The sequence below is a fragment of the Epilithonimonas zeae genome (assembly GCF_900141765.1).
Taxonomy (GTDB): domain Bacteria; phylum Bacteroidota; class Bacteroidia; order Flavobacteriales; family Weeksellaceae; genus Epilithonimonas; species Epilithonimonas zeae.
Genome location: NZ_FSRK01000003.1, coordinates 57672 through 115032, shown reverse-complemented (window position 1 = coordinate 115032; position 57361 = coordinate 57672). Strand labels below are relative to the sequence as shown.

Annotated in this window: 58 protein-coding genes and 1 riboswitch (2 of these 59 only partly in view); of the genes, 28 read left to right on the top strand and 30 right to left on the bottom strand. The window is 35.5% G+C overall.

Annotated elements, in window-relative coordinates; genetic code table 11:
• A protein-coding gene (locus tag BUR19_RS16750; protein WP_074236627.1) for an alkaline phosphatase family protein crosses the window boundary here: on the top strand, positions 1-619 show its final stretch. The gene continues 665 nt to the left of window position 1, outside the view; only the last 619 of its 1284 coding nucleotides appear in the window; its start codon lies off the left edge, out of view; it ends in the stop codon at positions 617-619.
• Between the two features lie 263 nt (positions 620-882).
• Here BUR19_RS16750 and BUR19_RS16745 read toward each other — a convergent pair whose 3' ends face one another.
• The gene (locus tag BUR19_RS16745) at positions 883-1947 is read right to left on the bottom strand and encodes an NAD(P)-dependent alcohol dehydrogenase (protein ID WP_074236626.1); all 1065 of its coding nucleotides are present in this window, start codon (positions 1945-1947) and stop codon (positions 883-885) included.
• 36 nt (positions 1948-1983) lie between these two features.
• Between BUR19_RS16745 and BUR19_RS16740 the strand changes: the two genes are divergently transcribed.
• Positions 1984-2415: a VanZ family protein gene (locus BUR19_RS16740; RefSeq protein ID WP_074236625.1), complete on the top strand. Its 432-nt coding sequence runs from the start codon at positions 1984-1986 to the stop codon at positions 2413-2415.
• Here the strand turns inward: BUR19_RS16740 and BUR19_RS16735 are convergent.
• Together BUR19_RS16735 and BUR19_RS16730 are read right to left on the bottom strand one after the other, a co-directional pair.
• Positions 2402-4072 carry an OmpA family protein gene (locus BUR19_RS16735; RefSeq protein WP_074236624.1) on the bottom strand — a complete coding sequence of 557 codons (1671 nt, stop codon included), beginning with the start codon at positions 4070-4072 and terminating at the stop codon, positions 2402-2404. The two genes, BUR19_RS16740 and BUR19_RS16735, sit on opposite strands and share 14 nt — an antisense overlap.
• 95 nt (positions 4073-4167) lie before the next feature.
• Entirely contained in the window at positions 4168-4515 is a 348-nt protein-coding gene (locus BUR19_RS16730; RefSeq protein WP_074236623.1) for a T9SS type A sorting domain-containing protein, read from the bottom strand.
• A 106-nt stretch (positions 4516-4621) separates the two neighbouring features.
• Here BUR19_RS16730 and hemB point away from each other — a divergent pair, with 106 nt between their 5' ends.
• The gene (hemB, locus tag BUR19_RS16725) at positions 4622-5614 is read left to right on the top strand and encodes a porphobilinogen synthase (RefSeq protein ID WP_083600812.1); all 993 of its coding nucleotides are present in this window, start codon (positions 4622-4624) and stop codon (positions 5612-5614) included.
• 71 nt (positions 5615-5685) lie between these two features.
• Positions 5686-6327 (top strand): hypothetical protein, encoded by a 642-nt coding sequence (locus tag BUR19_RS16720; RefSeq protein ID WP_074236621.1) that lies wholly within the window; start codon positions 5686-5688, stop codon positions 6325-6327.
• Position 6328: 1 nt separating this feature from the next.
• Here the strand turns inward: BUR19_RS16720 and rmuC are convergent, their stop codons facing one another.
• The 3 genes from rmuC to BUR19_RS16705 all read right to left on the bottom strand — a co-directional run bounded on the left by rmuC (position 6329) and on the right by BUR19_RS16705 (position 9196).
• Entirely contained in the window at positions 6329-7675 is a 1347-nt protein-coding gene (rmuC, locus tag BUR19_RS16715) for a DNA recombination protein RmuC (protein WP_074236620.1), read from the bottom strand.
• A gap of 67 nt (positions 7676-7742) precedes the next feature.
• A complete protein-coding gene (locus BUR19_RS16710) occupies positions 7743-8621 on the bottom strand; it encodes a polyphosphate kinase 2 family protein (protein ID WP_074236619.1) in 879 nt (292 codons plus the stop codon).
• Positions 8622-8698: 77 nt separating this feature from the next.
• On the bottom strand, positions 8699-9196 hold the full coding sequence (locus BUR19_RS16705) for a DUF1573 domain-containing protein (protein ID WP_074236618.1): 498 nt from the start codon (positions 9194-9196) through the stop codon (positions 8699-8701).
• 122 nt (positions 9197-9318) lie between these two features.
• On the opposite strand from BUR19_RS16705, the gene BUR19_RS16700 reads away from it, so the two are divergent.
• From BUR19_RS16700 to BUR19_RS16670, 7 genes are all read left to right on the top strand, one after another.
• The gene (locus tag BUR19_RS16700; protein ID WP_074236617.1) at positions 9319-11937 is read left to right on the top strand and encodes a valine--tRNA ligase; all 2619 of its coding nucleotides are present in this window, start codon (positions 9319-9321) and stop codon (positions 11935-11937) included.
• On the top strand, positions 11937-12581 hold the full coding sequence (locus BUR19_RS16695) for a DUF4241 domain-containing protein (protein WP_074236616.1): 645 nt from the start codon (positions 11937-11939) through the stop codon (positions 12579-12581). The genes BUR19_RS16700 and BUR19_RS16695 overlap by 1 nt, the downstream gene beginning before the upstream one ends.
• Before the next feature lie 75 nt (positions 12582-12656).
• The gene (locus BUR19_RS16690; RefSeq protein ID WP_074236615.1) at positions 12657-13547 is read left to right on the top strand and encodes a PfkB family carbohydrate kinase; all 891 of its coding nucleotides are present in this window, start codon (positions 12657-12659) and stop codon (positions 13545-13547) included.
• Positions 13548-13627: 80 nt separating this feature from the next.
• Entirely contained in the window at positions 13628-14467 is an 840-nt protein-coding gene (locus BUR19_RS16685) for an alpha/beta hydrolase family protein (RefSeq protein ID WP_074236614.1), read from the top strand.
• Positions 14467-15111 (top strand): HD domain-containing protein, encoded by a 645-nt coding sequence (locus BUR19_RS16680; RefSeq protein WP_074236613.1) that lies wholly within the window; start codon positions 14467-14469, stop codon positions 15109-15111. Before BUR19_RS16685 ends, BUR19_RS16680 begins: the two co-directional genes overlap by 1 nt.
• A gap of 28 nt (positions 15112-15139) precedes the next feature.
• Positions 15140-15733 (top strand): hypothetical protein, encoded by a 594-nt coding sequence (locus BUR19_RS16675; RefSeq protein ID WP_175565928.1) that lies wholly within the window; start codon positions 15140-15142, stop codon positions 15731-15733.
• A 260-nt stretch (positions 15734-15993) separates the two neighbouring features.
• The gene (locus tag BUR19_RS16670; RefSeq protein ID WP_074236612.1) at positions 15994-17295 is read left to right on the top strand and encodes an aldehyde dehydrogenase family protein; all 1302 of its coding nucleotides are present in this window, start codon (positions 15994-15996) and stop codon (positions 17293-17295) included.
• Between the two features lie 204 nt (positions 17296-17499).
• Here BUR19_RS16670 and BUR19_RS16665 read toward each other — a convergent pair whose 3' ends face one another.
• On the bottom strand, positions 17500-18534 hold the full coding sequence (locus tag BUR19_RS16665; protein ID WP_139297408.1) for a L,D-transpeptidase: 1035 nt from the start codon (positions 18532-18534) through the stop codon (positions 17500-17502).
• A gap of 85 nt (positions 18535-18619) precedes the next feature.
• Positions 18620-18693, top strand: a riboswitch (Fluoride riboswitch).
• 29 nt (positions 18694-18722) lie between these two features.
• Here BUR19_RS16665 and BUR19_RS16660 point away from each other — a divergent pair.
• The gene (locus BUR19_RS16660; RefSeq protein WP_083600811.1) at positions 18723-20030 is read left to right on the top strand and encodes a voltage-gated chloride channel family protein; all 1308 of its coding nucleotides are present in this window, start codon (positions 18723-18725) and stop codon (positions 20028-20030) included.
• Here BUR19_RS16660 and BUR19_RS16655 read toward each other — a convergent pair whose 3' ends face one another.
• The 4 genes from BUR19_RS16655 to BUR19_RS16640 all read right to left on the bottom strand — a co-directional run bounded on the left by BUR19_RS16655 (position 20031) and on the right by BUR19_RS16640 (position 22986).
• Positions 20031-20996 carry a YpdA family putative bacillithiol disulfide reductase gene (locus BUR19_RS16655; protein ID WP_074236611.1) on the bottom strand — a complete coding sequence of 322 codons (966 nt, stop codon included), beginning with the start codon at positions 20994-20996 and terminating at the stop codon, positions 20031-20033.
• Between the two features lie 26 nt (positions 20997-21022).
• Positions 21023-21328: a chaperone modulator CbpM gene (locus BUR19_RS16650; protein ID WP_074236610.1), complete on the bottom strand. Its 306-nt coding sequence runs from the start codon at positions 21326-21328 to the stop codon at positions 21023-21025.
• 2 nt (positions 21329-21330) lie between these two features.
• Entirely contained in the window at positions 21331-22248 is a 918-nt protein-coding gene (locus tag BUR19_RS16645) for a DnaJ C-terminal domain-containing protein (RefSeq protein ID WP_074236609.1), read from the bottom strand.
• A gap of 195 nt (positions 22249-22443) precedes the next feature.
• Positions 22444-22986 (bottom strand): lipocalin family protein, encoded by a 543-nt coding sequence (locus BUR19_RS16640; protein WP_074236608.1) that lies wholly within the window; start codon positions 22984-22986, stop codon positions 22444-22446.
• Positions 22987-23132: 146 nt separating this feature from the next.
• On the opposite strand from BUR19_RS16640, the gene BUR19_RS16635 reads away from it, so the two are divergent.
• A complete protein-coding gene (locus BUR19_RS16635) occupies positions 23133-24566 on the top strand; it encodes a M20/M25/M40 family metallo-hydrolase (protein WP_074236607.1) in 1434 nt (477 codons plus the stop codon).
• 67 nt (positions 24567-24633) lie between these two features.
• On the opposite strand, the gene BUR19_RS16630 is transcribed toward BUR19_RS16635, so the two are convergent.
• From BUR19_RS16630 to BUR19_RS16620, 3 genes are all read right to left on the bottom strand, one after another.
• Entirely contained in the window at positions 24634-24966 is a 333-nt protein-coding gene (locus BUR19_RS16630; RefSeq protein WP_074236606.1) for a 2Fe-2S iron-sulfur cluster-binding protein, read from the bottom strand.
• Positions 24967-25124: 158 nt separating this feature from the next.
• Complete coding sequence (locus tag BUR19_RS16625; RefSeq protein WP_074236605.1) at positions 25125-26177, bottom strand: NAD(P)/FAD-dependent oxidoreductase; 1053 nt, start codon at positions 26175-26177, stop codon at positions 25125-25127.
• Between the two features lie 305 nt (positions 26178-26482).
• Entirely contained in the window at positions 26483-27688 is a 1206-nt protein-coding gene (locus tag BUR19_RS16620) for an RsmB/NOP family class I SAM-dependent RNA methyltransferase (protein ID WP_074236604.1), read from the bottom strand.
• 258 nt (positions 27689-27946) lie between these two features.
• Here BUR19_RS16620 and BUR19_RS16615 point away from each other — a divergent pair, with 258 nt between their 5' ends.
• From BUR19_RS16615 to BUR19_RS16600, 4 genes are all read left to right on the top strand, one after another.
• The gene (locus BUR19_RS16615) at positions 27947-28540 is read left to right on the top strand and encodes a TetR/AcrR family transcriptional regulator (RefSeq protein ID WP_074236603.1); all 594 of its coding nucleotides are present in this window, start codon (positions 27947-27949) and stop codon (positions 28538-28540) included.
• Between the two features lie 119 nt (positions 28541-28659).
• Complete coding sequence (locus BUR19_RS16610; RefSeq protein WP_074237024.1) at positions 28660-29973, top strand: TolC family protein; 1314 nt, start codon at positions 28660-28662, stop codon at positions 29971-29973.
• A gap of 22 nt (positions 29974-29995) precedes the next feature.
• Positions 29996-31057, top strand: coding sequence for an efflux RND transporter periplasmic adaptor subunit (locus BUR19_RS16605; RefSeq protein WP_074236602.1), 1062 nt, complete (start codon positions 29996-29998; stop codon positions 31055-31057).
• Positions 31058-31063: 6 nt separating this feature from the next.
• Positions 31064-34252, top strand: coding sequence for an efflux RND transporter permease subunit (locus BUR19_RS16600; protein WP_074236601.1), 3189 nt, complete (start codon positions 31064-31066; stop codon positions 34250-34252).
• Between the two features lie 139 nt (positions 34253-34391).
• Here the strand turns inward: BUR19_RS16600 and BUR19_RS16595 are convergent, their stop codons facing one another.
• A complete protein-coding gene (locus tag BUR19_RS16595) occupies positions 34392-34838 on the bottom strand; it encodes a KTSC domain-containing protein (RefSeq protein ID WP_074236600.1) in 447 nt (148 codons plus the stop codon).
• Between the two features lie 226 nt (positions 34839-35064).
• Between BUR19_RS16595 and BUR19_RS16590 the strand changes: the two genes are divergently transcribed.
• Positions 35065-35469, top strand: a complete 405-nt coding sequence (locus BUR19_RS16590; RefSeq protein WP_074236599.1) for an META domain-containing protein — start codon at positions 35065-35067, stop codon at positions 35467-35469.
• A 51-nt stretch (positions 35470-35520) separates the two neighbouring features.
• Here the strand turns inward: BUR19_RS16590 and BUR19_RS16585 are convergent, their stop codons facing one another.
• The 11 genes from BUR19_RS16585 to BUR19_RS16535 all read right to left on the bottom strand — a co-directional run bounded on the left by BUR19_RS16585 (position 35521) and on the right by BUR19_RS16535 (position 45590).
• Entirely contained in the window at positions 35521-35763 is a 243-nt protein-coding gene (locus tag BUR19_RS16585; protein ID WP_074236598.1) for a hypothetical protein, read from the bottom strand.
• Between the two features lie 76 nt (positions 35764-35839).
• Entirely contained in the window at positions 35840-37171 is a 1332-nt protein-coding gene (locus BUR19_RS16580; RefSeq protein ID WP_139297406.1) for a hypothetical protein, read from the bottom strand.
• A 71-nt stretch (positions 37172-37242) separates the two neighbouring features.
• Entirely contained in the window at positions 37243-37815 is a 573-nt protein-coding gene (locus tag BUR19_RS16575; protein ID WP_139297404.1) for a hypothetical protein, read from the bottom strand.
• A 6-nt stretch (positions 37816-37821) separates the two neighbouring features.
• A complete protein-coding gene (locus BUR19_RS16570) occupies positions 37822-38712 on the bottom strand; it encodes a 3-hydroxyacyl-CoA dehydrogenase family protein (protein WP_074236595.1) in 891 nt (296 codons plus the stop codon).
• 96 nt (positions 38713-38808) lie between these two features.
• The gene (locus tag BUR19_RS16565) at positions 38809-39807 is read right to left on the bottom strand and encodes a DNA adenine methylase (protein ID WP_074236594.1); all 999 of its coding nucleotides are present in this window, start codon (positions 39805-39807) and stop codon (positions 38809-38811) included.
• 3 nt (positions 39808-39810) lie between these two features.
• A complete protein-coding gene (locus BUR19_RS16560; protein WP_074236593.1) occupies positions 39811-40425 on the bottom strand; it encodes a hypothetical protein in 615 nt (204 codons plus the stop codon).
• A gap of 7 nt (positions 40426-40432) precedes the next feature.
• A complete protein-coding gene (locus BUR19_RS16555; RefSeq protein WP_139297403.1) occupies positions 40433-41176 on the bottom strand; it encodes an ankyrin repeat domain-containing protein in 744 nt (247 codons plus the stop codon).
• A 5-nt stretch (positions 41177-41181) separates the two neighbouring features.
• A complete protein-coding gene (locus BUR19_RS16550) occupies positions 41182-42147 on the bottom strand; it encodes a Gfo/Idh/MocA family protein (RefSeq protein ID WP_074236591.1) in 966 nt (321 codons plus the stop codon).
• 350 nt (positions 42148-42497) lie between these two features.
• Positions 42498-43526, bottom strand: coding sequence for a Gfo/Idh/MocA family oxidoreductase (locus tag BUR19_RS16545; protein WP_074236590.1), 1029 nt, complete (start codon positions 43524-43526; stop codon positions 42498-42500).
• A 131-nt stretch (positions 43527-43657) separates the two neighbouring features.
• Complete coding sequence (locus BUR19_RS16540; RefSeq protein ID WP_074236589.1) at positions 43658-44482, bottom strand: SDR family oxidoreductase; 825 nt, start codon at positions 44480-44482, stop codon at positions 43658-43660.
• 130 nt (positions 44483-44612) lie between these two features.
• Complete coding sequence (locus BUR19_RS16535) at positions 44613-45590, bottom strand: 3-oxoacyl-ACP synthase III family protein (protein WP_074237023.1); 978 nt, start codon at positions 45588-45590, stop codon at positions 44613-44615.
• Positions 45591-45782: 192 nt separating this feature from the next.
• Between BUR19_RS16535 and BUR19_RS16530 the strand changes: the two genes are divergently transcribed.
• From BUR19_RS16530 to mazG, 3 genes are all read left to right on the top strand, one after another.
• A complete protein-coding gene (locus BUR19_RS16530; protein ID WP_074236588.1) occupies positions 45783-46433 on the top strand; it encodes a protein-L-isoaspartate(D-aspartate) O-methyltransferase in 651 nt (216 codons plus the stop codon).
• The gene (locus tag BUR19_RS16525; RefSeq protein WP_074236587.1) at positions 46433-46873 is read left to right on the top strand and encodes a PH domain-containing protein; all 441 of its coding nucleotides are present in this window, start codon (positions 46433-46435) and stop codon (positions 46871-46873) included. Before BUR19_RS16530 ends, BUR19_RS16525 begins: the two co-directional genes overlap by 1 nt.
• Before the next feature lie 170 nt (positions 46874-47043).
• Complete coding sequence (gene mazG / locus BUR19_RS16520) at positions 47044-47814, top strand: nucleoside triphosphate pyrophosphohydrolase (protein WP_074236586.1); 771 nt, start codon at positions 47044-47046, stop codon at positions 47812-47814.
• A gap of 100 nt (positions 47815-47914) precedes the next feature.
• Here mazG and BUR19_RS16515 read toward each other — a convergent pair whose 3' ends face one another.
• Complete coding sequence (locus BUR19_RS16515; protein ID WP_074236585.1) at positions 47915-48391, bottom strand: cupin domain-containing protein; 477 nt, start codon at positions 48389-48391, stop codon at positions 47915-47917.
• Positions 48392-49387: an NADP-dependent oxidoreductase gene (locus BUR19_RS16510; RefSeq protein WP_074236584.1), complete on the bottom strand. Its 996-nt coding sequence runs from the start codon at positions 49385-49387 to the stop codon at positions 48392-48394.
• A gap of 91 nt (positions 49388-49478) precedes the next feature.
• On the opposite strand from BUR19_RS16510, the gene BUR19_RS16505 reads away from it, so the two are divergent.
• The 4 genes from BUR19_RS16505 to BUR19_RS16490 all read left to right on the top strand — a co-directional run bounded on the left by BUR19_RS16505 (position 49479) and on the right by BUR19_RS16490 (position 51732).
• Positions 49479-49847: a winged helix-turn-helix transcriptional regulator gene (locus BUR19_RS16505; protein ID WP_074236583.1), complete on the top strand. Its 369-nt coding sequence runs from the start codon at positions 49479-49481 to the stop codon at positions 49845-49847.
• An 85-nt stretch (positions 49848-49932) separates the two neighbouring features.
• Entirely contained in the window at positions 49933-50529 is a 597-nt protein-coding gene (locus tag BUR19_RS16500) for a LemA family protein (protein ID WP_074236582.1), read from the top strand.
• Positions 50529-50957 carry a TPM domain-containing protein gene (locus BUR19_RS16495; protein ID WP_379956003.1) on the top strand — a complete coding sequence of 143 codons (429 nt, stop codon included), beginning with the start codon at positions 50529-50531 and terminating at the stop codon, positions 50955-50957. Before BUR19_RS16500 ends, BUR19_RS16495 begins: the two co-directional genes overlap by 1 nt.
• Complete coding sequence (locus BUR19_RS16490) at positions 50938-51732, top strand: TPM domain-containing protein (protein WP_074236580.1); 795 nt, start codon at positions 50938-50940, stop codon at positions 51730-51732. The genes BUR19_RS16495 and BUR19_RS16490 overlap by 20 nt, the downstream gene beginning before the upstream one ends.
• A 52-nt stretch (positions 51733-51784) precedes the next feature.
• Here BUR19_RS16490 and BUR19_RS19075 read toward each other — a convergent pair whose 3' ends face one another.
• Positions 51785-52228, bottom strand: coding sequence for a restriction endonuclease (locus BUR19_RS19075; RefSeq protein ID WP_221407796.1), 444 nt, complete (start codon positions 52226-52228; stop codon positions 51785-51787).
• Positions 52229-52237: 9 nt separating this feature from the next.
• Positions 52238-52654 (bottom strand): winged helix-turn-helix domain-containing protein, encoded by a 417-nt coding sequence (locus tag BUR19_RS19070; RefSeq protein ID WP_221407795.1) that lies wholly within the window; start codon positions 52652-52654, stop codon positions 52238-52240.
• A 137-nt stretch (positions 52655-52791) separates the two neighbouring features.
• Between BUR19_RS19070 and BUR19_RS16480 the strand changes: the two genes are divergently transcribed.
• The 3 genes from BUR19_RS16480 to BUR19_RS16470 all read left to right on the top strand — a co-directional run.
• On the top strand, positions 52792-53316 hold the full coding sequence (locus BUR19_RS16480) for an NAD(P)H-dependent oxidoreductase (RefSeq protein WP_074236579.1): 525 nt from the start codon (positions 52792-52794) through the stop codon (positions 53314-53316).
• The gene (locus BUR19_RS16475) at positions 53317-55170 is read left to right on the top strand and encodes a monovalent cation:proton antiporter-2 (CPA2) family protein (RefSeq protein ID WP_074236578.1); all 1854 of its coding nucleotides are present in this window, start codon (positions 53317-53319) and stop codon (positions 55168-55170) included. It abuts the gene before it with no gap.
• A gap of 239 nt (positions 55171-55409) precedes the next feature.
• A protein-coding gene (locus tag BUR19_RS16470; RefSeq protein ID WP_245799105.1) for a M3 family metallopeptidase crosses the window boundary here: on the top strand, positions 55410-57361 show its 5' portion. Its footprint extends 130 nt past the window's final position; the window shows 1952 of its 2082 coding nt (coding positions 1-1952); the start codon lies at positions 55410-55412; its stop codon lies off the right edge, out of view.

Below are 57361 nucleotides of genomic sequence, written 5' to 3'. Positions count from 1 at the left end.
ATCTGCTGTTCATTTGATTGATAATGCTATTGGAGAATTGGTCCAAAAAGTTAATGATTTAGGATTGAAAAATGTCAACTTTATTTTTGTTTCAGATCACGGTATGATAAAGGTAGATGGAAATGATCCACTTGAGATTCCTTCTGTTTTATTGGATACAAACAGATTTGATTATTATAATTCTTATACTTTGCTAAGAATTTATGTTAAAAATCCTAATGAAATCAAAGCTGTTTATAAGGAATTAAAAGCTAATAAAGCTGATAATTATGAAGTTTATCTGGATAAGAAGTTACCGAAATACCTTCATTTCGCAACCAAAGATGATAAATATGGGAGAATCGGACAGATTATATTAATTCCAAAAGCGCCTAAAATATTCTTAGAAAAAGGAAAAAGAATATCAGTCGGAAAGCACGGATACGACCCACGAGTTGTTCCTGAAATGAAAGCCACTTTCTTCGCTTGGGGACCAGCGTTCAAGAATGATTTGGTAATTGATGAGTTTGAGAATATTAATGTTTATCCTTTGGCCGCTGAAGTTTTAGGATTGAAAATAGATGAGAAGATTGATGGAAAACTGAAGGTTCTTAAACCTATTTTGAAGTCAAAAAAGTAGACTTTTTACATCTATTCCAAGTCAAAAAATGACCTTCCGCAAGTCTTATGGATAGGGCATTTGCAGAGGCACCTTAAAACACACGTGCCTTTTCATTAAAACACACGTGTCTTTTAACTAAAACACACGTGTCTTTTGTGGAAAACATACGGAGGTTTTTCAAAAGAGGCTTTGATCTTTTCTAAATTTTAACCAGATAAATCTCTAAAAAAAGAGAGAACACCAATAGACATCCTCTCTTTTTTATTTGAATGGAATTAATATTAATTCTTCAAACTCTTCATATCGATGACAAATCGGTATTTCACATCACTCTTCAGCATTCTTTCGTAAGCATCATTGATGTCCTGGATATTGATGATCTCGATTTCAGAAACAATGTTCTTTTCGCCACAGAAATCCAGCATCTCCTGAGTTTCTTTGATTCCTCCAATTAATGAGCCAGCTACAGAACGTCTTTTGTAGATCATAGGTCTTGTACTTACAGCATCATTCTCAAATTCACCAATGAAGCCAACTAGAACTAAAGTTCCGTTGACAGCCAAAGTCTGCATATAAGGGTTGATATCGTGCTCATAAGGAACAGTATCGATAATCAAATCAAACTTATTGAAAACGGATTTCATCTGCTCTTCGTCTGTAGAAATAACAACGTGGTCTGTTCCAAGTGCTTTAGCATCTTCTGTTTTCCCCGGAGTTCTGGAGAATAGAGTAACTTCTGCACCCAAACCTTTTGCTAATTTGATTGCCATATGCCCCAAACCGCCCAAGCCAACAACTGCAACTTTAGAATTTTCTGTCACGTTCCAGTGTTTAAGAGGAGACCAAGTCGTAATCCCTGCACAAAGTAGCGGTGCGGCAGCAGCCATATCCAGATTCTCAGGAAGTCTTAAAACAAAATGTTCATCAACAACCACAGACTCAGAATAACCCCCGAATGTTCTGGTTTCTTCGAAGTATTTATCTTTTCCATTGTAAGTTCCCGTAAATCCTTTTTCACAGAATTGTTCCAAATCCTGTTCGCAGCTATGGCAAGTTCTGCAAGAATCCACCATACATCCTACGGCAACAAGATCCCCGATTTTGAATTTTGTAACATCACTTCCGACTTGCAATACTTTTCCAACAATCTCGTGACCGGGAACTGCAGGATAAACCGTTCCGCCCCAATCGTTTCTCGCCGTATGAAGATCCGAATGGCAAACGCCACAATAATAGATGTCAATTTCTATGTCTTTTGGCTGAACTTCTCTCCTTTCTATGGTTAATAATTCCAGATCATTTTCTGCAGCTTGTGTTCCGAAAGCTTTTATTGTACTTGTTTTCATTTTTTTTTCAATAATTTTAGGGTCAAATTTATTTTAATGAGGTTGTTTGTTAATAGGTATTATCCTGTTTTTATTAATGTTTATACGGTTTGGATTTTATATCTCCTGTTTTTTGCATCTTTTCGTTATTCTCCAACCATTCTTTTTGAGATAAAAACTGTTCCATTTGAAACCATTAATGAGTATTCTACGAATGTGATCAAATTTGATAAAATAGAAGCTATAAAAAATATTTTAGGAAACATTATTTTATTTATTCCATATGGTTTTCTAGGTATTATTTATCCAAGACTAAATCAATTTAAATGGTTACTCTTATCATTTTTTCTAATAATTAACATTGTCGAGTTTTCTCAATATTATTTCAAAAAGGGTTATGCAGATGTAGATGATGTTATCCTTAATACTTTTGGCGCTGTAATTGGTTTTTTCATTTACAAAAAATGGTTTATCATCAAGGACAAATAACCTTCATCTCTGTTCTTCTGTTTAACTGATGCTGCGATTCTGCACAATCTATACCATTACTACATTTATTAAGAAGTTTTGTTTCTCCGTAGCCAATTGGTTTTAATCGCGATTTATTAATTCCTTTCGAAACCAGATAATCTACTGCTGCATTGGCACGATTCTGAGAAAGCGTCTTATTATAATCATCAGAAGCTCGCGAGTCTGTATGGGAAGATAATTCAACATTGATTTTTGGATTATCTTTCATAAACTGAACCAATTTGTTAAGCTCAGCTTTTGCATCTTCATGGATAAAATATTTATCCAAATCATAATGGATATTCTTTAGATTAATTGGCTTTCCACAAGTTGTTTCTTCCATACAAACCTGAAGATTTAGGAAAAGTGTATTGCTTCTATCTACTTTTTTAGAAGTGACAGTTTCTGTTTGGGAAAAATAATTTCCTTTTTTACCATAAATATTATAAGTCGAATTCTTATCTGCTTTGAAATAGAATTTTCCATCAACATCTGTTTTTATTTCGTGATAGATTTCAGTTTCATTGTTTTTTATAACGACAGTTACATCTCGCAAAGGGTTTTTAGAATTGCAAATATTCACTTGACCTTTCACAAAGAACATTTCAGCATCGGTTGATATCTCTTTCTTGATTGTCGAGTTCCTTACGAATTCATCTTTGTCAGCTTTATTGGAGATTAGATCAATGTTATAAAGATTTCCTTTGATTTCATAGTTATCTGGTTTGATATTTTTAAAGAAAGCCACACCCTGCGAATTGGTTCTTGCAAAATAAACTCGTTTCCCATTTTTAAAAAGTTCTACGAATGTATCGGGGAGAATTAATCCCGTTTCTTTATCTCGGGCAATAACCGATAATCCATAATTGGGTTCAGAACCAACAGTTGGAATTCTAAAAGTCAGTCCGGCAAAAACTCCTGCAGAATGAATCTCGTGTTCAAAACTGTTATTTCTGATTTCAACATTCGAAGGATTGATGTGGTATTGATTATTGTTTTCCGAGAAAGGAGTGTATCCCGCAACAGAATTGTTCTTAACTTGGTCATTAGCATTAAAATGCTGAATATAATAACCGCCGACATTCACCCCAACATATTCTGAGAAAAACCAATTCAATTCAATCTGTCCTTTTCCGGTTAGGATATTTTTTCCATTGTACCCATTGTGAAAATTAAGATTGTAATTGTTTGCTGTTAATGAGGTTTCACCACCTTTGATATTGGAAATTCCACCTTTTAATTTGAAAGCTAAACTCAGATTATCATTAATTACATACCGGAAGTTGGGGCCAACTCCAAGAAACAATCGTTCAACTTTATTTTCAGTTAAATTGATATTAGAAAGTGGAATAGTTCCGTTGTATAAATTTTCTGTTGGGTAAGTGTTTTTAGGGGTATTTTTAAGATAATCGAAATCAATTCCTAATCCAATCCAGTTGAAATAATAGTCAACAGAAGTTCCAAGATTTAGATTGTATTTATAATCGATAAATTTGGTTTGATTATCATAAGAAGGAAAATCCAAACCGCCTCTCAGAGAAACATTCAACTGATTATTATCGTATAAAGAATTCCTGTATTGACAGTTGATAATCTGGTACAAAATGATAAAAACTAAAGTAATTAATTTTCTCATAATTTAATTTTCTTGGTTAAGGCAAATTTACGCAACTGAGAGGTGAAATAAAAAATGCCGGCTAAAAAACCGGCAATATATTTTAAAAATTAAATTTACTGTTTGATAATCTGAGTGATTTTCTGAGTATTGTCATCCAATACATATCTCATCAGATATTTACCTGGACGAAGTTTGTCCAATCTCAGTTCTGCATTATTGTTATTAATAACATATTCAGCAACCTGAACTCCCAAAATAGAGAAAAAAGTTACTGTTTTTATTTTCGCCGAATTATCCTTTGATTTTAGAACCAAAACATCCTTAGTAGGATTAGGGAAGGCAACCAAAACACCATCGTCGGTCTTTTGTCCTTCAAATGCACGTGTAGATTGCGCCTTCATTTCTCCCGAAAATCCAACTGAAACTACCGTAAATATAATAAAGAATAGAAATTTTTTCATTCGCTTTAGTCTGTACTTAAACAATTACAACAAATATATTTTAAATAATTTTCATATGCAATAGCCTATCCGTAAAAGTATAAGTAAATTTGCATAAATAATTTTTATCAAGATGATTTCAAGAAACAGAAGACTAAGAACCAACGATTCCATAAGAAGTCTTGTTCGTGAAACAACCCTTACAACAAACGATTTGGTGTTGCCTATGTTTGTTATGGAGGGTAATAACAAAAAAGAAGCCATTTCCTCAATGCCAGGCGTTTTTAGGCAAAGTTTAGATTTAACAGTGCAAACTGTTAAAGAAAATTATGATTTGGGAATAAAAGCGGTCAATCTTTATATGAAGGTTTCCGATGCTCTAAAAGACAATACAGGAAAAGAGTCTTGGAATCCAAACGGGCTAATGCAAAATACCATAAAAGCTATCAAAGATGCAGTTCCCGGAGTTGTAATAATTCCGGATGTAGCATTGGATCCTTATTCTATTTATGGCCACGACGGAATTATAAAAAATGGCAAAATCGACAACGATTCTACAGTAGAGGCACTTGTAAAAATGGGAATTTCTTTGGCAGAAGCCGGAGCTGACATTTTGGCACCAAGTGATATGATGGATGGTCGTGTTTTGGCAATGCGAGAAGGTTTGGAGGAGAACGGATTTACGGATGTCGGGATTTTATCTTATGCGGCCAAATATGCAAGTGCTTTTTATGGACCTTTCAGAAGTGCCTTAGATAGTGCGCCGGTGGATGCTCAGGAAATTCCAGCTGACAAAAAAACTTACCAAATGGATTTTCATAATTCCCGCGAAGCTATCGATGAAGCTTTGAGAGACGTAGAAGAGGGAGCAGATATTATTATGATAAAGCCCGGAATGCCGTATCTGGATATAGTTTCCAAAATCCGTGAACTCATCACGCAACCCATTGCAGTTTATCAGGTAAGTGGAGAATATGCAATGTTGAAAGCTGCTGCACAGAATGGTTGGTTGGATAACGATAAAGTACTGATAGAAAGTTTAACCAGCATCAAACGTGCCGGAGCAGATATGATTTTTACTTACGCTGCACCAGAAGTTGCAAAGCTTTTGAATCAGTAAAAAAATAGCTTCTTAGCATTGCTGAGATAAATTATATCTTTAGTCATTTTATAAACTTAAATTAATAACATATGAAACTAATTATTCTACCATTCTTTTTTCTAATTTTTAATCTAGGAATGGGTCAGGAAAAACAATATCTATCTATAAAGCAAGGAGATTTTCCGGAAGGTGTCTATGAAACATTGGAGGACGTCTTGAATAAAAAACTAACCTCGACAGATGAAGTTTACTTTAAACCATCTGATGTAAAAGATTCTTCTGAATCTCCAGATAAAGTATTTTTTTACTTCAAACAAAAAGATAAAAAAATTAGAATCCCCTTAGCAGTTTCTCATAATGGGGAGATGTATTTTCAGACTTATAGAAAATATACTAATAAGAAAGATAAAGGATATGATCCGGATCAATATTCCCGATTTTGCAAGGTTACAAGTTATGGGCGATTTATTTATTTTGAAGAAAATATGAGAGGTATGTGGTCAAAAGCATTATTGGGGAACTTAAGTCCGATGACTTATTTGATGAATGGAAATATAAAAGGAATTGTTCTAGATCTTGATAATAAAGAGTTCAATATACTGAGAGATTGTGGAGATTTAAACGATTTTCTAAAACAACACCAGATTCCAGAAATCAAATGTGATTCGGAAAAATTTACAATTGGTGAATTAAGAGCCACAATTGACGAAATAAACGAGCCATATCGCTAATCTACAAATCTTCCTCACCCAAACCCTGAGGAAGATTTTTTTTGTTCTTAATCCCCAAATTTTTCAACTTCTGAGTTTGAACAATCAAATTATCATTTCCCGAACTCAACTGTTTGAAAGCATCATTGTATGAATTCTTTGCTTGGTCTATATTCTTTCCAATACGTTCCAGATTATCAACAAACCCAACGAATTTATCATACAATTTCGCTCCTCTTTCCGCAATTTCCATTGCATTTCTATTTTGATGTTCGCGTTTCCAAAGATCCTGAATCAACTTGAGAGAAGTAATCAAATTAGTCGGACTTAATAAAAGGATTCTTTTGTCGTAAGCAAAATTCCAAAGGTTTGGTTCAGCCTGCAAAGCCGCAATGTAAGCTGCTTCACTCGGGATGAACATCATCACAAAATCCAGACTTTTATCAAAATCATCATAAGCTTTCTGACTCAATTGATTGATGTGATTTTTCACAGATTGAAGATGTAGATTTTGTTTTTGAGTGAAAAGTTCAGGATTAGTTTCATCCGTCATTTCAACAAATGCTGTGAGAGAAACTTTGCTATCGATAATGACATTTCTATTATCAGGATATTTTACAACAGCATCCGGACGCATTTTCTTGCCGGAAAATTCGGAAAAAATAGCTTTATTATTTTCGTCTTTCAACTCGTGTTCTAAGAAGTATTCCTGATTTTTTCTAAGTCCTGATTTCTCCAAAATACTTTCCAGAATCATTTCGCCCCAATTTCCCTGCGTTTTGCTTTCACCTTTCAAAGCTCTGGTTAATTGTTTGGCATCTTCAGAAATCTGTTGGTTGAGGTCTTTCAGTTCACGAACTTTCTCACCAAGAGAAAAACGCTCTTTTGCTTCCTTATCGTAAGTCTCATTCACTGTATTTTTCAGTTCATTGATTTTTTCCTGAAAAGGCTCGAGAATAGTTTTTAGCTGATTTTGATTAAGTTGCGTGAATTTCTCAGACTTTTCTTCCAAAATCTGATTAGCAGTTTTCTCAAATTGTAGACGAGTGGTTTCCTGAATTTTTAGAAATTCATCCTTTTGATTTTCAAGGTGGTCTTGCAGGTTTTTATAATGCGCATTCAGTTCTGCGTTGGTAAAAAGTAATTCCTCTTTACTTCTTTGGATGATGGAAATTTCTTTAGTTAAATCAGAATTTGAAAATTTTAATTCATCAATTTTCTGTTGATAATGATTCTCATTCTCCTGTGAACGGATCAATTGTTCATTCAGAGTTTCAACTGTTTTTTTACTCACAGACATAGATTTCATCAAAAGAAAAACAATAATTCCTCCGACGAATCCTCCAACAAATACATAAATAATCTCCATTTTAAGCTTCGTTATTTTTCACAATTTTAAAATAACTTTCGTTTATAAAATTGAGGTTTTCCGTAATTTATTTTTCACTTTCCAGTTTTGTTTTTGACTCAGCTAATTCGTTTTTATCTTTTTCAGAAACTTCCGGGAATTTTAAATTCATTTCTTCCATCGCATCAATGATGATTTGAATAGCAGCAACTCTCGAAAACCATTTCTGGTCAGCCGGAATCACAAACCAGGGCGCAGAATCTGTTGAGGTTTCATCGATAGCTTCCTCATAAGCTTTCTGATAATCTTCCCAAAATCCACGTTCGGTAATATCGGCAGCAGAGAATTTCCAATTTTTATCATCCTCATCGATTCTGTCAAGGAAACGTTGCTTTTGTTCTTCTTTAGAAACATTCAGGAAAATTTTGACAATTTTGGTTCCGTTATTTGCCAAATGCTTTTCAAAATTTCGGATACTTTCATAGCGGTTTTCCCAGAATTTTTTATCAAATTGTTTTACATCTGTCCATACTTTTTCACTGAGGTTATATTCTGGATGAACCTTACAAACCAAAACACTTTCGTAATGAGAACGGTTAAAAATTCCGATTTTTCCTTTTGCCGGAAGTGCTAGATAATGGCGCCAAATAAAATCGTGAGAATATTCTTTTGAACTTGGACCTTTGAAACTTGTTACTTCACAACCTTGCGGATTCACACCACCGAAAACATGTTCTATCAAACTGTCTTTTCCTGCCGCATCCATCGCTTGAAGAACAATTAGCAAAGATTGACTTCCGTCTGCGTATAATTTTTCCTGCAACAAACGAAGTTTTTCTTTTTCAATTTCGAGAAGTTCTTTTGCTTCGTCTTTACTGATTTTTCCTTTATAGCTTGTATTATGTTTTTTGATTTCGAATTTTGAATTTTCTTTGATCAAAAAATCGTCTGAAAAATTGTAATCCATAAAAATTGATTTATTGTAAAGATAAAAAAACCGCCTCGTTAAAAAACGAAGCGGTTTTATAAAATTTGTAAATTTTATTATTTAGCAGTAGTTTCTATTTTTTTTGCTACTTTTTTTGCATTAGTTCTTGCTGGTACAGACTCAGCTTTTGCAGTAGCTGTTACAGTACTAGGTGCAGCAACTAATTTAGCTTCTTGGTTTACACCTTGCAAATCTTCTACATTTCCTTTGATGTATAGAACGGATCTGTTGTTTGCAGGGTCATTAGAATAAACTTCGATCAATTTGTTGAAAGGCCCTTTGATACCTGTATTATATCCAACTTTGATTTGAGCAGATTTCCCTGGCAAGATTGGATCTTTGCTCCACTCTGGCGTTGTACATCCGCAAGAAGGTTTTACTTCGCTTAGAATAAGAGGTTTGTCTCCTGTATTTTTTACAGTGAAAAATCTGTGACCATCTGATCCAGCTTTCACGTTTCCGTAGTCAAAAGTTGTTTTATCAAATGAGATTGTTTGAGCAGATGCAAAAGCGATAGCTCCTGTCATAAATAATCCTGCAAGAATCTTTTTCATATTTTTTTGTTTTAAATAATTAAATTTTTGAATAACAAAGTTATAAATAATTTGAATATGTGCTGTTAATTTTTTTACATTGTCTTATTTTTGCAAATTACAAGCTTAAAAATATTTTTAAAATGCAGATTGCTGACAAATACAATCCACAGGAAACTGAACAAAAATGGTATGACTTCTGGTTAGAAAATAAATTTTTCCACTCAGAGCCAGATGACAGACCTCCTTATACGATTGTAATTCCACCACCAAACGTGACCGGGATTCTTCATATGGGGCACATGTTGAACAACACAATTCAGGATGTATTGGTCAGAAGAGCAAGAATGCAAGGTTTCAATGCTTGTTGGGTTCCGGGAACGGATCACGCTTCTATCGCAACAGAAGCAAAAGTTGTAGCGAAACTGAAAGCTGAAGGCATCAATAAAAAAGATATTACAAGAGAAGAATTCCTGAAGCACGCTTGGGAATGGACTGATAAATACGGAGGAACAATTCTCGAGCAATTGAAGAAATTAGGCTGTTCTTGCGATTGGGACAGAACCAGATTTACTTTGGAAGATAATTTGTCCAAATCTGTAATCAAGGTTTTTGTTGATCTTTATAATAAAGGATTAATTTATCGTGGTTATAAAGTCATTAACTGGGATCCAGAGGCTCAAACTAATATTTCTGACGAAGAGGTAATTTTCAAAGAACAAAATGGAAAACTGTTCTATCTAAAATATAAAATCGAAGGTTCAGAAGATTTCTTAACCGTTGCAACAACTCGTCCGGAAACTATTTTTGGTGATGTTGCAGTTTGTGTAAATCCAAATGACGAAAGATATCAACATCTTAAAGGTAAGAACGTAATTGTTCCAATCGTAAATCGTGTAATTCCAATTATCGAGGATGATTATGTTGATATCGAATTCGGAACTGGAGCTTTGAAAATTACGCCGGCTCACGATATCAATGATTACGAAATCGGGCAAAGACACAATTTGCCAATCATCGATTCTATGGATAATGACGCAGTTCTTAACGAACACGGAATGCATTATCAGGGAATGGGAAGATTCACGGTAAGAAAAGAAATTGCTAAAGAATTAGAAAAAAATGATCTTCTTCTGAAAGCGGAAGATTATGTGAATAAAGTTGGAACATCTGAAAGAACAGGTGCCGTTATAGAACCGAAAATTTCTGTTCAGTGGTTTTTGAAAATGTCACAAATGTCAAAACCTGCTTTGGATGTTGTAATGGATGATACAATCAAATTCCATCCTGAGAAATTCAAAAATACCTACCGTCATTGGATGGAGAATGTTCACGATTGGAACATTTCACGTCAGCTTTGGTGGGGACAGCAGATTCCGGCTTTTTATTTTGGAGCTGGCGAAAATGACTTTGTAGTTGCTGAAAATATCGAAGATGCTTTGGTTTTAGCAAAAGAAAAAACTAATAATCCAGCACTAACAATTGAGAATTTAAAACAAGACGAAGACGCATTGGATACTTGGTTCTCATCGTGGTTGTGGCCAATATCGGTTTTCGAAGGTATTTTGGATCCAGAAAATAAAGACATCAATTATTATTATCCAACTTCAGATTTGGTAACCGGCCCGGATATTATTTTCTTCTGGGTGGCCAGAATGATTATGGCTGGATTGGAATATAGAAAAGATGTTCCGTTCAAAAATGTTTATTTTACAGGAATCGTAAGAGATAAGCAAAGACGAAAAATGTCTAAACAGTTAGGAAATTCACCAGACCCAATTGATCTGATTGAAAAATATGGAGCTGACGGTGTAAGAGTCGGAAGTTTGTTGAGTTCCGCAGCCGGAAATGATCTTTTGTTTGATGAAGACTTGATGTTGCAAGGAAGAAACTTTGCTACAAAAATCTGGAATGCTTACAAATTAATTCAAGGTTGGAAACGTGACGAAAATATCAAAGCTAAAGAATCGGATACACAGACAATCAATTGGTTTGGAGAACAGTTGAACAAAACTATTGGCGAAATTGAAGACCAATTCTCAAAATTCAGAATTTCGGATGCTTTGCACTTGGTTTATAAACTGATTTGGGACGACTTCTGTGCGTGGTATTTGGAAGCAATCAAACCAAATTTCGGAGAAGCAATCAGTGAAGAAGTTTATCAAAAAACAATTGCTTATTTTGAGGAATTGATGAAATTGTTGCATCCATTCATGCCTTTCTTATCAGAAGAACTTTGGCAGAATATCTCCGAAAGAAGTATTTCTGAAGCTTTAGTAATTGCACAACACAAAAAATCAGAACCTTATAATGAAAATAAAATTAAGGATTTTGATTTTACTAAAGAAGTGATTTCTGGTGTTAGAAACTACCGTCAGTCCAAAGGAATTTCGCCAAGAGAAACCGTAGAGGTTTTCACGAATGTTTCTGAATTGGCAAATGCTGAGGTGATTCAGAAATTGGCCAATATTTCAGAAATTAATTTCAATCAAAAAACGGATAAACCAAGTTTTACATTCTTAGTTGGAGCGAATGAATTCTCTATTCCGCTAAGTGAAAATCTTGATTTGGGCGAAGAAAAAGAAAAAACCGAAGAAGAAATAAAATATCTGAAAGGTTTCTTGATCTCTGTTGATAAGAAATTATCGAATGAAAAATTTGTTGCGAACGCCAAACCAGAAGTGGTAGAGATCGAGCGTAAAAAACAAAAAGATGCTCAGGATAAAATTGCGCTTCTTGAAGAAAAACTGAAAAGTTTGTAATGACTCACATAGAAAATATTAAAAAATTATTCTCCCGAGACTTCGTAGAAAATCCATTGTTGGAAACCTACGAAGTTGGGAAAATTCACATTTCATCAGGAAAAATTGTAGCCAGTGATGCTTTGATTTCGCCCGATCATTCAGCTTTCAATCAGGAATTTCCGAAAGGAGATTTTCAGGTTTTGGTTCATAAAGAAAGAGAATCCAACTGTATTGCTTATGCAGAAATAGTTTTTGATAAAAATCAATTGGCTGAAAATTGGTCTTTGGCTCTTTGTGATAATCAAAATATTAATGATCTGAAAGAAGAAGAAATCTACGGTTATCTTGTAGAGTCCGGAATGGGGACTTTTATGGATAAGGAAGCTCAAATTTCTCTGAATGCTTTAGAGCAAGACCTTTTTCACAAAAAAGGAGCTGACTTTATGGGGATCTATGAAGAGTTTTTCCATTCTCATTTCTTTGATGAAAACGGAGCAATCGACCAGTTCGCAGTTCTCAAACCTTATGATAACAAACCGGAAAATATTGTTGCATTCGAAACTGGTTATGGTGAAGGATTTTATGCAACGTATATAGGTTATTCTAAAGATAATCAGCCAGTTAAATTAATTTCCGAATTTATAGAAATAGGAAACGATTAATTGATTACATTAGCTTCCGATGAAATTGTAACTATAAGATTTCATCAAATCTTTGAAAACAATGAATGTTAGCAAATGAAACTTAGAAATACAAAACCTCAAATAGTAGTTGTTGGAAGCTCATCAATAGATATTGTTCTGAAAACTTCTAAAATTCCTACGGCAAATAACACGGTTCTGGCTCAAAATCTGAGAAGTTTTTTGGGAGGGAAAGGCGCCAATCAGGCGATTGCAACGTCACGTTTGGGCGCTCAGACTTCTTTGGTTAGCAGGATTGGGATGGATCCGTATGGGCAGCAGGTTTTGAGAAATCTGAATGATGAAGATGTAAACGTAGCTTATGTTTTTGAAGACGAAGAAGAGGAAACCGGCACAGCCTATGTGAATGCTTCTGACGAAGGAAATGCGATCACGGTAGTTCCGGCAGCCAATTACAATCTTTCTCCATCGGATATAGATGAAGCAGAAAAATTCTTATTGACTGCAGATTTGATTCTGACTCAGTTGGAGATTCCGTCAAAAACTGTCGAATATCTTTTTAAAAAAGCGAAAAGCCTTGGCAAGAAAATAGGAATTTATGCAGCTCCGGCGAGCAGACTTTCAGATGATATTATAGATTACGCTTCTTTTATCGTGGCGAAGAGTACAGATTTGGAAACGATTTTTGGAGAAGGCAATCACGAAGATATTATCAAACATTTGCCAAACAAATTATTTGTAAGAGACGGCGCCAACAGTACAAGTTTCTTCGATGGTTCTGAGATGAAATATTTCCGAAATAATCCTCAGACCGATGCACACAGTATGGGATTAGGCGATGCGTTTACATCCGGTTTTTCTATTGCTTTACTCCACGGTAATTCTATTGAAGATTGCGTTATTTTTGGAAATCAAGTGGCTTTGAAAGCTGCCGATTACAGAGGTTCTCAAAAAGGTTTGCCATATTTGGACGACCTTCAAAATTAATATTTTCAGCATATCGAAAAATAATTTTCAACGGACCGAATTTTTTACTTTTATAAAGTGATTCTCTTAAATCATTTTTAATGCAAAGTATTAATATTTTAACTGAGGATAATTACAGTTTATCTGCACATCTTTTTGAGCCCGAACATTCCAATGAAAAATTATTGTTGATTAATTCTGCAACTGGCGTTAAGCAGCAGATTTATTTTTCTTTTGCTCAATTTTTTTCGGAGCAAGGATTTACAGTTATGACTTATGATTACAGGGGGATTGGACAATCGAAGCCTGATAAAATGAAAGGTTTTGAAGCTTCGATGAGAACCTGGGGAACCAGAGATTATAAAGCTGTTACAGATTATATCAAAGCTAATTTTCCAAATCATCAAAAGTTTTGCCTTGGACATTCTGTTGGTGCCCTGATTTTAGGAATGAATCCGGATTCTGAGATGTTTAAGGAATTTGCCTTTGTTGGAACTCAGAATGCGTTTGTCGGAAATTTGAAATTTAAAACAAAAATTGAAGCTTATCTGGGTTTCGGAATTGTCCAACCTTTATCTACCAAAATTTTAGGTTATTTTCCGGCGAATTGGTTCGGTTTGGGAGAAAGTCTTCCTTCCGCAAGTGCTTTCGATTGGCGAACTTTAATTCTAAATAAAAAATCTACCAACAAATTATTAGAAAAAGTCGATGATTTTTCCCGAAATTTGACTCAGAAAGTTTTCGTTATTCGAGCAGAAGATGACGTTTGGCTCACGGAAAAAGGTGTAAAATCTTTATTGCAAAATACTTACCCCAATCTGAAACCAACTTACCGAATTATCAAAACTTCAGAATCGGAAAAGGGAGAAATTGGACATATTAATTTTTTCAGAAGCTATAACAAAAAGCTCTGGAATATTATTTTAAAAGAACTGAATTAATGGAATTGATTAACAGAACAATAGAACTCGTTAAAGAAAAATTAGAAGGAACAGAATCCGGTCACGATTGGTTTCACATCGAACGTGTTTGGAAACTGAGCCTGAAAATTCAGGAAAAAGAAGGTGGTGATAAATTGGTTATAGAGTTAGCTGCGTTGTTGCACGATATTGCTGATCCAAAATTCCACAACGGCGATGAAACGATTGCTTCAAAAATTGTGAATAAATTTCTAACCAAACAAAAAGTAGATTCTGAAATAATTGAAAAAGTCATTTTCATCATCGAAAATATGTCGTTTAAAAACCGAAATGATGCGCCTGAAAATTTACCTTTGGAGCTGAAAATAGTTCAGGATGCGGATAGACTGGACGCAATCGGAGCAATTGGAATTGCGCGAACTTTCAACTTTGGCGGTTATAAAAATAATTTGATGTATCATCCGGATATCGAACCAAAACTCAATCAATCTAAAGAAGAATATAAGAAGTCCAATGGAACTACAATCAATCATTTTTATGAGAAATTGTTGCTTCTGAAAGATTTACTCAATACAGAAACAGCTAAAGAAATTGCTGAACACAGGCATCAATTTATGCTTCAGTTCCTTGACGAGTTCTACAAAGAATGGAATGTCACTTTCTAATTAAGGATAAACCGCTATCTTTGTTTTAATGATAATCATTTTAATCCTCATTTTTCTGATAATCGCTCTGTTTCTGTCCGGTTTTCGTTCAGGGAAATGGAGTTTGTGGAACAAAATTACCAGAACGGTTATTACCATTTCTGCTGCTGCCTATTTTACATTTTGGTTTGTAGAAAGGAGTTTGTCGCAGTTTTTGGAAAATTCTTTGGCCATTCAGGTGATTAATTATCTGCCGCAACCGGTTGATTTTTATATCATCAGAGTTCAGGACGGGAATGAGAATCAGAAGTTCAGTTCCAAACACGTTGGACAAATTCGTCCGGAATATTTCAGGATAGAATATCTTAATATGCAGAAATCCAATGAGTTTTGGGTCGTTGGTTACATCGGAAAAAACAAGTTGGTTTACTTTTCTCAGGTTGCTGTTCCTAACAAAAACGAAGATCAAATCATTGAAGTCAGAAATTACATCAATCACAGTCTCAAGCTTTCCGCCATTGCCACAGAGAAAATAGAAGAGTTGAAGTATGACAATATCAAGCTCAGTATTTGGGTGACATTGGATTTGTTGTTGATTTTTCTCAACTCGGTTCTGCTTTTCAGAAGCAGCAAAAAACATTAAAATAATAATTGGGGCGCCTTTATCCGCCTTCCGCTCCCAATCTTTTCACTCCACTGCGTTGCGTAAAAAGGATTTCCGCTCAAGTCGGGGCGCGTGCAATTCTGTGTTTTAAAATTAGTTCTCAAGTTGCATTGCATTATTCATAAAAATTAATAACAAAATTTAAATAAAATATCAAAATAGATTTTGAGATTCTAATCAACTTTGTACATTTAGCAACGCAAAAATTGGTACAATTAATGCAACCCTAATCAATTAAAATGAAAGTAGAAATGGATTTATCAAAACATATTGATTCTGCGCACAAAGCATTCTCGGATTGGAAAAAAGTTCCATTCCATAATCGTCAAAAGTTACTTTTGAAGCTCGCAGAAGTTCTTGAAAAGAATAAAGAAAAATACGCCAAAATCATCACCACAGAAATGCATAAGCCGATTTCACAATCCACAGCAGAAATCGAAAAAAGTGCAGGATTGATAAAATTTTATGCTCAAGCAGAAAATATTCTGGAACCTGAACACATCAAAACCGAATTCAATGTTAGCGAAGTTCATTATGATGCGTTGGGAATTATCCTCGGTGTAATGCCTTGGAATTTTCCTTTCTGGCAGGTTTTGAGATTTGCTGTTCCTGCGATTCTTGCTGGAAATGTTGTAGTTTTAAAGCACGCATCCATCTGTTTCGGAAGTGGTGATGAAATCGAATCAGCTTTTGCAGAAGCTGGTTTTCCAAAATATATTTTTCAAAATCTGAGAATAGGACATAACGAAATCAAAGAAATTCTGGAAAATCCTTTGGTAAGAGGAGTGAGTCTCACAGGAAGTGAAAAAGCAGGAAGCGAGGTAGCTTCTCTAGCTGGGAAAAATATCAAAAAATCAATTTTGGAGTTAGGCGGAAGCGATGCATTTATTGTCTTAGAAGATTCCGATTTTGAAAAAGCGGCGAAAGATGGGCCTCTTGCAAAACTATCTAACACAGGACAGATTTGTAATGCTGCAAAAAGATTCATTGTCCACGAAAAAATTAAAAAGGATTTTCTGCCTTTATTTATAGAGGAATATAATTCTTTCCAACCGGCTGATCCGTTTAAAATGGAAACTAAGTTGAGCAAAATGGCAAGACCTGATTTGGCGGATGAGTTGGAAAATCAATATAAAAAAGCTTTGAAGAATGGAGCAGAAGTAGTTTTGGCTTTGGAAAGAATTTCGGAAAGTGAGTTTCGTCCCGGAATTATCTCTGTCAAAGAAGGAAACCCAATTTTGCAGGAAGAATTATTTGGACCTTTAGCAATTCTGATGATTGGAAAAAATGATGAAGAAATCTTAAGGTTAGCGAATGATATTCCGTTTGGATTAGGAAATTCGGTTTGGACTAAGGATAAGAAACGTGCTCAGTTTTTCATCGATAATCTGGAATCCGGAACGGTTTCTATCAATAAAACAACAAGCTCTGATACACGATTGCCTTTTGGTGGTGCAAAATCTTCAGGTTATGGAGTAGAGTTGTCTCTACACGCTATTAAAGAATTTACTCAAGTAAAAACTGTGGTTGGAAATATTTAAAATATTGACTTAACTGATAAAAATAAACCCGCTCAAATTATTTTGAGCGGGTTTCTATTTGTTGACAAATCTTGTTTTTATGTCGAATCCCATAGCCCCGATAGTAGCGGTTACCCCGCAGTGGAGTGGGAGAGTTGGAGGATTTGTTGTTGCCAAGCGCTGGAACGAGGAGTATGAGCGGATAGCGGGATTAAGCTCCTGAAATTATTTCATATTGTTTGAAGCTAACGTTTTAGCTGAAGCCAAAGAATCTGCTTTTGCTTTTTTCTCTTGTTCCACCTGCTGAATAACCGTATCACGATTCTCCTGCTCTTTCATAATTTCGGCCAATTGTGGCTGGATGATTTGGTTCATCTCGTCCTCAGAAATATTGTTGGCTTCCGGCGATTCCAAAAGTTTTTTCCAAGGTCTGCGCTGTCCCCAAGGATAATCTCCATAGACAATCAATGGTGTTCCTTTGGCTCTGGTGGTTGCTCCGCCTTTGTTAAGAATCCAAGTGTCTACCCAGGTGTACATCCATTTTGCATCTTCTTCCAGCATACGCAAGCAAGAGTGCGAGGCCGGATAACCAGGCATTGCGTACTGATGCCAGCCGATGCCATCAAAATTGGCTACATTCACGTTCCAACGAAGTTTCCACTCGTCACTAACTGTTGAGATGGCGACTTCTTTTTTCCAGTTGGCGAACATCAAACCGGTTTTGGTTTTAGTAGCTTTTTTTCCCATACTTGTCGGTCCCCATTTGATGAGGTTTCCATATTCATAAACGCCAAAAGCCTGAATCGGATAGGAAAAGAAAACGAATTTTTTCACGTTTTCCAAAGTCGTAACGTGACCCGGAAACGGAGAATATCTAAGAAAATCTTCCTCAATTTTTGCTGGAACAACCAATGTGTCGGCTGCGCCAATATTGGCTCTATCCAATCGATTGAGTGCCAAAATTGTGTAAAGTGCTTTCCCAGTAAATTCTTTTTTGTTCTTCTGAGAAACCGAATCTGTGTTTTTGTAAACCCAAGGGAAATACCCAAAATCTTTTCTTGGGATAACAACATCTGGAACTTTTGGTTTTTCTTCTTCTTTTATACTGTCCTCTTTTTTCTCATCAGAAGTCACAATATCTGTGGCGGATGTGCTTTTTGAGTCAGTAGAAGAAATAGCTTCATCCTTTTTACATTGGATCAAACTCAAAGAAATAACGATAAATAAAGGAAATAATTTGGAAATTGTGTTTCTGTTCATAGTTTTTAATTGTCGCCCAATAAATTACAAAAAGAATACCAATTAAACTAGAAATTGTAGTTTGGAAAATAATTTATAAATTTGTGATACAAAAGGAAATGGTGTTCTTCCTTGCCCAACCGTCTCGTTACCATCGAGTCTGATGACGCCTGATTAAAATAAGATTCATCTTTATTATCAGGAAAAGTATGTCAAAAAATCAACAAAAATCAATCAGTCGAAAAAGTTTAATTATTCTAAAGGTTTTCTTTAGACATTATCCTTCTCTTCCTTATATCAGCAAATGGCTATTGATAAGTTTGCTAATTGGAGCTTTGGTAGGAAGTGCATCTGCATTTTTTCTGCAAACATTGGATTGGGTAACCAATTTTCGTGAAACACATATTTGGATAATTGCTTTGCTTCCTTTAGCCGGACTTTTCATAGGTCTGATGTATCATAAAATGGGCAAAAGTGTTGAGGCTGGAAATAATCTTTTGATTGATACGATCCATAATCCAAAAGAAATTATTCCTTTCAGGATGGCGCCTTTGGTTTATCTGGGAACGATGATTACGCACTTGTTTGGAGGTTCTGCAGGACGTGAAGGAACGGCAATCCAAATGGCGGGTTCTATTGCAGACCAATTTACCAGACTTTTAAGATTGACTTCTGAAGAAAGAAAAATCTTAATTATTTCTGCAATAGCGGCTGGGTTTGGTTCTGTTTTCGGGACGCCTTTGGCAGGAGCAATTTTCGGGTTGGAAGTTTTTTTGATTGGGCGTTTAAAGTATAATGCTATTTTTCCTGCTTTTATAGCTTCGATTATTGCTGATTTGGTGACCAAATTATGGAAGACACATCACACGCATTATCAAATCAATCTTATTCCAGAACTATCTTTTCAAAATATTTTTTATGCTTTGATTGCCGGAATCTGTTTTGGGATTTGTGCAGCTTTGTTCAGTAAAACCATTCATAGAGTTGGAGCTTTTTTCAAATCAAAAATCAAATATCCGCCACTAAGACCTTTTATTGGCGGAATCATCGTAATTATTGGCGTTTGGCTTTTGGGAACTACCAAATTCATTGGTTTGGGAATTCCGACGATTCAGAATTCTTTTCAAGAGCAATTAATGCCTTATGATTTTGTATTGAAAATGATTTTTACAATCGTGACTTTAGCATCTGGATTCAAAGGTGGAGAGGTAACGCCATTGTTTTTTATTGGTGCAACTTTGGGAAATGCTTTAAGTTATTTTATCCCACTTCCAACTGCGCTTTTGGCAGGAATGGGATTTGTGGCCGTTTTCGCAGGTGCGACTAATACACCGTTGGCTTGCAGTGTGATGGCAATAGAATTATTCGGTGCAGAATGTGGTGTTTATGTAGCGATTGCTTGTGTGGTTTCTTACTTGTTTTCCGGAATGACTACGATTTATAACCGACAGATGATTGGCGAGGCAAAACATCAGCGATTCCAAAATAATTCTGGTAAAAGATTTAATGAACTTTAATTAATTATTCTTCGAAACAATATCCTGAACGATTTGTTTTGCGTGAATTCTGGAATTCTCTATAAACCAAAGATGGGTGTCTTTTCCACCGCAAACTACACCAGCGAGATAAATTCCTTTCACATTACTTTCCATCGTTTCTTTGTCGTAATGAGGATTAAGACAATCGCCTTTCAAATTGATTCCAATATTTCTAAGGAATTCAAAGTCGGGTAGATAACCTGTCATTGCCAGAACGAAATCATTTTCAATTTCCTTGATTTCTCCTTTACTGGTTTTGAAAACTGCAGAATGTGGTTTGATTTCCAAAAGTTCTGCACCAAAAAAAGCTTTGATACTTCCTTCTTTAATTCGGTTTTCGATGTCTGGCTTTACCCAATATTTTACACTTTTAGAAATCTCCTGATTACGGATAATCATCGTTACGTTGCCTCCTTTTCTATAAATTTCCAAAGCTGCATCTACAGAAGAATTGCTGGAACCAATCACCACAACATTCTGAAAAGCATAAGGATAAGGTTCAGTGTAATAATGCCTTACTTTCGGCAGATCTTCCCCAGGAATATTCATCATATTCGGAATATCATAAAAACCAGTCGCAATAATCACATTCTTTGCAAAATAAATCTGCTTGCTGGTTTCTACTTGGAAAAAAGTAGATTTCTGAATATTAATCACCTTTTCATAAGGTCGGATGTTGATTCCTTTTGCTCGTGCAATTCCCTGATAATATTCAAGAGCGTCCTGTCTGCCAGGTTTCGCTTTGGTTGTAATGAAGGGGATTTCGTCAATTTCCAATCGGTCGGCTGTTGAAAAAAACGTCATATACAACGGATAATTGTAAAGACTATTCGCCACCGTTCCTTTTTCGATAACGATATATTTCAGTTTATTTTTTTTTGCTTCCAAAGCGCTCGCTAGACCAATTGGACCACCGCCAACAATAAGAACATCGTATAACTCCATCTCACAAATTTACAAAAGAAAATCGGCTAAAAATCTGCATCTTCCCACGTTTCGAATCTTGTAACATTCTGTAGTAGCTTTCGGTTTTCATTTCTCAGCTCTTCCATTTGATTCAGAAGTTTATGAATGATTTCGATTCCGGGCAGATTCACTTCCAGATCGTAATGCCAGTTTGCAAAACGTTCCAGATGCGGTAATTCCTCGTAAATAATGTAGCGTAAACTATTCTCTGTCTCTGGATGCAGCAATTCCGAATCGATGAGCTGATCCAGAAAACTATAATCAATTTTATAGAGACGTATGATTTCTTCTATGGAGATTCTTTCGTTCATTGCTATGAATTTTTGAGTTGTTGAAACAGTTCTTTCTGTTTTTCTGTAAGATTGGTCGGGATTTTTATATTGTAAGTAACATATAAATCACCAAATTCACCTTCTTTTTTGTAAACCGGAAAACCTTTGCCTTTCAGTCTTACGGTTGTGCCGTTTTGTGTTTCTGGTTTTACTTTCAGACTGACAGAGCCGTCAAGTGTTTGTATCGTGACATCGCCACCCAAAACGGCTGTGTATAGATCAATATCTAGAGAAGTTCTGAGATTATCGCCTTCCCGTTTGAAATCTTTGTCTTCCGTAATGTTGAATGTGATATATAGGTCGCCATTCGGACCGCCATTAACGCCGGGATTGCCGTGACCTTTAAGCTTGATTTGCTGTCCGTTGTAGACACCGGACGGAATCGTTATGCGTACCTTTTTGCCATTAATGTCGAAAATTTGCTGATGTGTTTTGGCTGCGTCTTTCAAACCAAGTGTCAACTCTGCCGAAACATCCTGACCTTTAAATTTTCCGCTCGCACTACCTCTTGAGCTTCTACCAAAACGGTCGCCGCCACCGAACATCGATTGGAAAAAATCTGAAAAATCTTCGCCTTCGCCAAAATCCGCTCCTGAAAATCCGCCGCCGGCAAAATTTCCGGAATATTGCTGTTGCTGTCTCTGCTGTTGCTGTGCACGCTCATATTCCTCACCATGTTTCCAATGTTCACCATATTTGTCGTACTTAGCGCGATTTTCCGGATTGCTTAGCACCTCATTCGCTTCATTGATTTCCTTGAATTTTTTTTCGGCTTCCTTGTCAGTCGGATTCATATCCGGGTGATATTTCCGCGCTAGCTTTCTGTAGGCTTTTTTGATGTCGTCCGCAGTCGCATTTTTTTCAAGTCCAAGAATTTTATAATAGTCTATAAATGCCATTTTATCAGTTGGTTTGTATCAAAATTTGCTTCCCTAAGTTAGCAATTATTATAACAAAATAAAAGAGTGATTCGAAGATTTTTTTAGGTGTATTAGGTTTCAGGTTCCGATCATCTTTACACTGTTTTGTGCTGTATATTATTGTTGACGCTCAGTCGGCTTTGTTCCGCCTTACAACAAATTTGCAACCCGCACCTACTTCTGTTCCACCCAAATCAATTGAGAAGTTTCATAACCAATAGCTCTTGCTTTTTCCAAAAATTGAGTTTTGATATTTTCAGGAATCGTTTTTTCGCGAGACAGAATCCACAAGTAATCCAGATTCTTTCCTGCAACCAAAGCATATTTGTAATCATCATCCAAATCAACCACATTGTAACCCGCCCAAAAAGGTTTGAAAAAAGACACTTTCAGTCTAGCTTCGTTCTCAGAATTGACGAATTTAGCTTCACCTGTGCTTTGTTTCCATTCGTTCTTTACGTAATCGTAACCTTTGTTTTCAACTTTGATAGTTCCATCTGCATTTTTAGAATAAGTCGCTGTCACCTGATTCATATTTTTCTCAAATCTATAGTCGAATCTTGCAATCTCATACCATTTTCCAAGATATTTCTCAGAATCAAAATTTTGAATGGCTGTAGCTTTTTCTGGGATTCCGGCAGAACAAGAATTGAGAATGAAAATTCCTAAAACACCTAATGAAACTGGTATTGCTAATTTTATTAATGATTTTTTCATTTTTTTATTTTTCAGTCATTATTCAAAAATGATTCCATCAAAAATCAGTTTCAAATTTAATTTAAATCAGGATGATAATCAATTCCATAATTTATTAAGGAAATTGATTATTTTTACAGAAATAAAAGTTAAATAATTAATAATCTATGAAATTAAAATTACTTTCTATATTTTCTCTTGTTTTGTTCAATCAGGCTTTTGCTCAGTCGGATAAATTCTATGCTACAACAGACTCAGAAAATGCAAAAGAACTCAAGGAAAAATTCCCTGAAGAAATTGAAATAGTTGGTGCTACAGGCCATCAATCTGCTGTTTTCCTAACTAAAAAAGCGGCTGAATTTCTTCATCACAATGTGATTACACACGGTCCTGGTTATGTTTACAAAACTTCGAAGGAAGAAGCGTTATCAGCAATCAACAAGGCCAAAAAATCGAATAAAATTTTAGCATTTACGATTGACCAAGATGCTGCTGTAAATTCTGCTATTGCAAAAGTAAGCGCTGATAATATCAAAGCTCATATTCAGGTTTTGGAAAATTATGGCACGCGTCATCACAGCACGGTAAAAGCTCAAACGGCTGTTCAGGATTTGAAAGCGAAATGGGAAGGTTTGATTGCGACTTCCGGAAGAACAGATGTTTCTGTAAGAATTGTAAATCATGTTGGAACGCCAATGCCTTCTTTGGTTTTTACAATCAATGGAACAACTGCGCCTAATGATTTTATCATTGTTGGAGCGCATATGGATTCTATTACTAACAATGTGAATAATGCGCCGGGAGCGGATGATGATGCTTCTGGAATTGCAACTATTACTGAAATGATTAGAGTTCTTTTGGACGTCAATTATAAACCATCAAAAACGGTTGAATTTATGGCGTTTGCAGCAGAAGAAATCGGTTTGGTTGGTTCGTCCGAGATTGCTCAGGATTATGCAAGTAATAATAAAAATGTAGTTTCTTTTGTTCAGTTTGATATGACGAATTATAAAGGTTCTACGAAAGATGTTTATTTAACAACCGACCCATATAACAGTAATGACCTCAATTTATTTTTGATTGAATTAATGGAGCATTACAACAAAACTGGAACGCACGCTTTCACTTACGGAAATACGATTTGTAACTATGGCTGTTCTGACCATTTTAGTTGGGCAGAAAATGGTTATGATGCGGCTTTTCCTTTCGAAGCTTCTTTTTCGCAATACAATCCAAGTATCCATACTACTAATGATAAATTGTCTAATATGGGGAACAGTGCAACACACGCTGCGAAATTTGCAAAACTCGGTTTGGAGTTCATTATAGAAACGGCAAAAGGTTCTGTATTGGCTGTTTCTGATGTTGCCAATAATTCGGTTAATATTTTTGTAAAAGACAAATTTCTGAATTATCAATTAGGAAAAGAAATCGTAGAATCTGTAGTAATTGTTGATACAAGCGGAAGACAATTATTAGAATCTAAAAATCTTCTCTCTTTTGGGAAAATCGATTTGAATAAAATCAATAATGGTTTTTACTTAGCGGTTTTCAAAACTATGTCAGGAAAGGTTGTTACCAAGAAATTTATTTTAGAATAATCATCTATCAAAGATTAAAAAAAGCGAAAATAGAATTTCTACTTTCGCTTTTTTATTTCTATAAATTTTAATATTCCGGAGCAAGTTCAATAATTAGTCCTTCCAATTCTGGAGTTACTGGAATTTGACAACCTAATCTGCTGTTAGGTTTTACATTGAAAGCTTCTGCAAGCATTGCGTCTTCATCCGGTAACATTTCCGGAAGAGGAATATCCTCACTCAAAACATAACATTGGCAAGAGGCGCACATCGCCATTCCGCCGCAGATTCCGATAGTTCCTTCTTCAGCTAATTCGTACACACGGACAACTTCCATTAAGCTCATCGCCATATCTGTTGGTGCAGGAATTGTGTGAGAAACGCCGTTTCTGTCTATGATTGTAATATTAACGTCTGACATTTTACAAAGATAAGAGATAGATTTTAGACAAAAGATGTCATATGTTAGATTTTTCGATTTTACACAAAAAAAAGAGAATTGTAAAAACTCCCTTTTTTTATTAAATATTAAATTAAATTTTATTCTAATCTCTAACTTCTAAAATCTAATATTTGTTTTTAATCAATAGATTTTACAACTGCTTTTTCAGCTTCTTTTCTGGTTCCATCGAAACCGTCAACACCGCTTACAGTTGTATATTTCAGAACAAATTTTTTTCCTGGATTCAATCTGTTGTAAACACTTTGAACCATCAAAGTTGCTTCGTGGAAGCCACAAAGAATTAACTTCAGTTTTCCAGGATAAGTATTGATGTCGCCAATGGCATAGATCCCTTCAACATTGGTTTGGTAATCTAAAGCATTATTTACTTTGATGGCATTTTTCTCGATTTCTAATCCCCAATCTGATAAAGGTCCCAATTTAGGCGTCAATCCAAATAGTGGAATCAAATAATCGGTTTCGATAATTGATTTCTCTCCGGCTTTCTCGATTTCGATTGCAGATAAAGTTTCTTCACCAATCAACCCTGTAACTTCTGCTGGTGTAATCAGGTTGATTTTTCCCTGATGTTTCAACTCCGTTACTTTTTCTACAGAATCCAAAGCGCCACGGAACTCATTTCTTCTGTGAATCAAAGTGACTGAAGAAGCTACATCTGCCAAGAAAACGGACCAATCCAAAGCAGAATCTCCCCCGCCGGCAATCACGATTTTTTTGTTACGGAACATTTCCGGTTCTCTTACGAAATATTCAACCCCTTTTTCTTCAAACTTATCGATGTTTTCTAATTCTGGTTTTCTAGGGTCAAAACTTCCCAAACCTCCGGCAATCGCAATGGCTTTACCTTTTACTTTTACGCCCCTGCTTGTTGTTACGATGAAATCACCTTCTTCTGTTTTCTCATAGCTCACTGCTTTTTGTGCCAATGAAAATTGAGGCTCGAATTGCTTGATCTGTTCCATCAAATTATCAACTAAAACACCAGCATCAACACTTGGAAATCCTGGAATATCAAAGATTGGTTTTTTAGGATAAAGTTCTGTCAATTGTCCACCTGGTTGTGGAAGAGCGTCTATCAAATGGCATCTTAGTTTCAATAATCCAGCTTCGAAAACGGTAAAAAGTCCGGTTGGACCAGCACCTATTATAATGATATCTGTTTCAAACATTTATATAAATTTTGGAAATGCAAATTTAATCATTAAATCTGACTTTAGAATGATTCTAAAATATGAGATAAGTTATATCTGCTAATAAAAAATGAAAAGCTTCGTAATGAAGCATTGGGTGGTCGTTTACATTAGTCAGAAACGAAAAAGCGATTCAATTGAATCGCTTTTTTTTTGCTGAAAATTTAAAAAATTCTGTTTTCTTACCAAATGATAAGATTTTTTAAAAAAATAAACCGTAATTTTGTCCTTTCATCATTTGTGTTTTTAATTCCTGCGAATATTCAATTATTCCAGGAATTTTTTTATCCATTACGCTTGATAAGCGCCATATAAAATCCGTCATAACCTTCGCTAGGCATTATTTTTTCATCTTTAATCAAAGAAAAATCTGGATTATTGCTTAAAAAAGTTTTTACCTGCTCATTATTTTCTGAAGGCAGAATAGAGCAAGTCGCATAAATCATTTGACCGCCTTTTTTCAAAATCTTAGAATAATCCTGCAGGATTTGCTGCTGCTCACCTTTGATCCTATCAATAAAATCTTGGTCTATTTTCCATTTAGAATCAGGATTTCTTTTTAAAACTCCAAGACCAGAACAAGGTGCATCAATCAATAATCTGTCCGCTTTTTCGTGAAGTCTTTTGATGACTTTATTATCAGAAATCACTCTGGTTTCTATATTGTGAGCTCCGGCTCTTTTCGCACGTCTTTTCAATTCTGCCAATTTCCATTCGTAGATGTCAAGGGCAATAATTTGACCTTTGTTTTTCATCAATGCTGCTAAGTGCAGAGTTTTTCCACCAGCACCAGCACAAGCATCTACAACACGCATTCCTTCTTTTACATCTAATAATTCTCCAATTTTTTGAGAACTTGCATCCTGAACCTCGAACAATCCATCTTTGAAGGCAGAAGTTAAAAACACATTTTTCTTTTCAGCTAATTGTACAGCATCCGGATAATTCTTGATTGTGAAAGCTTCAACATTTTCGTCATTCAAATCAGCAATCAGTTCTCTTGGTGTTGTTTTAAGAGAATTGGTTCGCAAAACAGTCGGAGCTTGCTCATTAAGAGCCAGCATTTCTCTTTCCCAGTTTTTGCCTAGTTCTTTTTCAAGAGTTTCGGCTAACCAATCCGGAATCGAATATTCTATAGCTTTTGTGGGAACTGTTCCTTTTTTCAGTTTCGTTAAGATATCCGCAACTTTGATTCCGTCAAACTCTTCGAACTTTTTATAATGCGTTTTGCTCCAAAGAAGATAAGCAATAATCATTTTGTAGACGTTTGTAGGTTTTACACCTTCGCCCATATAATATTCCAGACGTTTTTTCCAACGGATGATATTATAGAAGATTTCAGAAACAACTTTTCTGTCTTCGCTGCCCCATTTTCTGTGAGATTTCAGAAGTCTTTCTATGACTTTGTCAGCATATTTTCTGTCTTCAAAAAATGTTTCCTGTAGAGAATCATGAATCCCGATTAAGAGGTTACGATGTATTAGTTCCATTAAATTTTAATAAGCGTTATGAATGATTAAGATTCCCATTTTAGGATTTGATATTATTTGGAAACCTATTTTATCGATTTTGCAAAGTTACTGTTTTTAAGTTTATGATAGATTGTAATTCTTGTCTTAAGAAAAGTATTGATAAAACAAGTAATGTTAATTTTATATGAATTTTATCATTTTAGTTTAATTTTTTTGTTTAACAATTTTGTCAAAACATTTGATTGATTTACATTTGCACAAAATTGTTTAACAAAAATGTCAAAACAAGAAAAAAAAGACCAAACACAAGAGTTGATCAAAGAAACTACAAAGAATCTGTTCTTTGTTAAAGGGAAATTTGATGCTACAACTCAAGAGATTGCGGACGAAGCAGGTGTTAACAGAACGCTGATTAACTACTATTTTCGGTCAAGAGATAATCTGGTACAGATTGTTTTTGATGAAGCGCACAAAGTGGAAAAAGAAAAATCAGAAGTCATAATGAGATCTGATATGCTTTTTAAAAGTAAAATTGCCCAGTTTATTGATGAGAGTTTACAGACCAGTCTGCAATATCCTTATCTGGAAACCTATATTGTTTCACAAATTAACAAAGGAAGTTGTCATAAGAGAGATGTGGATGAAGATGACTTAAAAAACTTCTACAAAGACATAGAAAAAGAAATGGAGCTGGGAAATATTGAAAAAATGGAACCCATGCAGTTTATCTTGAACATGATTTCTCTGTTGGTATTTCCAAGCGCTGTGAGACCCCTTATTATGGAAAATATGATGATTGATGATAAAGAATTTGACCGATTGATCTCTCAAAGAAAAGACATCATCCTAAATATACTTTTTAAGAATTAAATAAATAATTAAAAATTGTTAAAGTATTTATAAAATCGGAACGTCGTCTATGACTAGAGATAGAAAATAAAAAAAATTGAAAAAATAAAAGAATTATTTAAACTATGATTAATAACAAAATGATAAAGTGGAGAAAATTGGCTTTAGGCATTTTGACTGTTACAGGATCATTGCTGTATTCTCAACAGTCTATTACGCTGAAGCAAGCCATAGAATACGCTTTGCAGAACAAGTCTGATGCGTTGAAAGCAAAGTTGGATATTAGTGATGCGGATGCAAAAATTTTAGAAGCCAGAGCGGGAGCACTTCCAAAAGTTAATGGAACGGCTAACCTTACATATAACCCGATTATCCAAGAGGTTTCTCTTGCTGGTCAAACTTTTAAAATGGGACAACCTTGGGTTGCTGTTGCTGGAGTTCAGGTAACTCAGGCACTTTTCAATCAGCAGGTATTTGTAGGCTTGAAAGCGGCAAAATCAACTAAAGAATTCTATCAGCTGAATGCAGATCTTACAGATGAGCAGATTATCGAGAGAGTTTCTAATGCTTATTTCCAAGTTTTTACGGCTCAGGAAAAGAAAAGTACTCTGGAAAGTAGTTTCACAAGCACAGAAAAAGTAAGAAATGTGATTAAGAGCTTGTTTGAAAATGGTTTATCGAAAAAAATTGATTTGGATAGAACTAATGTTAATTTGACGAACATAGAAACTAACATCAAACAAAGCAATAACGGTATTGCTCAAGCAGAAAATGCGCTTAAGTTTTATATGGGAATGCCAATTGAAACCAAAATCCAGTTGGTACAGGAGGATATGGAAGTAACGCCGCATCTTTTGGAAGATATGATAAGTACAGACAGCAGAACAGAAGTAAAAGTTCTATTAAAGAACAAAGAACTTCTTGAATATCAGAAGAAAGCTACAGAAGCGGCTTATTATCCAACTGTTAATTTAACAGCAAATTATAACTGGCAAGGTATGGGAGAAAAATTTCCATTAACAAATGGAAGTTCTCAAGGTGTTATGTGGTCAGATTATTCAGCAATTACTTTAGGAGTTAATATTCCAATTTTTAATGGATTTGCCACAAAAGCGAAGGTTCAACAAAATCAAATCGAAATTGATAAACTGGAAGCTGATCTGAAAGATACGAAACTAGGATTAGACCAAGCATATCAAAATGCTAAATCTCAAATTGAAAATAGCTTAACATCTATCGAGAACCAAAAAGCCAATGTTGAATTAGCAGAAAGTGTTTTAGCAGATACAAAAAGCAACTACCAATACGGTTTAGCAACATTGACAGATTTGTTAGATGCAGAAAACTCTTTGGTTCAGGCTAAAAATAATTACACTACTGCAGTTCTTGATTACAAAATCGCTGAGGTACAATATTATAAATCAAAAGGAGAACTTAAAACTTATTTAAAATAAACTACGAAATAACATTTATAAAATGAAAAAAACTCTAATATATATCATCGTTGCGGCAGTACTGATTGGTTTGGCTGCCTGGAAAATTGCCGACAACAAGAAGAAGCAGGAAACTGAAGTAAGAGAAGTGGCGAAACAGGTTGATAAAATCAATGTTAACGTAATCACAGTTGCAAGAGAGAATATCGATACAGATTATTCGGCAAACGGAACTTTTATTCCTAAACAAGAAACCAATCAGTCTGCCGATATTGCCGGCAGAGTAGTCAGTGTTTTTGTTAAAGAAGGTTCCAGAGTTTCTGCCGGACAAGTTTTGGCAACCATCAAAAGAGATGCAATCGAAGTGGATGTGACTCAGGCGCAAAATAATTTACAAAATGCAATTGCTGATAACCAACGTTATGAAAATGCCTTCAAAACTGGAGGTGTTACGAAACAACAGCTTGACAACTCAAGATTACAGCTTAAGAATGCTCAGTCTGCGTTGAGAGCTCAGGGTGTAAGAGTAAATGATACAAGTGTTCGTGCAGGAATCAGCGGAACCATCAATAAAAAAATGGTGGAGCCGGGAGCTGTTGTTGCAACAGGAACTTCATTGTTCGAAATTGTTAATATCAATTCATTGAAATTATCGGTTTTGGTTGACGAAAGCCAAGTTGGAAGAATCCAATTAGGTCAGGAAGTTAAGATTAATGTTAATGTTTTACCGGAAGATTCTTTCACCGGTAGAATTACTTTCATTGCTCCAAAAAGTGATGCTTCTTTGAATTTCCCTGTTGAAGTAGAAGTTTCCAATAACGGTAAACTGAAAGCCGGTATGTACGCAACAGCTGTTTTCAAAACCAATCACGGTGCAGAAACTCAGAATATGCTGACTGTTCCTGCAGAAGCTTTCGTAAACGGCGTGAGTTCAGGCCAATTGTTTATCGTTCAAAACGGAACAGCCAAATTAATTAAAGTTCAAACCGGAAAAGTTTATGGTGATAAAGTTCAAATCCTAAGCGGACTAAATGGTGGTGAACAAGTCATTACAAGTGGACAAATCAATTTGGACAACGGTTCAAAAATCAATATCGTAAAGTAACAGAAGATGAAGTTAGCAGAAATATCCATTAAAAGGCCTTCGCTCGTTATCGTACTATTTACGATTCTGACGCTGGGAGGTTTGTTGAGTTACTCTATGATGGGGTACGAATTGATTCCGAAGTTTGAAACCAATATGGTAACAATTTCTACGGTTTATCCTGGAGCTTCGCCTGCAGAGGTGGAAACTTCGGTAACCAGAAAGATTGAAGATGCGGTTGGATCTTTGGAAAATGTTAAAAAAGTAGAATCTTCTTCTTACGAGAGTTTATCGGTAATCATGGTTCAGTTGAACACAGGTGCCGATGTCAACTACGCTTTGAATGATGCACAGAGAAAGGTAAATGCAATTTTAGCAGACCTTCCTGAAGATGCAGATCCGCCGTCATTACAGAAATTCTCACTGGATGATCTTCCGATTATGACTTTGAGTATTTCCAGTAGTAAGATGAATAACAAAGATCTTTACGATCTTTTAGATAAAAAAATTGAACCCATCTTTTCCCGTGTAAACGGTGTAGCTCAGGTTGATCTTGTCGGTGGACAGGAGAGAGAAATTCAGGTAAGCTTGGATGAAAAGAAAATGCAGGGTTACGGTCTTGCAATTGCAGATGTACAGCAGGCGATTCTTTCTTCAAACCTAGATTTCCCAACGGGAGCTTTGAAGACAAGAACTTCCAGATCTACTATCAGACTATCTGGAAAATATAGAGATGTACAGGAAATGAACAACCTTGTGGTTTCCAACAAAGATGGAGCGCAGGTTCGTTTGTCTGATATTGCAACGGTTTTCGATACTCAGAAAGATGTCGAGAAAGTGGCGAGATACAATCAGAATTCTACCATTTTGATGCAGATTAAAAAGCAATCTGATGCTAATGCCGTGTCTGTTTCAGAATTAGTCAAGAAAACCATTGCTCAGGTTGAAGGTAATTATAAAGTTCAGGATATCAAAGTCAATATTGTAGATGATACAACAGACTTTACGCTTGAAGCAGCGGATCACGTAATTTTCGATTTATTCTTAGCGATTATTTTGGTGGCAGTTGTAATGTTATTATTCCTTCACAACATCAGAAATGCCTTCATCGTAATGGTTTCAATTCCAGTATCGTTGATCGCAACAGTAATCGGAATGTATCTGATGGGATATACCTTAAACTTGATGAGTTTATTAGGCCTTTCACTCGTGGTTGGTATTCTTGTGGATGATGCGATTGTGGTTTTGGAGAATGTTTACCGACATATGGAGATGGGGAAAAGCAGAATCCGTGCAGCATATGACGGAGCATCAGAAATTGGATTTACCGTAACGGCAATTACAATGGTAATTGTGGTGGTATTTTTACCAATTGCAATGAGTTCAGGATTAGTTTCCGATATTTTGGCGCAGTTCTGTGTGACCGTAGTTATCGCAACAATGTTCTCATTATTGGCTTCATTTACCATTATTCCTTGGTTATCTTCAAGATTTGGAAAGTTGGTTCACTTGACAGGTAAAAATCCTTTTGAGAAATTTATCCTTTGGTTTGAGAAACAATTGGAGAAATTTACGCATTGGATTTCCGGAATTCTTGAATGGGCATTAAAAACAACATTAAGAAGAATAATGACTGTAATCATAACATTTATTATTTTGATTTCTTCATTTATGTTGGTGGCATTTGGATTCATTGGTGGTGAATTCTTCCCTAAAATGGATAGAGGGCAGTTCCTTGTTCAAATGGAATTACCAAAAGATGCTTCTGTAGAAAAAACCAATCAGGTAACGCTTGCCGTTGAAAAATATTTGAGAGACGATAAAGATGTAGTCGATATGATTACAACAGTTGGTCAGCAGTCATCAGGTTTTGGTGGGGCTCAGGCAACTTTGTATCAGTCAGAAATTCAGGTAATCTTGGTTGATAAATCTGAACGTAACGAAAGTACCGATATCAAGTCGGCTAAAATCAAGAGAGCTTTAGAAGAAAAATTCACTGGAGTTGAGTTTAAAACAGCACCAATCGGATTAATGGGAGCAGATAACGCACCAATTGAAATGGTTGTAACGGCTCAGGATAACGAAACCGCGAACAAAGAAGCGAATAGAATTCTGGAATTATTGAAAAAAGTTCCTGGTTCTGTAGATGCGGAATTGTCAACTGACTCCGGAAGCCCGGAAGTTCAAGTGAATATTGACAGAGATAAAATGGCTTCTTTAGGTTTGAATCTTTCCAGTGTAGGACAGACAATGCAAACTGCTTTCTCAGGAAATACAGATGGAAAATTCAGAGCAGGAGAATATGAGTATGATATCAACATCCGTTTTGGAGATGCCAACAGACAGTCTATTGATGACGTTAGAAACTTGATGTTCACCAATCCTCAGGGAGAACAAATCAGATTGAGCCAATTCGCTGATGTGAAAATGGGATCTGGACCAAGTTTGTTGGAACGTAGAGATAAAGCGCCTTCTGTAAAAGTAAAATCTAAAGTTGTTGGTCGTCCGGTTGGAGATGTTGCGAACGAATGGGCAGCTCAGTTTATGGATAACGAAAAAACAAAACCAGCGGGTGTAAGCTACATTTGGAGTGGTGATATGGAAAACCAGACAGAAGGTTTCGGTACTTTAGGAATTGCTTTGTTAGCGGCTATTGTATTGGTTTATTTGGTAATGGTTTCCTTGTACGACTCGTTTGTATATCCGTTTGTGGTATTATTCTCAATTCCATTGGCATTGATTGGAGTAATGGTAATTCTTGCCATCACAGGAAACTCATTGAACATCTTTACGATGCTCGGTATGATTATGTTGATTGGTTTGGTGGCGAAGAACGCGATTATGATTGTCGACTTTGCGAATATGAGAAAAGCAGCAGGAGCCAACACGCACGACGCATTGATTCAGGCCAACCACGCTCGTCTTCGTCCGATTTTGATGACAACGATTGCGATGATTTTTGGTATGATCCCGATTGCAATTGCAAAAGGAGCAGGAGCCGAGATGAACAACGGTTTGGCTTGGGTAATCATCGGTGGTTTGACATCTTCATTATTTCTGACTTTGATTATTGTACCAGTTGTTTATTCATTGTTTGATTCAATGTTGAGAAGATTAGGCAAAGATGAAAAAGTAGATTATGATGCTGAAATGAAAGCAGAATATAAACACAGAGAGCTAAGTGAAGACGGATTTACGCCTAAACACGTGGATTAATATATAATTAATTAAGTTAACCGAGAAGCGCATCAATTTATTGATGCGCTTTTTATTTTTATGACAATGAAATAAGATTTTAGCAATAAAAAAGCTTCCATATAAATATGAAAGCTTTAATATATTTTAAGATAGAAGATTAATCTGCCATTGCTTCACCAGACTTTCTATAGATAAAATTGCCATAGATATGTCTTCTTGCAAAACGACTGGGTGAGTCAGAATTAACCATTTTGATATAAGTATTTCTTGGAACACCAATGTACTCGAACATTTTTCCGTTCAAATGCTGCACTTTCAAAATTGATTTTTCAAGATAGAAATCAGTGATAATTGAGTTGGTAATAGTTTCCGTGTATTCTTCTTTATATTTTTCCTGAGTTTCCTCATTGATGCTGACTAAGAAATGATATGCTTCTATCACAGATTTGCTTTTCTCTTCCGCTTCCAGTTTTCCGGCTTCATCATTGATGAATTTATCAGGATGTGTATCCTTCATCGTGTTTCTGTAGATGGTTTTTAGATCCTTCAAAGTGGCAGTTTTGTCAACGCCAAGAAGTTTTCTGTGTTCAGCAATTCGTTTCATAATATGATTCCTTATTTCGGGGTGCAAAATTAAGCTTTTAAAATTTATAAATCATAAGTTATTCATTATTAATTTATTTGATCATTTAAAATTCATTTTCCGTTTTTATATTGGTGATAAATAATTAATAACCTGAGTTGATGGCAGCTTTTTGGGATGTGTTTTTGTTGAGATAATAGATTATGTTAAAAAGAAAACCTTATCTTTGAAATGTAATTTTATAAAAATGAAAAAACTTTTTTTTACATCTATATTGGCTCTAACCATTGTTTCTTGTACCAGCAGAGTAGGGAACGCTTCTAAAGTGGGAAAGAGTCAGGCATCGGTTACAGGTACACAATGGGTTCTGGCAGACGATATTACAAACAAGCCAACTCTATTGATAGAACAAAACCGAATTTCTGGAAATGCAGGCTGCAACAATTATTTTTCTGATGCCGTAATTGATACTTCTGCAGGTAATTTTTCTGCGAAGAACATCGGCTCTACAAGAAAAATGTGCAACAATATGATGACGGAAAACAGTTATCTTGGCGTTTTGAAAGAGGTTAACAAATATGTAGTGACAGAAACTACATTGGAATTGTATAAAGATAATTTGTTGTTGTTAAAATTCAATAAACAACAATAAACTAAAATATTAAACACAAAAAAAGGAACTCAAATTTGAGTTCCTTTTTTATTATTCTTCGTCTTCCTCGTCGTCGTATTTAGCAAGTTCTTCATCACACCATTTGAAGGCTTCTTCTACAACTTTCGTAGCTTCTGTAGCTACAGTTTCTTCATCATCTCCTTCCAAATCGTCCAACCACTCTACATCCTCTTCTTCTACGTTAAGGATGAAACGCGGGTACTCTGTGTGTACTACAAAAAGATCTTCTGGAAAATCAGAATTGTCGGCTAATAAAAACTTAGGTAATTTCATATGTAAAATATTTAATTTTAAAGATTAATTAGAGCTTCACTCTATGGTTCAAAGATAGAAAAATTCCCGAAAACTACTATTGATAATTATTTTTTTTGATATTGATTTTCTTTTCTACCTTATACCTAGTTAGAGTATTATTTTTCAATGTATCAGAAGGTTTGAAGGTGATATAGATTCTGGGATTTACAGTACTTATCAACTCAGCAGTTTGCCCGTCATTATCCATTTGATCTTTCATAAAGAATTTCAATTCTTTGTCCATCATTTTTTCTTCTTTTAAAAATTGAGTAATTGCTTTTCGGTTCTCAAGATAATTACCTTTTGATAACCAACTGAACACAAATCCCGTCGCCAAACTCATAAAAGCAATTGCATAAGTCGTATCATCAAAAATCTGAAATATTTTTCTGAAGAAAACCATCCAGATTCCAATGGAGAATGGTGCTAACAAACGGTAATCTATAGCGTTTACAGAATAAACATATTGAATAAAGTAGGATAAAATAATGGTGACTAACGAAACAATCAAAATAAATTTTTCTGTCTCGGTAAGTTTGGTTCGTACAAAAAGAAAAACCATTACAATTATTGTTAACAAACCGATTCCGTAGATTCCGTAATTGATAATTCCGCCATTAGGATCTGCAATATGGATAAAAGGATTGAAGGTAGTTGTCAGTCCTTGGAATAATTCTAATAATAGTTGAGGTGTAGATTTGAGACCAATTTCCAAAAATGAATTGATGTAATCTTTGTTGAAATAATCAATGAAAGTTATTTTGTAAAGTCCATAAAAACCAACACCCAAAACGCCCGAAATTGCAAAGGACTTCCAATAATGTTTTCCTATTTTTATCAATCCAAAAACAATGCTTCCAACACAAAAAAACAAAGCGCTGTAACGGATGTTAAGAAGTAGAATCAATGTAAGTGTAAGATAAAAAATACCTTGGGTTTGACTGATTCTGTTTTTGATAATTTGATGCGCTGTGAAGAAAAACAATATCACGAAAGGCAATGTCAAAGCTTCAGACATCGTAAATGAAAAAATACTCACAAAGCTGAATAACGCTGACGAGATTATCAATTCTTTGAAATAAAATTTCCTTTTATAAGCAAAAATTAAAATGAAGGTATAAGCTAAAAGTCCGACTAGTTTGCTGCTCCAAAAATCATCCAAACCAAAGATGGTGAAGAATTTAATAAATAGAGGATAACCCAAAGGCGCTGTTGTATTATCAATGATTGGAAACATCTCGGATTGTCTCAAATATCTTATAGAGTCTGGACTAACACGGCCTTTCTCATTTGATAAAAACCGGAAGATTATCATTATATAAGTCAAGATAATCAATAAAGTCTGAAGAGTCTTCTCGTATTTTGGATTTAGTTTTACAGATATCATAGTTTAAAAATAAAAAAACTTTGTCAAATCAATATTGACAAAGTTATAAATCGTAATTTAAATTGAAGTATTTACTGCTTATAAAGTCTTTTCTTCTCCGCCAGATAATACTGAACATCTTTATCGATGTAAGTCGAAAACACATTTCCGAGATTATCAAAATACGTTTTTGGCAAAACCATTTTCTTTTTTATCGGTGGCATTTTGATGAGTTTTGTTTTATTATCATCAAAATAATTCCATTCTCCAATATAAGTATTCGTCAAAAGATTAACGCTGGATTCGCCGCTTCCGTCATTGCTGGCAGGACCAAATTCGTAACGTTCCATTCCTATCAAACGCATTTTTCCGGTTTCTTTTTCATATCGAAATTGATAAGTGTATCCGGCTCGCATTTGATTGAGGTTGACTTTAAACCCATTTTTAGCCTTATCAAAAAATATTTCCCCAGAATCTTCAAATTGATCAGAGGATACTTTATTGAATTTCTGAGAAGAAAGCTGGTACACAACCGCTCCGTTATTAGAATCCAAATAAACTTTATCCTGAATATTATCACCATCAAAATCTGCAGAAATCATTTTTTCCTGCGAAAAAAATAGTGTTGGAAAAGTCAGCAGAATTAGAAGCTTCATTGAAAACATCCCAGTCTATTTTAAAAACATTTTCGAAACTTTCTCAGCCTTTTTACTTTCAGAATAATCGTAGAAACCTTCGCCCGATTTCACGCCTTTCTTGCCGGCCATTACCATATTGACTAATAATGGATTTGGGGCATATTTAGGATTTTTGAAACCATCGTACATCACATTCAGGATTGCCAGACAAACATCAAGTCCAATAAAATCTGCCAATTGCAAAGGTCCCATTGGATGTGCCATTCCCAATTTCATCACGGTATCAATTTCTTCAACACCAGCAACACCGTTGTACAGGGTTTCGATAGCTTCATTAATCATTGGCATCAGAATTCTGTTGGCTACAAATCCTGGATAATCGTTCACTTCAGTAGGAACTTTTCCCAATTGTTTAGACATCTTGAAAATCGTATCAAAAGTCTCTTTGGAAGTCGAATAACCTTTGATGATTTCTACCAATTTCATAATTGGAACAGGATTCATAAAGTGCATTCCGATGACTTTATCAGGACGTTTTGTTGCTGCTGCAATCTGAGTAATAGATATAGAAGAAGTGTTGGTCGCAAGAATACAGTTTTCTGGCGCCAACTCATCAATCTGAGTAAAGATTTTTAATTTCAAATCCAGGTTTTCCGTTGCTGCTTCTACTATCAAATCAGCATTAGGAGCAGCTTCTTTCAAATCTGAGAATGTTGTAATGTTGCCAAGTGTAGTGGCTTTTTCTTCTTCGGTCAAATTTCCTTTGGCAATAATTCTGTCAAGATTGGTGATGATGGTCTTTATGGCTTTATCAAGATTTTCCTGTTTCACGTCTACCAAACTTACCTGGAATCCGCTTTGAGCAAAGGTATGCGCAATGCCATTTCCCATAGTTCCGGCACCTATTACAACAATATTTTTCATTTTAATTTATTATTTTTTATATATGAATTCACGAATCTTTCGATTTCATATTAATTTTAATTATTTGAAGTCTACATTCTAAAAGTCTATTACCTCTTATTCTTTTAGAAGATAATAAAGATACTCTATCGTTTCCGAAGCTTTATGATTTCTGTTTTCTTCCTTGTCTGCACGGAAACGCTGATACTCGGTTGTAAATATATCATATTTCCCGAATTTGGAAAGTATATTTCTAATTTCACTTTCTGTCATCAATCCTTCGTTGTTGTAGCTTAGGAAAATATGTTGAAATTTTGCATTTTCGATGAGGTCTTCGAAGCTTTTTGAAACCTCTATTTTGCTGCAGTATTTTGATTTTTGATAATTCCTCAATCCCGTTTTTCCTTTTGGAGAAAAATTGTCATATTTCGCAATCGTGTTTAGAAGATGATAGTTGGCGCCGTATTGTCGCGCGTTGTAAGGTGGATCGAGATAAAGAATATCGCCTTCGATTTTTTTGATTAATTCGTTGGCATCTTCATTATAAACCTCGTGTTTGTTTTTGGTCAATTCAAAATTGGCAGGCTGAAGTTCCAATTTTTTCTGCGCCGATTTTTTGATTTGTTTCAAAAACGCACCATAAACCGAAGCCGTGTTGGCGATTTTATCAGCCGCTTCCAATAGTGAGCAAAGCAGAAAATAATATTGATCTTCATTGATTTTTCCCGAGATTTTCCAATCTTCGATTTTTTGTCGGATAGCGTCAATTTTTTTTCCGTTTTCCTCAGAAAAGTAAAGTCGTTCCGATTTTCCGTTTTCAGAATATTCTTCTGAAATAAAGTCAGATTTTCCTTCAATTGAATTCAATTCATTAATCAAATTTTCATAATTGATTTCCTGATGATTTCCGATGTAATTTCGGTTGAGAACAAAGCTATAAAATTCAAAATCGTTGCTGATGACTTTCTTGGTTTCCGCTTTGAAATTTCGTCCGACAATTCCGGTTCCGGCGAAGAGATCGCAAAATATTTTGTTGGATAAATCTTTACCAACAACTTGATAAACGCTTTGTCTGATAAAATCCGAAAGTTTGTTTTTGGAACCGATGTAATTCATGAATTATGCTTTGATCCAAATCAAATCTGAAAGGATCTCGTGAGATTCCAAATTTAGGGAAACTAAATTGTCTCCCGAAAAATTGCTGAGATAATCTGTGATTTTTTCTTGGATTAAAGAAAGTTGGGTTTTCAATTTCCAATGTTCACCATTATTCTCATCATAAAAAATAATGAAAAGTCGATTAGCTAAATGTTTTCTTCCTTGCTGACTTTGATTATTGTAAAGCCATTCTACCAATTCTTTTTTGTGATCAACAGCATAATCAAAACTTTTTCCAAATTGTTTCGGGAATACACTGCTTTTATGATCAAACGGAATTCCCGAAATATAAAAATCCACAGTTTTTGAAAACTGATTTGCCTCTTTTTTAACTAAAGAATTCGAAGCAAAAATATCCTCAACCGCCTTTGCCGACCAGAAATTCAGCCAACGATTGAAAGCATAATTTCTCAAACCTTCATCAAAATCCTTGCATTGATTTTCCAGACTTTCAAAATCTTGAACCAGATAAATGAACTTCGTTTTTCTGTCCCATTCATCCGACTGTTTTCTTCCCCAGTTGTAAGGACAACCAAGACGCTTTTTGAGTTCTGATTCAAGAAGAGGAAGATTCATTGAAAATTTAGTTACTTAGTAGTTCTACAAGTCTTTGTTGATCAAATTTATTTGCATAAAACAAAGCGTCATTTCCAAAGGTATCTTTTATTGATTTATTCGATTTCATCTCAAGTAAATATTTTGCAACATCATAATGTCCTTTCATTGCTGCTCTCATAAGAGCTGTCTCTCCATATTTATTTTGATGGTCAATATTATCCGTGAGTGGTAGGATTGTTTTAACCAACTCCAAATTTCCTACATCAGATGTCATTATCAAGGCATTTAATCCAATTTCATTATCTGAAGTATTTACATCAATTCCTTTATCCAAAAGCAGTTTTGCAACTTTAAAATGCCCTTTGTAGCAGGCTTGGGTTGATGCATTTTCTCCTCCTTTTAATTTTAAATTGATATTAGCTCCTTTTTTTATAAGTAAATCTACAGCTTGATAATTGCCATTTTCTGCAGCATATAAAAGAGCAGTCCAACCAGAATCCGTTTGTTTGTTGATTTCGGCATTGTATGATATTAGAAAATCAATTACATCAGTTCTATTATATACGGCTGCAGTCATTATAGGAGTTACACCAGCATTAATTATGCAATTTGGATTCATTCTGTTTTTCAAATGATATTCAACTCGATTAATATCATTTTTAGCAACAAGTTGATGAAAGTCCATACATTCAATTGGAACATAAGTTTCTTTCTTACATCCAAAAAAAGAAAAAGCCATAATGATTAATAATAATTTGTAATATTTCAAAAACTCTATTTCTGTATTAACCTCACAATCTCCAAAGCAACCTTCAAAGCCTCCGTCCCATCTTCCAAAGAAACCTGAACGGGAACATCATATTTGATAGCATTGGCAAAACTTTCTAACTCATCAAGAATTGCATTATTCGGCTGAATGTTCGGATACTCGAAAAGGATCTGGTTTTTCTCGCCTTCCGCATTTTCGATAATCATATCAAAGTTAGACGGATTTTCAGGCGCTGGTTTCATTCTGATAACTTCAGATTTTTTTTCCAAGAAATCAACAGAAACGTAAGCATCCTGCTGGAAAAACCTCGATTTTCTCATGGCTTTCATTGAGATTCTTGACGTCGTCAAATTCGCAACACAACCATTCTCAAACTCAATTCTGGCGTTGCAAATGTCCGGCGTTTTGCTCACAACGGAAACACCACTTGCGTGTATCAATTTCACTTTCGACTTTACCAAACTCAACAAAATATCCAGATCGTGAATCATCAGATCCAAAACCACAGAAACATCCGTTCCTCTCGGATTGAATTCCGCTAATCTGTGAATCTCAATGAACATTGGGTTTTTAATATAATCTTTAGCACCAATGAACGCTGGATTGTATCTTTCCACGTGACCAACTTGCGCCTTGATTCCAAATTGGTTGCATTTTTGAAGAATTTCTTCCGCTTGTTCCAAAGTCTGTGTTACAGGTTTTTCAATGAAAAAATGAATGCCTTTTTCAATTGCTTTTATGGCATAATCGTAGTGGTAAAGTGTTGGCGTTACAATATCCAACATTTCGATTTCGTTCAAAAGTTCCTCCAAACTTTCAAAATATTTATAACCGAATTCCGCTTCCAGTTTTCTGCCGTTTTCTGAGTCTTTATCGTGGAAACCAACGAGTTCATATTTCTCAGATTGATTAAGTAATCTCAAATGGATTTTCCCCAAATGTCCCGCTCCTACAAGTCCTGCTTTTATCATAGCTAATTTTCTTAAAGACGTAAATTTAAGAATTATCACCAACCAACATAAAAAAAGACCCAGAATTTTTTAGCTTTCTGAGTCTTGTCATTATTAATATTATTTGGGCAGCTTTATCCGCCTTCCGTTCCCAAACCTAACGAAGTGGTTCGACGAAGTCAATCTTTTTTGCAGACGATTTGTCATCAATAGAATCTTAGCCAAAGCAAAAAAGGATTTCCGCTCAAGTCGGGCTGCAGATTCAACATAAAACAAGATTTGTCATAAAATACAAATTTTGTCATTCTGAAAGAATCTAAACTGTGAGAAATATTTAGGAAAATTGAGAATAATAATTCATCACTTATAACTCATAACTCAATCACCTCTCCCTTCTCAGAACTTTCCTTCGCCGCCTCAATCACTTTCGTTGTATGGTAAGCTTGTTTCGCTGTCACAGGAACTTTCTTATCATTCACAATCGCATTGTAAAGGTCATCATAGAAATCCAGATAATTCCCTTGAAAAGTAGGGAAGTTGACAACTCTATCATTGTAAACCAAAAGTCCAGTTTTCTCTTCCTGCTCCGTTCCCCAATTCTCGCGATTCGGAACTTTTCCCAATTTCAATTCATCTTCCTGAACATCACCACGGTGTTTTAGGAAGCTTCCTTTTTTGCCATGGAAAACATAAGATGGCGTTGGTTCTTTCACGAAATAACTGGATTTCAATCTCACGCGTTTGTCAGAATAATAAAGCAGAATGTCAAAATAATCATCAATCTGCGTATTCTCTCTAGTTCTTCTAATGTCCGCAAAAACTTTCTCAGGATAACCAAACAAACTCAATGCTTGGTCAATAATATGCGAACCCAAATCCATCAAAATACTTGCACCGGGATTTCCATTTTCTTTCCAGGCTTTTGGACTCAATTCCGGATTATATCTTTCAAATCGAATTTCTACTTCCACAATTTCTCCGAGATAACCTTCTTCTAAAACCTTTTTCACAGTTCGAAAATCGCTGTCATATCTTCGATTCTGATAAACGCAGAGCTTCAGATTCTTTTCTTTGGCAAGCTTGTGCAATTCTTCCGCTTCCTCAGAAGTTGTAGTGAAAGCTTTTTCAACTAAAGCGTGTTTTCCTGCTTCCAAAACTTTTTTCGTGAATTCAAAATGCGTGTCGATTGGCGTATTAACCACAATTAATTCGGCATCACTTTGTAAAACTTCTTCCAGAGAATCAAAACTTTTAACTTCAGGATAATCTGTTTTAATATTTTTTTTGCTTCGTTCGTAAGCACCTATTAATTCAAATCCGTCGTTAACTTCAAGAAATGGTGCGTGAAATAATTTCCCCGAACCGCCATAAGCCAACAAAGCAGTCTTTATTTGTCTCATAAATTTTAAAATAATTTTGATGATGCAATTTAATTAAATAAAAAATTTAAGCCACAAAATCTGTGGCTTAAATCTATTTTAATATTCTAGAAAATTTAAAATTTAGAATCTTTAATTTAAAAATATAAACGTTATCCCATAATATGAAAACCACCATCCACGTGACGAATTTCGCCAGTAATTCTGGTTTCTTTTCGGAAGAGATGAACAATCTCGTATGCCAAATCTTCAGGTAAAGCATTCCCCAACGGACTGATTCTATTCGCCCTTTCAACGTCTTCAACTTTCAAAGTAGCATTTCCGGCTTTACTTCCCATATAAGGCGAGAATCTAATGGCGTTGGCACGGATTCCGTATTTTTTTCCGAGTTCGTAAGCCATTTCTATTGTCAGTCTTTCAAGTGCCGCTTTTGCAATACTCATATTGATATAAGGGAAAAATGAAACTTTCTCCGCTGCAATATAACTTAATGAAACTATCGAAGCACCATTTTGCAAAACACCATTTGCAAGTAAAGCGTGACAAAGCGTAACCAGAGAAAACGCAGACACATTCATCGTATCATTGAATTCCTCTGCTGTTACTTCCAGCATTGGCTTTACGGACTTATTTCTAATCGTCTTGTCCATTGCAATAGCGTGAAGAAAACCATTCAGTGCAATGTTTTTTGTTTTCAAATCATCAGCAAAGTGACTTAAACTGTCAGGCAATGTCACATCGAGTGGAGCAGTGTAAACATCGTTACCCAAAACTTTTTTGCAGGCATTTTCGAAATCTTCATAATTTTTATTGAGGAAAGATTCTGCTTTTTCGGAAAGATTCTTGTGAAAAGGTGTTACGCCTAAACCTGTACAAACAACTTTTCCGTTGTTGGCAAGGATTTTTTCTGCGGTTTTCATCGCTAATGAATTTTCATCTGCAATTCCGGTAATAAGGAAAGTTTGATTATCTAACATAGTTTCCAAGTGTTATATATTAACGCAAAGGCGCTATTTTTTAATTTGATTTTGTTTAAAAGTCGCAAACGAAAACTTTGCGACTTTTATGGGTTCTGTATTTTAATTCTTGCGACTTTGCGATAAAAAATTAAGCTTTATAAAGTGCAGTTCCCCAAGTCCAGCCGGAACCAACTGCCGCAAAAAGCAATAGATTTCCAGCTTTTATACGTCCGCTTTTGAAGGTTTCGTCTAGCACAATTGGGATTGTTCCGCCGGAAGTGTTGGCGTATTTATCCATATTTGTCATTACTTTTTCGAACGGGATATTTGTTTTTCTCGCCGTTTCCTGAAGAATTCTGATGCTTGGCTGATGAGGAATTACCCAATCTACATTATCGGAAGTCAGTTTGTTAGCTTCTAAGATTTCATTGATTGTTTCCGGCAAAACTCTTGTTGCGGTTTCAAAAACTTCTTTCCCGTTCATTTGGAAATAATGAAGGCGTTGTTTCAAAGTTTCTTCCGAAGCCGGCATTTCTGAACCACCAGCGGGAATATTAAAATGATATTTTCCAGTTCCGTCTGCGTGAAGTTTAAAATCGAAAAAACCTTTGTCTTCCGTCGTTGCGGATAACAAAATCGCACCAGCACCATCTCCAAAGAAAACCGAATCTTTTCTTTCCCAGTCGGTAATCGTTGAAAAAGTATCCGCTCCAATAACCAAAACATTTTTATACATTCCAGTTTCAATGAATTGACAACCAATAGCAATTCCATAAAGTCCGCCAGAACAAACTGCAGAAATATCGAAAGCAACCGCTTGTGGCGCTTCCATCTTTTCCTGAACAAAACACGCTGTTGATGGTGCTTGTCTGTCTGGAGTAGAGGTCGCAACAATAATCAGGTCGATATCTTTTGGAGCGACATCTGTATTTTCCAAAGCTTTCAATCCTGCTTTATAAGCCAAATCGCTGGTCACTTCACCTTCGGCAATCCGGCGTTCTCTGATTCCCAGATTCTTAAAAATCCACTCGTCGGAAGAACCTACTTTTTCGAAAAAATCATTTTTTAAAATTTTTGGAGGAACGTATGAACCAGTTCCTTTAATGTAAGCTCTTAATTTCTGCATAACATCCATTCTTTCATTCAATTAATTGAAAATATATTTAAATTTTTAATAAAAAAACAATCAAAGCTATAAACTTTATTCTGATTAACGGTTAATTATTTGATATATTTTTAAAATAATGATTCTTGTTTGGATTTTAAAATTTTACTTCGGAAATTGCAGTCTGGATTTGAAAAACTACTAATTAAAATAATGAGAGATACTTACGTTCACAAGGGCAAAAGAAAACAATTAATCGATTATCTTCATCAGAAAATCGGGATTACGGATAGTTTTGTTCTTGATGCAATGAACGAAGTTCCGAGACATCTTTTCATAGAAAGTGTGTTCGAAGATTATGCTTACGAAGACCGCGCTTTTCCTATCGCTTCCAAACAGACCATTTCTCATCCATCAACTGTTGCCGAACAAACTGAATTGCTGGAAGTGAATGAAGGCGAAAAAGTGTTGGAAATAGGAACAGGATGTGGTTATCAGACGGCAGTTCTTATCCAAATGAAAGCTTTGGTTTATACCATTGAACGTCAAAAAGATTTGTATAATTTTTCTACTAAAATTCTGAGAGAATTAAATTTGAGACCGAAATTTCAAAGTTTTGGAGACGGATTCGCAGGTTTGCCGACGTTTGCTCCTTTTGACAAAGTATTAGTGACTTGTGGCGCAGAAGTTCTCCCGACCGAATTATTGAAACAATTAAAAGTTGGAGGAAAAATGGTAATTCCGCTCGGGAAAACCGATGAACAGATTCTTTATAGATTTACTAAAATTTCTGATACCCAGTTTGAGAAAGAGGAATTTGGGGTTTATAAATTTGTTCCGATGTTACAAAATAAATCACATTAATGAAAGTTTACAAAAGCAAAAGAGACTGGATTTATGGTTCTATATTTTTAGGAATCACTTTGCTTTTTGTTGGGATTTTAATTGCATCTTATTTTGATATGCCATTTTCAGGATGGCTGGTGTTATTGTTGATTTTATTAATTGTCAATTCAGTTTTACTTATCAGTTTCTTTTTAATCAAAATCAAGATTGATGGTGAAGAATTAGTTGTAAATGTTATCTTCGATATTTTCAGAGTGAGCATTTTTAAAATTACGAAAATCCGAATCGGAGAAACAATGTGGAGCGGATTTCACAAATGTGGAACTTCGGTAGGTGGATTGATTATTTTTTCGAAATTTAACAACGACCTTTACATTACACCGGAAAATCAGGATGAATTTTTAAAGAAATTACTGGAAGTTAATAGTCATATTATTATTGAAGATGTGAGAAAATAGTTGTTGGTTTGGTTGAAAGTTGTTGGAAACTGACAATTAAAAGACAAACGTTCAACTTTGCGAAGCTGTAGCCCGACTTGAGCGGAAATCCTTTTTTGCGGCTGGAAAAGCAAAGGCAAAAAAGATTGGGAGCGGAAGGCGGAAATAGCTGCCCAAATAAATAATATAAAATGAATACACGACAAGAAAAAATGGAAGCTTTTGGAAGGCTTCTCGATATAATGGATGACCTTCGGGAAAAATGTCCGTGGGACCAGAAGCAGACTTTTGAAACGCTTCGTCATCTGACTTTGGAAGAAACTTACGAATTGTCGGATGCACTTCTGAATGAGGATTTGCTGGAAATCAAAAAGGAATTGGGCGATGTGCTTCTGCATTTGGTTTTCTATGCAAAAATTGGTTCTGAGAAAGAAAGTTTTGATATTGCTGATGTGATTAATTCTTTGAACGAAAAGCTGATTTTCCGTCATCCGCATATTTATGGCGATACTGTTGCAGAAGATGAAGAAGCAGTAAAACAAAACTGGGAAAAGCTGAAGCTGAAGGAAGGAAATAAATCTATTTTGTCAGGTGTTCCGAAAGGTTTGCCTCCGATTATCAAAGCTTACAGAATTCAGGATAAAGTGAAAGGAATTGGTTTTGAATTTCATTCTGCAGACGATGCGTGGGCAAAAGTGAGAGAAGAACTTCAGGAATTTCATCAGGAAACTGAAAAAGACAAAAAAGAAGCTGAACTCGGCGACGTTTTCTTTTCTTTGATTAATTACGCAAGAATCTCTGGTCTGAATGCTGACACGGCTTTGGAAAAAACGAATTCAAAATTCATTTCAAGATTTCAGAAAATGGAAGAGTTAGCTTTGTCTAAAAACCTTAGCCTCGCCGACCTTAATCTTGTAGAAATGGATGAGCTTTGGGAGGAAGCGAAGGTTTTTGAAAAATAATATTTCTGTTATTATTTAAAATTTCAAAATCTCGCAGATTTTTTTATCTAAATTAAATCTGCGAAATCAGCTTAATCTGCGAGAAATTTTTTCTATTTGATTATTCAGCGTCAATCAAAACTGCCAATTGGATACAGTTTTCATCAGAACGATTGCTCCAAGCGTGATTGGTTCCGGTTTGGATGACGATGTCACCAGCTTGCAAAAGTGTTTTGTCTGTATCGGTAATCAGGTAAATTTCGCCCGACAAAATAATAATGTAATCCAGACTTTTGGTTTGATGTATCAGTGGATGAGGTTGTCCTTCAGGCGCTTCGATTCCTAATTGTTCATCTGGCGGAATCTGAACGTAGCGGAAATAAGTTCCGTTTTTGATAACACTTGGGATTGCGAAATTTTCTATTGGTTTTTCCTGTTCAAAAGTTGCAGGCATTTTGCTGGTTTGCCAAACGTCAGAAATAATTAATCCTTTAAAATGTTCTGAAACATTGGTGACGATTTCGTCTTTTGCAATGTAAGATTTTCCGTCTTTTGTTCCTGTGATAATTCGTCTTGGGATTGCTTTTATGTTGGTCATTTATTCTTGATTTTTCATTATTAATTTTTTGCCTTGCGTCTTATTTTCTTTCAATAATTGTTGCGCTTTTTCAGCAGTTTCGGCAGAAAGTCCACCAACGATTTTTACAGGTAAAGGCTGAATAATTCCTTCTTCGATGTATCGTTTTATTTGATTAAGAGAATTTCTGAAATAATCATAATTTTTCTCCTTTGCATAAATGAAATTTGAAATATTAAGAATCGTTGCACCAATTCCGAAAAGTAAATCATTAGCTTTTGGAGTAATAAAATGAGTGACGTTGATGTAGATTCCATTGGCTTTAAGAACTTCGGCTGAGATTTCTGAGAATTGCATTCCAACCGCATCGATGACAATATCTAATTTCTGATTTTGATTAATTTCCAAAATTTTCTCAACTAAATTTTCCTGTTTGTAATTGACGATTTGATTTTCATTAATTCCGATATCAATCAATTGCTGAATACTTTCTTGATTGCCAGCAGTGACAATTATTTTTTTGTTGAATTTTCCTAAAATTAATCTCAAAATATAATTCCCAACTCCGCCGGAAGCTCCGCTTATCAGAATATTTTCAATTTGATTCCAATCCACTCTGTTGAAAATCTGAAAAGCAGTGATTCCGATTGAAGGTAAACCAGTACTTTCTTCGAAAGTTATCGAGTTTGGTTTTTTAGCAACAATTGCTTCGGGAAGAATGATTTCTTCAGCATAAGTTCCGTTGCTTCCCATACTTCCGCAGGCGAAAAATACTTCATCTCCAATTTTGAATTCGGTTACATTTTCTCCAGTTTCGATGATGATTCCGGAACCTTCCCGCCCCAAAATATTTGAGAATAAATATTTCTTTTCGTGTTCGTTTTCCCGCATCTGATAATCGATGGGATTGAAGCCGGATGCGATGATTTTGATTCGGACTTCGTCTTTATTTATTGGTCTTAATGTGACGATATCGTCTTTAAGCTGATTGTTTTCGTCTAGAATAATGGCTTTCATCTTCAATTATTTTAATACAAATTTATTAGTAAAATGCTTTAAATTTGTTACTAGTTAACAATAGGTAACTACTTACCTTAATGAAAGTACTATGAAGATTATTGAAAACAATATAGAACGGGAAACAACTTGTGGCGAGGAACTTCGGGCAATGCGAGATTGTCTGGAAATCCTTGGTGGAAAGTGGAAACTGATGATTTTGAGATATTTGAATAACCGGCAACATCAGAATATTCATTTCAAAAAACTGGAACGGGAAATCGACGGAATCTCTGCAAAAATGCTCAGCAAACAACTGAAAGAGCTGGAAACCAATCTTCTCATTACAAGAACTGTCACGGACGAAAATCAGCTAATGGTTTTTTATGCGATTACAGAATATGGGAAAAGTGTCACACCACTCACGGAAAACCTTGTAGAATGGGGAATTAAGCATCGAAAAAAAATCATCGAAGGCTAATTGATTCTCGGAATTAAAAATAAATTTCATCATTATATTTAATTTGTATATTTGGTTTAATTAAAATTTTAAAACACATCAAACTATGAAAGGTAAAGGTTGTATTGTATTAATCGTCATCGTTGCATTAATCGCTATAGTGGGATTTTGGGCAGTCGGAATTAGAAATGGCTTTGTAGGTCAGGAACAAACCGTGAATGCGAAATGGTCAAACGTAGAAACGGTTTATCAAAAAAGAGCGAATTTGATTCCGAACCTGGAGAGAACGGTAAAATCTTATGCAAAATTCGAATCTGAAACTTTAACAAAAGTGGTTGAAGCAAGGTCAAAAGCAACTTCTGTAAACATCGACCCAACTAATATGACCGAAGCTGATATGGCAAAATTCCAAGCAGCGCAAGGCGAATTGAGCGGTTCATTGAGCAGATTATTGGCCGTTGTGGAAAGTTATCCAAACCTGAAAGCTGACCAGCAATATATCAACTTCCAAAGAGAATATACAGCGATTGAGAACAGCATCCGTTCAGAAACGGTTTATTACAACGATGCTGCGAAAGAATACAACACTAATATCAAAACGTTTCCAAATAACGTGATTGCGAACTTCTCCAATTTCAAAGAAAAACCATATTTTAAAGCAGAAGCAGGCGCAGAAAAAGCACCTCCCGCATTTTCAGAATAATGAATCACTTCCTTACAGATACAGAGATGGCTTCCCTTGTGGAAGCCATCAAAATAGCTGAAGACCATTCTTCGGGTGAGATTCGTGTGCATATAGATTCCACCGCCGAAGATGATTTTGCAAAAAAAGCATTTGCGATTTTTAATTCGTTGGAAATGCATCTTACCAAAGAAAGAAACGGCATTTTGTTTTATGTGAATTTTGAACAACATTATCTCACGATTATCGGAGACGAAGGCATTCATAAAAAAGTAAAGCAAACATTTTGGGATAATCTCCACGATGAAATTACTTCCGAATTTGCAAAAAAAAATTATTACAAAGGTCTGAAAGATGCCATTCTGAAAACCGGACTCGAACTGAAAAAATATTTCCCTGTAGTTGGGGAAAATATCAATGAATTACCCAATGATATCAGCTTCTCTTAAACGATATATTTTCGCATTATTCCTGATTTTTGGATTGTTTTCCAAAGCTCAATTGGTGCCTGAAAAACCGGCGGTTCTTTATCCTGTATATGATAAAGCAGGATTGCTGTCGGAATCTGAAAAAGAGGCTTTGAATCAAAAACTCATCAAGTTCTCCGATTCTACCTCGACAGAAATTGAAGTCATAATTCTCCCGACAACCAGTGGGGAAGATGTCAATTATCTCGCAACAATGTACGGCGAAAAATGGGGAATCGGACAAAAAGGTGTTGATAATGGTGTTGTTTTCCTGATTGCTACAGAAGACCGAACAATGTCTATCCAGCAAGGTCGTGCTGTTGAGCAATATTTGACGGCTTCGGTTGCAGGGCAGATTTTGGATTATCTTGTCACACCAGCTTTCAAAAAAGGAGAGTTCTATAATGGAATTGACCGTGGAACGTCTGCTATTATGGAAGCGGTACAAGGGAAATTCAAACCGATTGTCAAGAAACAAAAGAACGATGACGGAATCAGTATTGGCGCTATTATTCTGATTATAATTGTCATTATTATTTTGATAAGTATTCTGAATGGTAATAACGGCGGCGGAAACTACGATGACGATGATTACACACTATCAAGAAAAGGAAACCGAAGATACCGAGGCGGATTTTTCCCATTTCCGGGAAGCTTCGGCGGCGGCGGATTTGGTGGCGGAAGCAGTGGAGGCGGTTTCGGTGGCTTTGGCGGCGGAGGAAGTTTCGGCGGAGGCGGTGCTTCTGGTGGATGGTAAAATTGAAAACAAAATATAATAAAACCCAGATTTTTTGTCTGGGTTTTATTTTTTAAAGATTTTTAAACCAATCATTTTTGATTTTTACTTCTTCTACTAATTCAACATTTACACCTAATCTTAATTCTTTAAGTTTTTCTGCAAATTCATTTCCATCTATTAAATCGATTTGTTTAGCTCCGTCTCTTTGGGCTTCTTTTTTTGCTTCTTTGCTAAAGCTTCCTGTTGTCATTATCAAACCTTTTTCAGCTCTTCCATCCATTGCTCCTCGAAAATCTCTTATGACAGAAGGTGAAACAGTTCCTTGATATCTTTTTGCTTGAAATACAACGTGAAATGAAAGGACTTGACCTATTTTTAATATTCCTTTCCCATCAATTCCTCCATCATTGGACTTTCCTGTAACTTCGACATTTATAAAACCAAGTTCTCTTAAAAGTCTTTGGCAAAGACGTTCAAATTGCATAGGTTCAATATTTCTAATAGATTCTAACAATTTATCTTGTCACGTAAATTCGTCAATTTCTTCTGGTTTATCGTCAATCTTTGGAGAGTCTTTTTCTAAATTTTCATGATTTTTCTCTAATCTTTCATCTTTGTCTTTTTTTACAACAAATTTTTTAACTTTTTCTTTATTTACCTCATTTGTTTTCTTTCCATCTTCTGTTAAAGCCCAAACACCTCTTGATGAGTTTTCTAGTAATCCATAGCGTTTTAAATAATTTCTTGCCCAAGCAAGTCTATATGTTAATTTTGTTGTACTTTCTCTATGAATTTCATTTATTGCATTTTCATTTAGATTAAGAATTTTTATTATTTCATCTTCAATCTCTGAAACTGAACCAGAATTACCAAGATTTTTTATCGCTTTTAAAGTAGGATTAAATAAATCATCATATTTATATTTAAAATGTTTGTCCATTATTAGTTTTTAATTCTAAAGATATTCCAAATATCCCAAAATAATTCCCATCAACAAAAATTATTTTCAATTTCGTAATACACCAAATCTTGACATAAAAAAAGAAAATCACTATATTTACGAAAATCGAGATTTCTTTGAAAAAAACATTGGTTCTATTTGCGCATCCTTATTTCGAACATTCTACCACAAATGTTAGATTGTTAGAATGTTATGATGATTTGGACAATGTCACGTTTCGGGATTTGTATGAGGATTACCCCGATTTTCATATTCAGCCTTTCCGTGAAAGAAAAAGAATTGTAGAATATGAGCGCATTATTTTCCATTTTCCAATCATTTGGTTTGGTCTTCCGCCTTTGCTGAAGTTGTGGATAGATGAGGTTTTTGATATGCGTTGGGTATCGGAAAACGGAATCAATATTTTGTCTGGAAAAGATGCGCTTATTATCACAAGCGTTGGCGGACGAGAAGCCAATTATACTAAAGAAGGCAAATACGAAACTGAAGTTGAAGAGTTGCTCTCAGGCTTGAAAGTTTCCTTGAAGGTGAATAATATCGACCTCAAAAAAATACATATCATTTATAACGCGGATAATCTGAATGACGAACAATTGGATGTTCTTTCTGATGAATTATCTCAAACCCTCAAAATAAAATAGATGCAAGGTTCCATTGCGATGACAATTCTGATTTTTCTTGGTGCGGCCATTATTATGGTTCCGTTGGGGAAAAAACTGGGATTGAGTTCTGTCATTGGATATATTCTTGGCGGGATTTTGATTGGTCCGTTTTGTTTACAATTGACGGGAAGAGATGCCGAAGATATTATGCACGCATCGGAATTAGGCGTGATTATGCTGTTGTTTTTGGTCGGGTTGGAATTGGAACCTCAGAAACTTTGGCAAATTAGAAAACGGATTCTTGGACTTGGTTTGAGTCAAATGCTACTAAGTATCATCGGGATTTTTATGGTATTTTACATTGCAGGATTTGGCTTGAAAACTTCATTTATTATTTCACTCTGTTTTGCAATGTCGTCCACAGCGATTGTTTTGCAGACGTTGAAAGAGAAAAATCTTTTCCGAACCGTTAGTGGTGAATCTTCCTTTTCGATTTTATTATTTCAGGATATTGCGGTGATTCCGATTTTGGCATTATTACCATTTTTATCAAAGTCCAAAAGAGCATTAGAACAGGCTGATCACGAAAAAATATTACTACAATATTTACCAGAATGGTTGCAACCTTTTACCGTGATTTTCGCCGTTTTAGCTTTGATATTGTTAGGGCGATATATTTTCACGCCGTTTCTAAGATTTGTATCAAGGTCTGGATTGAATGAATTATTGACCGCAGCTTCATTATTCCTCGTAATCGGTGTTTCTGAGTTGATGATTTCGGTTGATTTAAGTCCTGCGCTTGGTGCTTTTATCGCTGGTGTAATGTTAGCCAACAGTGAATTCCGTCACGAATTGGAAAGTGCCATTGATCCCTTCAAAGGATTGTTGCTGGCTGTATTTTTTGTAAGTGTTGGCGCAACTATTAATTTTGATATTATTGTTTCCAAACCGTTCTTTATATTTTCTGCTGCGTTCATCGTTTTGACTGTAAAAGCGTTTGTTCTTTTCGGAATTGGGAAATATTACAAGATGAATAATGAACAAAGTTTTTTCCTCGCTTTTGCATTGTCACAAGTTGGAGAATTCGCTTTTGTTTTGGTCAATTTCGCCGCAAGTTTATATTTGATTGATTATCAGGCCAACGGAGAATTGATGGCGATTGTAGCGATTACGATGTGTATTTCGCCGTTACTTTTGATATTCAAAGAAAAAGTTCTTGATAAAAAATTTATCAAACAGAAAAATGAAGAAAATATAGAACTCGGAATTATCAAACAACGTAAAGTGATTATTGTGGGATTCGGATTTTTCGGGAGTACAGTTGGACGTCTTTTGAAAGCCAACGGAATCCGTTCGACCGTCTTGGATAATGACCCAGATAGAGTTGCTTTGTTAAGGTCAAATGGTTTCAACGTTTATTACGGCGATGCCACAAAACCCGCATTGTTGCGTTCTGCAGGAATAGAAGAAGCTGAACTTCTTGTTCTTTGTTTGGATGACCCTGAAAAAAATAAATTTCTGGTAGATTATGCCAAAGAAAATTATCCTGATGTCAAAATTTTTGTAAGAGCTAAAAACCGTTTGGACGCTTATGATTTCCTCAATAAAAATGTCAATCATATTTATCGTGAAACTTTGGGAACAGCGGTTGATATGGCAGTCGATATCCTTCAGGAAAACGGGATGCGAAAATATACCGCCAGAAGAATGGGCAAACGTTTTATGTTAATTGACAAAGCTATGACCAGACGTTTGGCGAAAGAAAAAGACAAGGATATGATTACCTTCACCCTTCGCGAATCACTTGAACGTGAAGCCGAATTGCTGGCTTTGGACAGTATTTCTTTTGAGGAAAACCATTGGAGCGGTGATGAAGACGAGGAGGATAAATGAATTATTTTGGGCAGCTTTTCCGCCTTCCACTCCCGCTATTTTTGCCCTTGCTTTTCCAACCACAAAAAATGAGCTCCGTTCAAGTCGGGCTGCATTCAATTCGCGGTTTAAAAATTCTGTTGCTTAAAAACTGATATTCTCTTAGTTTTCATTACTTTTATTCCCCGAAATATTTTTATTATATGAAGAAAATAAGAACTACTTTACTAATCACTTTCCTAGCTTTCAACGCAGGAAATATGACCATAAATGCTCAGCATAAAAAAGCCTCTGCAACTACACAAAAATCTATGAAAGACAATCCATTTCTTAAAAAAAGTTCGCTACAGTATCAGGCTCCGGAATTCGATAAAATAAAAGACGAACACTTCAAACCGGCTTTTGAATTGGGTTTGAAAGAGCAATTGGCAAACATCGATAAAATTGTCAATAACAAAGCTATTCCAACATTTGAGAATACGGTTTTGGCTTTGGAAAACAGTGGTCCAACTTTGGGAAGAGCAACCATTATTTTTTATAATCTGACAAGTTCTAATACCAATGATAATCTTCAGAAATTAGAAGAGGAATATGCACCGATTTTCGCTTCCCATTCGGATAAAATTAATTTGAATGAAAAGCTTTACAAAAGATTAAAAGCCGTAAAGACTGATAAACTGGATGCGGAAAGCAAAAGATTGACTGAGTTTTATTTGACTAATTTTGAAATTGCAGGCGCAAACCTTTCCGCTGAAAATAAAGAAAAGCTAAAGGAAATCAATCAACAATTGGCAACTTTAGCCACTCAATTCAGTAACAAATTGTTGGAAGCTAGAAAAAAAGGAGCTGTTTTGATTTCTGATGTTAAAGAATTAGACGGACTTTCTGCTGACGAAATCGCAGCTGCGGCAACCGATGCGGAACAAGCCGGACAAAAAGGAAAATACCTTCTGGCTTTACAAAATACAACGCAACAACCACTTTTGCAGAATCTGAAAAACAGAGCTACGAGAGAAAAACTCTTCAAAGCATCCTGGACAAGAGCTGAAAAAGGCGACGAAAATGATACGAGAGGAACGGTTGAGAAATTAGCAAAATTAAGATTACAGAAAGCTCAACTCTTCGGGAAGAAGAACTTCGCTGAATGGAGTTTGCAAGACCAAATGGCAAAAACGCCGGAAGCGGCAATGGGACTTTTGGCACAATTGGCAAAACCTGCTGTGGAAACGGCTAATCGTGAAGCTAAAGAAATTCAGGAAGTGATTGACGCGCAAAAAGGTGGTTTCAAAGTTGAACCTTGGGACTGGAATTTCTATTCTGAGCAGGTTAGAAAAGCCAAATATGACCTTGATGAGAACGAAATCAAACCTTATTTCGAAGTGACAACTGTTTTGGAAAAAGGCGTTTTCTATGCTGCTGAGCAATTCTACGGCATCACTTTCAAAGAAAGAAAAGACCTTCCGGTTTACCATCCGGATGTGGTAGCTTACGAGGTTTTCGATAGAGACGGAAAATCTTTGGCGCTTTATTATCTGGATTTCTACACAAGAAGCAACAAAAGTGGTGGCGCTTGGATGAACAATTTCGTTCCTCAGTCTCATCTATTAGGACAGAAGCCGGTGATTGTAAATGTTTTCAATTATCAAAAACCTGCGCCGGGAAAACCTTCTTTGATTTCTTATGACGATGTAGAAACTATGTTCCACGAGTTCGGTCATACGTTGCATGGTTTATTTGCGGACCAAAAATATGCATCCATTTCTGGAGCGAATACACCAAGAGATTTTGTGGAATTCCCTTCTCAAATCAATGAGCATTTTGCGTTGGAACCGGAGATTTTGAAAAATTACGCTTTACATTATCAGACCAAACAGCCGATGCCTCAGACTTTGATTGATAAGATTAAAAAAGCATCTAACTTCAATCAGGGTTATGCAACAACAGAATTGGTGGCAGCTGCGACGTTGGATATGAATTGGCATACCGTAACTTCTGACAGCCAATTGATTCCTGTTTTGGAGTTTGAAAAGCAGGCGTTGTCTAAATATGGATTATTAGTTCCACAAGTTCCGCCAAGATACCATACGCCTTACTTTGCACACATCTGGGGCGGCGGATATTCAGCGGGTTATTACGCTTACCTTTGGTCAGAGACTTTGGATTCTGATGCTTGGGAATGGATAAAAGCGAATGGCGGAATCAAGAGAGAGAA

Excerpts from the sequence above, each read along its gene's own strand:
- BUR19_RS16745 (WP_074236626.1), bottom strand. The coding sequence starts at position 1,947 with ATGAAAACAAGTACAATAAAAGCTTTCGGAACACAAGCTGCAGAAAAT.
- BUR19_RS16740 (WP_074236625.1), top strand. The coding sequence starts at position 1,984 with ATGAGGTTGTTTGTTAATAGGTATTATCCTGTTTTTATTAATGTTTAT.
- BUR19_RS16735 (WP_074236624.1), bottom strand. The coding sequence starts at position 4,072 with ATGAGAAAATTAATTACTTTAGTTTTTATCATTTTGTACCAGATTATC.
- BUR19_RS16730 (WP_074236623.1), bottom strand. The coding sequence starts at position 4,515 with ATGAAAAAATTTCTATTCTTTATTATATTTACGGTAGTTTCAGTTGGA.
- BUR19_RS16720 (WP_074236621.1), top strand. The coding sequence starts at position 5,686 with ATGAAACTAATTATTCTACCATTCTTTTTTCTAATTTTTAATCTAGGA.
- rmuC (WP_074236620.1), bottom strand. The coding sequence starts at position 7,675 with ATGGAGATTATTTATGTATTTGTTGGAGGATTCGTCGGAGGAATTATT.
- BUR19_RS16710 (WP_074236619.1), bottom strand. The coding sequence starts at position 8,621 with ATGGATTACAATTTTTCAGACGATTTTTTGATCAAAGAAAATTCAAAA.
- BUR19_RS16705 (WP_074236618.1), bottom strand. The coding sequence starts at position 9,196 with ATGAAAAAGATTCTTGCAGGATTATTTATGACAGGAGCTATCGCTTTT.
- BUR19_RS16700 (WP_074236617.1), top strand. The coding sequence starts at position 9,319 with ATGCAGATTGCTGACAAATACAATCCACAGGAAACTGAACAAAAATGG.
- BUR19_RS16695 (WP_074236616.1), top strand. The coding sequence starts at position 11,937 with ATGACTCACATAGAAAATATTAAAAAATTATTCTCCCGAGACTTCGTA.
- BUR19_RS16690 (WP_074236615.1), top strand. The coding sequence starts at position 12,657 with ATGAAACTTAGAAATACAAAACCTCAAATAGTAGTTGTTGGAAGCTCA.
- BUR19_RS16685 (WP_074236614.1), top strand. The coding sequence starts at position 13,628 with ATGCAAAGTATTAATATTTTAACTGAGGATAATTACAGTTTATCTGCA.
- BUR19_RS16680 (WP_074236613.1), top strand. The coding sequence starts at position 14,467 with ATGGAATTGATTAACAGAACAATAGAACTCGTTAAAGAAAAATTAGAA.
- BUR19_RS16675 (WP_175565928.1), top strand. The coding sequence starts at position 15,140 with ATGATAATCATTTTAATCCTCATTTTTCTGATAATCGCTCTGTTTCTG.
- BUR19_RS16670 (WP_074236612.1), top strand. The coding sequence starts at position 15,994 with ATGAAAGTAGAAATGGATTTATCAAAACATATTGATTCTGCGCACAAA.
- BUR19_RS16665 (WP_139297408.1), bottom strand. The coding sequence starts at position 18,534 with ATGAACAGAAACACAATTTCCAAATTATTTCCTTTATTTATCGTTATT.
- BUR19_RS16660 (WP_083600811.1), top strand. The coding sequence starts at position 18,723 with ATGTCAAAAAATCAACAAAAATCAATCAGTCGAAAAAGTTTAATTATT.
- BUR19_RS16655 (WP_074236611.1), bottom strand. The coding sequence starts at position 20,996 with ATGGAGTTATACGATGTTCTTATTGTTGGCGGTGGTCCAATTGGTCTA.
- BUR19_RS16650 (WP_074236610.1), bottom strand. The coding sequence starts at position 21,328 with ATGAACGAAAGAATCTCCATAGAAGAAATCATACGTCTCTATAAAATT.
- BUR19_RS16645 (WP_074236609.1), bottom strand. The coding sequence starts at position 22,248 with ATGGCATTTATAGACTATTATAAAATTCTTGGACTTGAAAAAAATGCG.
- BUR19_RS16640 (WP_074236608.1), bottom strand. The coding sequence starts at position 22,986 with ATGAAAAAATCATTAATAAAATTAGCAATACCAGTTTCATTAGGTGTT.
- BUR19_RS16635 (WP_074236607.1), top strand. The coding sequence starts at position 23,133 with ATGAAATTAAAATTACTTTCTATATTTTCTCTTGTTTTGTTCAATCAG.
- BUR19_RS16630 (WP_074236606.1), bottom strand. The coding sequence starts at position 24,966 with ATGTCAGACGTTAATATTACAATCATAGACAGAAACGGCGTTTCTCAC.
- BUR19_RS16625 (WP_074236605.1), bottom strand. The coding sequence starts at position 26,177 with ATGTTTGAAACAGATATCATTATAATAGGTGCTGGTCCAACCGGACTT.
- BUR19_RS16620 (WP_074236604.1), bottom strand. The coding sequence starts at position 27,688 with ATGGAACTAATACATCGTAACCTCTTAATCGGGATTCATGATTCTCTA.
- BUR19_RS16615 (WP_074236603.1), top strand. The coding sequence starts at position 27,947 with ATGTCAAAACAAGAAAAAAAAGACCAAACACAAGAGTTGATCAAAGAA.
- BUR19_RS16610 (WP_074237024.1), top strand. The coding sequence starts at position 28,660 with ATGATAAAGTGGAGAAAATTGGCTTTAGGCATTTTGACTGTTACAGGA.
- BUR19_RS16605 (WP_074236602.1), top strand. The coding sequence starts at position 29,996 with ATGAAAAAAACTCTAATATATATCATCGTTGCGGCAGTACTGATTGGT.
- BUR19_RS16600 (WP_074236601.1), top strand. The coding sequence starts at position 31,064 with ATGAAGTTAGCAGAAATATCCATTAAAAGGCCTTCGCTCGTTATCGTA.
- BUR19_RS16595 (WP_074236600.1), bottom strand. The coding sequence starts at position 34,838 with ATGAAACGAATTGCTGAACACAGAAAACTTCTTGGCGTTGACAAAACT.
- BUR19_RS16590 (WP_074236599.1), top strand. The coding sequence starts at position 35,065 with ATGAAAAAACTTTTTTTTACATCTATATTGGCTCTAACCATTGTTTCT.
- BUR19_RS16585 (WP_074236598.1), bottom strand. The coding sequence starts at position 35,763 with ATGAAATTACCTAAGTTTTTATTAGCCGACAATTCTGATTTTCCAGAA.
- BUR19_RS16580 (WP_139297406.1), bottom strand. The coding sequence starts at position 37,171 with ATGATATCTGTAAAACTAAATCCAAAATACGAGAAGACTCTTCAGACT.
- BUR19_RS16575 (WP_139297404.1), bottom strand. The coding sequence starts at position 37,815 with ATGTTTTCAATGAAGCTTCTAATTCTGCTGACTTTTCCAACACTATTT.
- BUR19_RS16570 (WP_074236595.1), bottom strand. The coding sequence starts at position 38,712 with ATGAAAAATATTGTTGTAATAGGTGCCGGAACTATGGGAAATGGCATT.
- BUR19_RS16565 (WP_074236594.1), bottom strand. The coding sequence starts at position 39,807 with ATGAATTACATCGGTTCCAAAAACAAACTTTCGGATTTTATCAGACAA.
- BUR19_RS16560 (WP_074236593.1), bottom strand. The coding sequence starts at position 40,425 with ATGAATCTTCCTCTTCTTGAATCAGAACTCAAAAAGCGTCTTGGTTGT.
- BUR19_RS16550 (WP_074236591.1), bottom strand. The coding sequence starts at position 42,147 with ATGATAAAAGCAGGACTTGTAGGAGCGGGACATTTGGGGAAAATCCAT.
- BUR19_RS16545 (WP_074236590.1), bottom strand. The coding sequence starts at position 43,526 with ATGAGACAAATAAAGACTGCTTTGTTGGCTTATGGCGGTTCGGGGAAA.
- BUR19_RS16540 (WP_074236589.1), bottom strand. The coding sequence starts at position 44,482 with ATGTTAGATAATCAAACTTTCCTTATTACCGGAATTGCAGATGAAAAT.
- BUR19_RS16535 (WP_074237023.1), bottom strand. The coding sequence starts at position 45,590 with ATGCAGAAATTAAGAGCTTACATTAAAGGAACTGGTTCATACGTTCCT.
- BUR19_RS16530 (WP_074236588.1), top strand. The coding sequence starts at position 45,783 with ATGAGAGATACTTACGTTCACAAGGGCAAAAGAAAACAATTAATCGAT.
- BUR19_RS16525 (WP_074236587.1), top strand. The coding sequence starts at position 46,433 with ATGAAAGTTTACAAAAGCAAAAGAGACTGGATTTATGGTTCTATATTT.
- mazG (WP_074236586.1), top strand. The coding sequence starts at position 47,044 with ATGAATACACGACAAGAAAAAATGGAAGCTTTTGGAAGGCTTCTCGAT.
- BUR19_RS16515 (WP_074236585.1), bottom strand. The coding sequence starts at position 48,391 with ATGACCAACATAAAAGCAATCCCAAGACGAATTATCACAGGAACAAAA.
- BUR19_RS16510 (WP_074236584.1), bottom strand. The coding sequence starts at position 49,387 with ATGAAAGCCATTATTCTAGACGAAAACAATCAGCTTAAAGACGATATC.
- BUR19_RS16505 (WP_074236583.1), top strand. The coding sequence starts at position 49,479 with ATGAAGATTATTGAAAACAATATAGAACGGGAAACAACTTGTGGCGAG.
- BUR19_RS16500 (WP_074236582.1), top strand. The coding sequence starts at position 49,933 with ATGAAAGGTAAAGGTTGTATTGTATTAATCGTCATCGTTGCATTAATC.
- BUR19_RS16495 (WP_379956003.1), top strand. The coding sequence starts at position 50,529 with ATGAATCACTTCCTTACAGATACAGAGATGGCTTCCCTTGTGGAAGCC.
- BUR19_RS16490 (WP_074236580.1), top strand. The coding sequence starts at position 50,938 with ATGATATCAGCTTCTCTTAAACGATATATTTTCGCATTATTCCTGATT.
- BUR19_RS19070 (WP_221407795.1), bottom strand. The coding sequence starts at position 52,654 with ATGGACAAACATTTTAAATATAAATATGATGATTTATTTAATCCTACT.
- BUR19_RS16475 (WP_074236578.1), top strand. The coding sequence starts at position 53,317 with ATGCAAGGTTCCATTGCGATGACAATTCTGATTTTTCTTGGTGCGGCC.